At 71.6% G+C, this 48,012-nt stretch carries 39 protein-coding genes; 17 read left to right on the top strand and 22 right to left on the bottom strand.

Translation table 11 applies throughout. The features are described from left to right. Positions 1 to 422 precede the first annotated feature (422 nt). A complete protein-coding gene (locus ACFV9W_RS27255) occupies positions 423 to 1,430 on the bottom strand; it encodes a stage II sporulation protein M (protein ID WP_385765491.1) in 1,008 nt (335 codons plus the stop codon). A 105-nt stretch (positions 1,431 to 1,535) separates the two neighbouring features. On the opposite strand from ACFV9W_RS27255, the gene ACFV9W_RS27250 reads away from it, so the two are divergent. After that, positions 1,536 to 2,483: an RDD family protein gene (locus ACFV9W_RS27250; protein WP_385765488.1), complete on the top strand. Its 948-nt coding sequence runs from the start codon at positions 1,536 to 1,538 to the stop codon at positions 2,481 to 2,483. A 13-nt stretch (positions 2,484 to 2,496) separates the two neighbouring features. Here the strand turns inward: ACFV9W_RS27250 and ACFV9W_RS27245 are convergent, their stop codons facing one another. Both ACFV9W_RS27245 and ahcY read right to left on the bottom strand, forming a co-directional pair. Next, entirely contained in the window at positions 2,497 to 3,111 is a 615-nt protein-coding gene (locus ACFV9W_RS27245) for a hypothetical protein (protein ID WP_385765485.1), read from the bottom strand. Between the two features lie 240 nt (positions 3,112 to 3,351). Next, positions 3,352 to 4,815 carry an adenosylhomocysteinase gene (ahcY, locus tag ACFV9W_RS27240; protein ID WP_385765482.1) on the bottom strand — a complete coding sequence of 488 codons (1,464 nt, stop codon included), beginning with the start codon at positions 4,813 to 4,815 and terminating at the stop codon, positions 3,352 to 3,354. 449 nt (positions 4,816 to 5,264) lie between these two features. On the opposite strand from ahcY, the gene ACFV9W_RS27235 reads away from it, so the two are divergent. Continuing rightward, the gene (locus ACFV9W_RS27235; protein WP_385765479.1) at positions 5,265 to 7,388 is read left to right on the top strand and encodes a fructose-specific PTS transporter subunit EIIC; all 2,124 of its coding nucleotides are present in this window, start codon (positions 5,265 to 5,267) and stop codon (positions 7,386 to 7,388) included. 77 nt (positions 7,389 to 7,465) lie between these two features. Here the strand turns inward: ACFV9W_RS27235 and ACFV9W_RS27230 are convergent, their stop codons facing one another. From ACFV9W_RS27230 to ACFV9W_RS27200, 7 genes are all read right to left on the bottom strand, one after another. Further along, positions 7,466 to 8,443 (bottom strand): cation diffusion facilitator family transporter, encoded by a 978-nt coding sequence (locus tag ACFV9W_RS27230; RefSeq protein WP_385765476.1) that lies wholly within the window; start codon positions 8,441 to 8,443, stop codon positions 7,466 to 7,468. An 88-nt stretch (positions 8,444 to 8,531) separates the two neighbouring features. Next, entirely contained in the window at positions 8,532 to 9,683 is a 1,152-nt protein-coding gene (gene manA, locus ACFV9W_RS27225; protein ID WP_385765473.1) for a mannose-6-phosphate isomerase, class I, read from the bottom strand. Between the two features lie 78 nt (positions 9,684 to 9,761). Then, a complete protein-coding gene (locus tag ACFV9W_RS27220; RefSeq protein WP_385765470.1) occupies positions 9,762 to 10,889 on the bottom strand; it encodes an SIS domain-containing protein in 1,128 nt (375 codons plus the stop codon). Positions 10,890 to 10,926: 37 nt separating this feature from the next. Continuing rightward, positions 10,927 to 11,097, bottom strand: coding sequence for a Trm112 family protein (locus tag ACFV9W_RS27215; RefSeq protein WP_266710935.1), 171 nt, complete (start codon positions 11,095 to 11,097; stop codon positions 10,927 to 10,929). Positions 11,098 to 11,966: 869 nt separating this feature from the next. Next, positions 11,967 to 13,334: a phosphomannomutase/phosphoglucomutase gene (locus ACFV9W_RS27210; protein WP_385765468.1), complete on the bottom strand. Its 1,368-nt coding sequence runs from the start codon at positions 13,332 to 13,334 to the stop codon at positions 11,967 to 11,969. A 149-nt stretch (positions 13,335 to 13,483) separates the two neighbouring features. After that, positions 13,484 to 15,100, bottom strand: coding sequence for an L-lactate permease (locus ACFV9W_RS27205; RefSeq protein WP_385765465.1), 1,617 nt, complete (start codon positions 15,098 to 15,100; stop codon positions 13,484 to 13,486). 119 nt (positions 15,101 to 15,219) lie between these two features. Continuing rightward, positions 15,220 to 15,597 carry a DUF3499 domain-containing protein gene (locus ACFV9W_RS27200; RefSeq protein WP_385765462.1) on the bottom strand — a complete coding sequence of 126 codons (378 nt, stop codon included), beginning with the start codon at positions 15,595 to 15,597 and terminating at the stop codon, positions 15,220 to 15,222. A gap of 321 nt (positions 15,598 to 15,918) precedes the next feature. Between ACFV9W_RS27200 and ACFV9W_RS27195 the strand changes: the two genes are divergently transcribed. After that, entirely contained in the window at positions 15,919 to 16,413 is a 495-nt protein-coding gene (locus ACFV9W_RS27195; RefSeq protein WP_385765505.1) for a metallopeptidase family protein, read from the top strand. Between the two features lie 24 nt (positions 16,414 to 16,437). Here the strand turns inward: ACFV9W_RS27195 and ACFV9W_RS27190 are convergent, their stop codons facing one another. The 3 genes from ACFV9W_RS27190 to ACFV9W_RS27180 all read right to left on the bottom strand — a co-directional run bounded on the left by ACFV9W_RS27190 (position 16,438) and on the right by ACFV9W_RS27180 (position 22,001). Next, positions 16,438 to 17,898 (bottom strand): DUF5719 family protein, encoded by a 1,461-nt coding sequence (locus tag ACFV9W_RS27190; RefSeq protein ID WP_385765459.1) that lies wholly within the window; start codon positions 17,896 to 17,898, stop codon positions 16,438 to 16,440. Further along, a complete protein-coding gene (locus tag ACFV9W_RS27185) occupies positions 17,895 to 21,572 on the bottom strand; it encodes a glycosyltransferase (RefSeq protein ID WP_385765456.1) in 3,678 nt (1,225 codons plus the stop codon). The genes ACFV9W_RS27190 and ACFV9W_RS27185 overlap by 4 nt, the downstream gene beginning before the upstream one ends. Positions 21,573 to 21,737: 165 nt before the next feature. After that, on the bottom strand, positions 21,738 to 22,001 hold the full coding sequence (locus ACFV9W_RS27180) for a WhiB family transcriptional regulator (protein WP_127831770.1): 264 nt from the start codon (positions 21,999 to 22,001) through the stop codon (positions 21,738 to 21,740). Positions 22,002 to 22,617: 616 nt separating this feature from the next. On the opposite strand from ACFV9W_RS27180, the gene ACFV9W_RS27175 reads away from it, so the two are divergent. Genes ACFV9W_RS27175 through ACFV9W_RS27165 form a run of 3 tightly spaced genes read left to right on the top strand, consistent with a single transcriptional unit; the run spans position 22,618 to position 25,470 of the window. Further along, positions 22,618 to 23,133: a cysteine dioxygenase gene (locus ACFV9W_RS27175; protein WP_385765452.1), complete on the top strand. Its 516-nt coding sequence runs from the start codon at positions 22,618 to 22,620 to the stop codon at positions 23,131 to 23,133. Between the two features lie 43 nt (positions 23,134 to 23,176). After that, entirely contained in the window at positions 23,177 to 24,145 is a 969-nt protein-coding gene (gene cofD, locus ACFV9W_RS27170) for a 2-phospho-L-lactate transferase (protein ID WP_385765449.1), read from the top strand. Positions 24,146 to 24,159: 14 nt separating this feature from the next. Beyond that, positions 24,160 to 25,470: a coenzyme F420-0:L-glutamate ligase gene (locus ACFV9W_RS27165; RefSeq protein WP_385765502.1), complete on the top strand. Its 1,311-nt coding sequence runs from the start codon at positions 24,160 to 24,162 to the stop codon at positions 25,468 to 25,470. 60 nt (positions 25,471 to 25,530) lie between these two features. On the opposite strand, the gene ACFV9W_RS27160 is transcribed toward ACFV9W_RS27165, so the two are convergent. The 3 genes from ACFV9W_RS27160 to ACFV9W_RS27150 form a co-directional block, all read right to left on the bottom strand. After that, positions 25,531 to 26,445: a DNA-3-methyladenine glycosylase family protein gene (locus ACFV9W_RS27160; RefSeq protein ID WP_385765446.1), complete on the bottom strand. Its 915-nt coding sequence runs from the start codon at positions 26,443 to 26,445 to the stop codon at positions 25,531 to 25,533. Positions 26,446 to 26,677: 232 nt separating this feature from the next. Next, complete coding sequence (locus ACFV9W_RS27155) at positions 26,678 to 27,760, bottom strand: sugar phosphate nucleotidyltransferase (protein ID WP_385765443.1); 1,083 nt, start codon at positions 27,758 to 27,760, stop codon at positions 26,678 to 26,680. A 91-nt stretch (positions 27,761 to 27,851) separates the two neighbouring features. After that, positions 27,852 to 29,123 carry a peptidoglycan recognition protein gene (locus tag ACFV9W_RS27150; RefSeq protein WP_385765440.1) on the bottom strand — a complete coding sequence of 424 codons (1,272 nt, stop codon included), beginning with the start codon at positions 29,121 to 29,123 and terminating at the stop codon, positions 27,852 to 27,854. A gap of 439 nt (positions 29,124 to 29,562) precedes the next feature. On the opposite strand from ACFV9W_RS27150, the gene ACFV9W_RS27145 reads away from it, so the two are divergent. The 4 genes from ACFV9W_RS27145 to ACFV9W_RS27130 all read left to right on the top strand — a co-directional run bounded on the left by ACFV9W_RS27145 (position 29,563) and on the right by ACFV9W_RS27130 (position 35,463). Then, complete coding sequence (locus ACFV9W_RS27145) at positions 29,563 to 30,318, top strand: TIGR03089 family protein (RefSeq protein WP_385765437.1); 756 nt, start codon at positions 29,563 to 29,565, stop codon at positions 30,316 to 30,318. 87 nt (positions 30,319 to 30,405) lie between these two features. After that, positions 30,406 to 31,716, top strand: coding sequence for an LCP family protein (locus ACFV9W_RS27140; protein WP_385765434.1), 1,311 nt, complete (start codon positions 30,406 to 30,408; stop codon positions 31,714 to 31,716). Between the two features lie 277 nt (positions 31,717 to 31,993). Continuing rightward, positions 31,994 to 33,703, top strand: coding sequence for an LCP family protein (locus tag ACFV9W_RS27135; RefSeq protein WP_385765431.1), 1,710 nt, complete (start codon positions 31,994 to 31,996; stop codon positions 33,701 to 33,703). Between the two features lie 86 nt (positions 33,704 to 33,789). After that, complete coding sequence (locus tag ACFV9W_RS27130) at positions 33,790 to 35,463, top strand: LCP family protein (protein WP_385765428.1); 1,674 nt, start codon at positions 33,790 to 33,792, stop codon at positions 35,461 to 35,463. Positions 35,464 to 35,521: 58 nt separating this feature from the next. On the opposite strand, the gene ACFV9W_RS27125 is transcribed toward ACFV9W_RS27130, so the two are convergent. Then, complete coding sequence (locus ACFV9W_RS27125) at positions 35,522 to 36,565, bottom strand: glycosyltransferase family 2 protein (RefSeq protein WP_385765425.1); 1,044 nt, start codon at positions 36,563 to 36,565, stop codon at positions 35,522 to 35,524. Positions 36,566 to 36,797: 232 nt separating this feature from the next. Here ACFV9W_RS27125 and ACFV9W_RS27120 point away from each other — a divergent pair, with 232 nt between their 5' ends. After that, entirely contained in the window at positions 36,798 to 38,162 is a 1,365-nt protein-coding gene (locus ACFV9W_RS27120; protein WP_385765422.1) for an LCP family protein, read from the top strand. A gap of 105 nt (positions 38,163 to 38,267) precedes the next feature. Here ACFV9W_RS27120 and ACFV9W_RS27115 read toward each other — a convergent pair whose 3' ends face one another. Then, a complete protein-coding gene (locus tag ACFV9W_RS27115) occupies positions 38,268 to 38,807 on the bottom strand; it encodes an acyl-CoA thioesterase (protein WP_385765419.1) in 540 nt (179 codons plus the stop codon). 108 nt (positions 38,808 to 38,915) lie between these two features. Between ACFV9W_RS27115 and ACFV9W_RS27110 the strand changes: the two genes are divergently transcribed. Genes ACFV9W_RS27110 through ACFV9W_RS27100 form a run of 3 tightly spaced genes read left to right on the top strand, consistent with a single transcriptional unit; the run spans position 38,916 to position 41,681 of the window. Further along, complete coding sequence (locus tag ACFV9W_RS27110) at positions 38,916 to 40,184, top strand: LCP family protein (RefSeq protein WP_385765416.1); 1,269 nt, start codon at positions 38,916 to 38,918, stop codon at positions 40,182 to 40,184. A gap of 15 nt (positions 40,185 to 40,199) precedes the next feature. Next, positions 40,200 to 40,943, top strand: coding sequence for an SDR family NAD(P)-dependent oxidoreductase (locus tag ACFV9W_RS27105; protein ID WP_385765413.1), 744 nt, complete (start codon positions 40,200 to 40,202; stop codon positions 40,941 to 40,943). A 12-nt stretch (positions 40,944 to 40,955) separates the two neighbouring features. After that, entirely contained in the window at positions 40,956 to 41,681 is a 726-nt protein-coding gene (locus ACFV9W_RS27100) for an SAM-dependent methyltransferase (protein WP_385765410.1), read from the top strand. Between the two features lie 14 nt (positions 41,682 to 41,695). Here the strand turns inward: ACFV9W_RS27100 and ACFV9W_RS27095 are convergent, their stop codons facing one another. Next, positions 41,696 to 42,343: a hypothetical protein gene (locus ACFV9W_RS27095; RefSeq protein WP_385765407.1), complete on the bottom strand. Its 648-nt coding sequence runs from the start codon at positions 42,341 to 42,343 to the stop codon at positions 41,696 to 41,698. A 90-nt stretch (positions 42,344 to 42,433) separates the two neighbouring features. Then, positions 42,434 to 43,591: an acyl-CoA dehydrogenase gene (locus ACFV9W_RS27090; protein ID WP_385765404.1), complete on the bottom strand. Its 1,158-nt coding sequence runs from the start codon at positions 43,589 to 43,591 to the stop codon at positions 42,434 to 42,436. Positions 43,592 to 43,783: 192 nt separating this feature from the next. On the opposite strand from ACFV9W_RS27090, the gene ACFV9W_RS27085 reads away from it, so the two are divergent. Continuing rightward, positions 43,784 to 45,109: a UDP-glucose dehydrogenase family protein gene (locus ACFV9W_RS27085; RefSeq protein WP_385765401.1), complete on the top strand. Its 1,326-nt coding sequence runs from the start codon at positions 43,784 to 43,786 to the stop codon at positions 45,107 to 45,109. Between the two features lie 12 nt (positions 45,110 to 45,121). Here the strand turns inward: ACFV9W_RS27085 and ACFV9W_RS27080 are convergent, their stop codons facing one another. Next, positions 45,122 to 45,625: a CGNR zinc finger domain-containing protein gene (locus tag ACFV9W_RS27080; RefSeq protein ID WP_385765398.1), complete on the bottom strand. Its 504-nt coding sequence runs from the start codon at positions 45,623 to 45,625 to the stop codon at positions 45,122 to 45,124. 87 nt (positions 45,626 to 45,712) lie between these two features. Between ACFV9W_RS27080 and ACFV9W_RS27075 the strand changes: the two genes are divergently transcribed. Together ACFV9W_RS27075 and ACFV9W_RS27070 are read left to right on the top strand one after the other, a co-directional pair. Beyond that, positions 45,713 to 46,078 (top strand): VOC family protein, encoded by a 366-nt coding sequence (locus tag ACFV9W_RS27075; protein ID WP_385765395.1) that lies wholly within the window; start codon positions 45,713 to 45,715, stop codon positions 46,076 to 46,078. Positions 46,079 to 46,119: 41 nt separating this feature from the next. Beyond that, positions 46,120 to 46,506 (top strand): VOC family protein, encoded by a 387-nt coding sequence (locus ACFV9W_RS27070; RefSeq protein WP_385765393.1) that lies wholly within the window; start codon positions 46,120 to 46,122, stop codon positions 46,504 to 46,506. A gap of 12 nt (positions 46,507 to 46,518) precedes the next feature. Here ACFV9W_RS27070 and ACFV9W_RS27065 read toward each other — a convergent pair whose 3' ends face one another. Further along, complete coding sequence (locus ACFV9W_RS27065) at positions 46,519 to 47,643, bottom strand: dipeptidase (RefSeq protein WP_385765391.1); 1,125 nt, start codon at positions 47,641 to 47,643, stop codon at positions 46,519 to 46,521. Positions 47,644 to 48,012: the final 369 nt, after the last annotated feature.

Below are 48,012 nucleotides of genomic sequence, written 5' to 3'. Positions count from 1 at the left end.
TTTTGGCACGCTGTTGAGTTCTCAAGGAACGGACGCTTCCTTTGTACTCACCCGCAGAACACTCTCTGGGGCTTTCCTCCGGGCGCTTCCCTTCGATACTTCGTGTTTCCAACCCTACCAGATCCGTTTTCCGTTCCGTTTCCGGTTCGGATTTCATTTCCGGTGGCCGTTGGAGGGCCTTTGCCTTTCGGCGGTGCCGACTTTATCAGAAGTTTTGGGCCGGTCTGACCGGCTCAGGGTTTCCGATTAATCGGGGGGGCTTCTCGAAGAATTGAATTTCGCGAAGCGCGCTAGATGCTAGCCGTTGCAATCGAACCTGTCTAGTTCGGGGCAACTGTTCGAATCTACCTCCCCGGTCTGTCCGTGTCAACGGTCTTTCCGGGGCGAAGAAGAGACTAGCAGCTCAGCGGGGCGCTCGCACATCAGGCGGCCGTGGGCAGCAGCGCGCTGCGCTCGTCCGCGTCCACATCGCCCGTCTCTCCCTCGCGGGCCGCTCGGCCGCCGAGTACATAGACGTATGCCAGGAAAGCCAGTTCCGCCGCGATGCCGATGCCGATGCGGGCCCAGGTCGGGAGGCCGGAGGGGGTGACGAAGCCTTCGATGGCGCCGGAGACGAAGAGGACGAGGGCCAGACCGATGGCCATGCCGAGGGCCGCGCGGGCCTCTTCGGCCAGGGCCGTCCTACGGGAACGGGGGCCCGGATCGATCACCGTCCAGCCGAGGCGGAGCCCGGTCCCGGCGGCTACGAAGACCGCGGTCAGTTCGAGCAGGCCGTGCGGGAGGATCAGCCCCAGGAAGACGTCGAGGCGGCCGACGGAGGCCATCAGGCCGATGCCCACACCTACGTTGAGCATGTTCTGGAAGAGGATCCACAGGACCGGAAGGCCGAGGAAGACGCCCAGGACCAGGCACATGGCAGCGGCCTGAGCGTTGTTCGTCCAGACCTGGGCTGCGAACGACGCGGCCGGGTGGCTCGAGTAGTACGTCTCGTACTGGCCGCCGGGGCGGGTCATCTCGCGGAGCTCGGAGGGGGCCGCGATGGAGGCCTGGACATCGGGGTGGGTGCCGATCCACCAGCCGATGAGAGCGGCTATCGCGGTGGAGAGCAGTGCGGTGGGTACCCACCAGTGGCGCGCCCTGTAGACCGCTGCCGGGAAACCGTGGGTCAAGAAGCGCGTCACATCGCGCCATGAGGCGCGGCGGGTGCCCGTCACGGCACTACGCGCGCGTGCCACGAGCTGGGTGAGGCGGCCGATCACCCGGGGGTCCGGTGCGCTGGACTGGATGAGCGAGAGGTGAGTGGCGGTGCGCTGGTACAGGGTCACCAGTTCGTCCGCCTCCGTGCCGGTGAGACGGCGTCGGCGGCGCAGCAGGGCGTCAAGGCGGTCCCACTCGGCCCGGTGGGCGGACACGAAGACGTCGAGGTCCATCCGGTCTGCTGCTCCTCGCTTTCCGGCACCTGTACGGCGCGATGGTCCTTCAGCTTGGCAGACTGGCGGTTCCTGGGGCAGCTCGTTGAAGGGTGGGTGGCCGGCGTGAGTGAGCTGGTGACGGGTGAGGCGGTGGCGCTGGAGCTGCGGCCCGCGAAGTTGCCGAGTCGGGCGCTTGCCGTGTTCATCGACCTGGCGGTGGCGTTCGCCGTCTATATCGCGGTGACCATGGCGTTCGCGGCTGCGACCGCTTCGCTCGACGACGCCGCGGTCGCGGCCGTCGCGGTGGCGACGTTTCTGTTGGTGCTGGTCGGGATCCCGATCGCCGTGGAGACGCTGAGCCATGGGCGGTCGCTGGGGAAGCTCGCGTGCGGGCTGCGCGTCGTGCGGGACGACGGCGGGCCGATCCGGTTCCGGCATGCGCTGGTGCGGGGAGCCGTGGGGGTCGTGGAGATCCTCATGACCTTTGGGGTCGTGGCCTGCATCGCCTCGCTCGTGTCCGCGCGGGGCCGGCGGGTCGGGGACGTGTTCGCCGGGACCCTCGTCGTACGGGAAAGGGTGCCGACCGGGCAGTCGGCTTTCGTGCCGCCTCCCCCGCCGTGGCTGGTGGGGAGGTTCGCCGAGCTGGATCTGTCGGCCGTGCCGGAGGGGCTGTGGCTCGCGGTGCGGCAGTACCTGACGCGGATGGGGCAGCTGGATCCGCAGGTCGGGTGGGGGATGGCCGAGCGGCTGGCGGGTGAGCTCGCCGCGCACACGGGGGCTCCGGTGCCGAGTGACATGCCGCCCGCCGCGTATCTGGCGGCCGTGACGCACGAGCGGCAGTCGCGAGAGGCCCAGCGGGCGTTCGGGGCGGGCCCTGCAGCAGGTCGTCGGGCGGCTGCGCCCGTGGCCGGTCCGGCTCCCGGGCCCTATGGCGGATACGCGGAGCCCGCGGGGTCCGTGCCGTCCACGCCTCCCGTTCCTCCGGCCCCCGCGTCCGGTCCGGCGGACACCCCTCCGGCCGGTTCCGGGAGTTCGGACGGGCCGGCCACCGGGTTCGTGCCGCCGGCCTGAGTGCGCGGCGGCGTCAGCGGAACGTCGACGGTGGGTTCTCCAGGTCCTCCAGCTCGATGCCGGGGGCCGCGAGGACCACGTCGCCGCTGATGTGGATCGTCTGCTGCTCCCCCGTGTCCAGGGCTGTGACCTGGTATTCGTCCACGGTCAGGGGCCCGCTGTCAGTGGCGTGTGCTTCGCTGTTCAGCAGGGTCCAGGACTGGTCCACCGTGCGGGGTGCGAGGACTGGATCCGTCAGGGCGACGAGGCGGACGCGGGTCGGAGGGGAAGCGGGGGTGAGACCGAGCAGTCGTGCGGTGGCGATGAGGAACGCGGGGGATGTTCCCGTGAACGCGTGCGCGGGGGCGTTTCCTTCGGTGGCGTGAGTGCCCGAGGGGTCGGTGCGGACCCATGTGACGCCGTCGATGGCGGCACCTCTCACCTGCCAGCTCGCCGCGTTCAGTTCGAGGCGGATGGGGCGGCCGAGTTCGTCGAGGGCGAGGTCGATCGAGCCGGCGTGGTCGCCGGAGGGGGTGGTCCGTTGCGCGACATAGCGCCAGCCGGAGGGGCCGGGCGCGCACTGGAAGTGTTCTTCGCCGAGGGGGGTGTGATCGTGCAGATCGTGGAGCGAATAACGGCCGCGGGGCATGGCGTTCGTGGGGTCCTCTGTCTGGCCTGGTGACGGTCGCCGTCGCGTACGGGGCGGGCGGGCGTCGAAGGGCGTGTCCACCGTAGCCAGCGGTGTGCGCGGACACGGGACAGGCCCCCGACACGGGGGTGCGGGGGCCTGTCCTGCGAAGCGGTCAGCCGGCGGGCGGCTGGTGCGCGGTGCCGAGTCGAGTGGTCAGCGGACGCGTGGTCCGGGCACGCGTGCTCGGCGGGCGCGTGCTCAGTAGCGGTAGTGGTCCGGCTTGTACGGGCCCTCGACCTCGACGCCGATGTACGAGGCCTGCTCCGGGCGGAGCGTCGTCAGCTTCACGCCGAGCGAGTCCAGGTGGAGGCGGGCGACCTTCTCGTCCAGGTGCTTGGGCAGCACGTACACGCCGGTCGGGTACTCGGACTGCTTGGTGAACAGCTCGATCTGGGCCAGCGTCTGGTCCGCGAACGAGTTGGACATCACGAAGGACGGGTGGCCCGTCGCGTTGCCCAGGTTCAGCAGGCGGCCCTCGGACAGCACGATGATGACCTTGCCGTCGGGGAACGTCCAGGTGTGGACCTGCGGCTTGACCTCGTCCTTGACGATGCCGTCGATCTTCGCCAGGCCGGCCATGTCGATCTCGTTGTCGAAGTGGCCGATGTTCCCGACGATGGCCTGGTGCTTCATCTTGGCCATGTCCGAGGCCATGATGATGTCCTTGTTGCCCGTCGTCGTGACGAAGATGTCGACCTTGTCGACGACCTCGTCGAGCGTCGTGACCTGGAAGCCGTCCATCGCCGCCTGCAGCGCGCAGATCGGGTCGACCTCGGTGACGATCACGCGGGCGCCCTGGCCGCGCAGCGACTCCGCGCAGCCCTTGCCCACGTCGCCGTAGCCGCAGACGAGGGCGGTCTTACCGCCGATGAGGACGTCCGTGGCGCGGTTGATGCCGTCGACGAGCGAGTGGCGGCAGCCGTACTTGTTGTCGAACTTCGACTTGGTCACGGCGTCGTTCACGTTGATCGCCGGGAACAGCAGGACGCCGTCGCGCTGCATCTCGTACAGGCGGTGGACGCCCGTCGTGGTCTCCTCGGTGACGCCGCGGATCTCGGAGGAGAGCTGGGTCCACTTCTGCGAACCGTTCGAGATCGTGCGGTTCAGGAGCTGGAGGATGACGCGGTGCTCGTCGGACTCGGCGGTGTCGACCGAGGGGACCTTGCCGTCCTTCTCGTACTCGACGCCCTTGTGGACGAGGAGGGTGGCGTCACCGCCGTCGTCGAGGATCATGTTCGGGCCGCCGGTGGGCGTGTTCGGCCAGGTCAGGGCCTGCTCCGTGCACCACCAGTACTCCTCGAGGGTCTCGCCCTTCCAGGCGAAGACCGGGATGCCCTGGGGGTTGTCCGGCGTGCCGTTCGGACCGACGGCGATGGCCGCGGCCGCGTGGTCCTGCGTGGAGAAGATGTTGCAGGAGGCCCAGCGGACCTCGGCGCCGAGGGCGACGAGGGTCTCGATGAGGACGGCCGTCTGGACCGTCATGTGGAGGGAGCCGGTGACGCGGGCGCCCGCGAGGGGCTGGGCGGCGGCGTACTCCTCGCGGATCGCCATGAGGCCGGGCATCTCGTGCTCGGCGAGGGTGATCTCCTTGCGGCCGAAGGCGGCGAGGGAGAGGTCGGCGACCTTGAAGTCCTGGTCCTGTCGGTTGGCGACAGAAGTCATAAGTGAGCTGCTCCTCGGTGCTGTTGCAGTCGGTCGAGGTGGGCTGAGGCGCCTGCCCGCGATACGGGTGGTGCGCGCATGGCTGACCTGCGGCGTCCTGGGACACAAGTGTCCCCTGGTCGTTCGCAGCGCAGTCCGTCGGAGGCCCTCTCTCCCTCGGGTCGACCCGGCGTACGGGCCGCCCGACCGCCATCAGCAGCGACGTCTGGCTCGGTACAAAGCTACACCGATCGGCCCAGCCGAACCCACCCCGCCTCTCGATCCGGTCGGGCGAGTTCCGGATCGGGTCACACCGGAGGGAGGGCCGGGGCGAAATCACGGATACATGACTACGGACTACCCGATACGGGACCTTTGAACTGTCGGCGCTGTGCGCATGTGTTGCACCATGACGAGAGGGCCGCAAAGATTTGCGCGCTCTTGCACGGAACGCTTGAAGGAGACCCCACGTGACCAGTCCGGCCGACCCCCACGCGGGCGGAGGGGCCGTCGAGCAGCAGCGCAAGCTGAGGCTGCTCGCGGTGACCGCATGTCCGACCGGCATCGCGCACACCTACATGGCGGCGGAGAAGCTGCAGCAGGCCGCGGACGCCGCGGGAATCGACATGAAGGTGGAGACGCAAGGGTCCATCGGGGCCGAGAACGTCCTCACCGACAACGATGTCAAGCAGGCTGACGGCATCATCATCGCCGCCGACAAGGACGTCGACCGCAGCCGGTTCGCCGGTAAGCGGGTGCTGTCGGTCGGTGTCTCGGAGGGCATCAGCCACCCCGAGCAGCTGATCGAGCGGGTCCAGAACGCGCCCGTGGCCGGTTCGGAGGGTGGCGGCGCGCAGGAAGCCGCGGCGTCCGGCGGCAAGGAGCGCAGCGCGGCGTACAAGGCGCTGATGAACGGCGTCAGCTTCATGATTCCGTTCGTCGTCGTCGGCGGTCTGCTGATCGCCGTCTCGCTGGCGATCGGCGGTCACGCGACGCCTGACGGGATCCAGATCCCCAAGGACACGTTCTGGTTCAACGTGAACGCGCTCGGCACTCTCGGCTTCAAGCTGATGCTGCCGATCTTCTCCGGCTATATCGCCTTCGCGCTCGGTGACCGCCCCGCGCTCGTGCCGGGCATGATCGGCGGCTTCCTCGCCGCCGACGCCAGCATCTACGGCTCCGACGCCAACGCCGGCTTCCTCGGCGCCATCGTGACCGGTTTCCTCGCGGGCTATCTCGTCCTCGCGATCCGGAAGATCAAGGTCCCGAAGGCCATCCAGCCGATCATGCCGATCATCGTGGTGCCCATCGCGTCCACGCTGGCCGTCGGCCTCGCCTTCATCTACATCCTCGGCGGCCCGATCTCCTGGGTGTTCACGCACCTCACCGACTTCCTCGGCGGGATGACCGGGTCGAGCGCGGTGCTGCTCGGCGCGCTCATCGGCCTGATGATCGCGTTCGACATGGGCGGCCCGGTCAACAAGACCGCGTTCCTGTTCGCCGTCGGTCTGATCGGTACGAACAACGCCGTCATGGGCATGGCCGCCGCGGCCATCCCGGTGATGCCGCTCGGCCAGGGCCTGGCCACGATGATCCACCGCAAGCTCTATACGCAGCAGGAACAGGAAGCCGGTATCGCGGCGCTGTTCATGGGCTGTTTCGGCATCTCGGAGGGTGCCATCCCGTTCGCGGCGGCGCGTCCGGCGCAGGTCATCCCGGCGAACATGCTGGGTGGCGCGGTCGCCGGTGCGATCGCCGGTCTCGCGGGGGTCGAGGACTCGGTGCCGCACGGCGGTCCGATCGTCGCTGTGTTCGGTGCGATCAGCGGGCTCGCCTGGTTCTTCCTCGCGATCGTCGCGGGCACGGTGGTCACCGCCGTGACGACGAACGCGCTCATCGGTGTCAGCAACCGCCGTGCCGCCGCCAAGCAGGCCGCGGCCGACCCGGCCGAGGCCAAGGCCGGCGAGCCCGCGCTGGTCGGTGCCACCCCGGCCGTCGCCGCCGAGAGCGCTCCCGAGGCCCACGCCACGGCGACCGTCGCCTCCACGTCCGCGAGCGCCTCGCTCCAGTCGGCCGCTGCGGCCTCCACCGCGGCAGGCGCGGCCGAGGCAGGGATCGGGGAGCCCGCTGAGGAACCCGAGGTCCTCTCCGGCTACCTCACCGGCCGGACGGTGAAGGTGCAGCTGGACGCGCGGGACAAGGAAGCGGCCATCCGCGAGATGGCCGGCCTCGCCGCAGGCACCGGCAAGGTCGCCGACGTGGAGGAGCTCGTGCGGACCGCGCTGCGGCGCGAGGAGCAGGGCACGACCGGGCTCGGCGAGGAGATCGCCATCCCGCACGCCAAGACGGACGCGGTGACCGCGCCGGTCGTCTGCTTCGCGCGGTCCGACGAGGGCATCGAGTGGGGTTCGCTCGACGGCACGAAGGCCAGGCTGGTCTTCATGATCTCGGTGCCGGAGGCGGCCGCGGGCGATGAGCACCTGCGGATTCTGGCGCTGCTGTCGCGCAAGCTGATGGACACGGACTTCCGGGCGCGGCTGCAGGCGGCCCCGGACGAGGCCGCGATCCTCGAGGTGCTGTCCGAGGTGCAGTGACCGCAACGCGCGACTACGTAGATGGGGCCCAGCCGAGATTGATTCTCGGCTGGGCCCCATCTACGTAGAAGAGTGCTTCAGTGCTCCGTGCTCGGCGTCGGGCCGCCGGGGCGGGCCTCCGGGTCGGAGCCCCTTTCGGCCTCGGACTCGCTGTAGATGTCGGGCTCGAGGTAGATCACGCGGGCGATCGGGACGGCGGCGCGGATGCGGGCCTCGGCATCGTTTATGGCGCGGGCGACCTCGGCGGCCGTGTTGTCGTGGTGCACGGAGATCTTCGCGGCGACGAGAAGCTCCTCGGGGCCGAGGTGCAGCGTGCGCATGTGGATCAGGCCGGTGACGGTCTCGCCGTCGACGACGGCCTTCTCGATCTTCGCGACCTCGTCGGTGCCTGCGGCCTCGCCGAGCAGCAGCGACTTGGTCTCCAGGGCGAGGACGACCGCGATGGCGATCAGCAGGACACCGATGCAGAGCGTGCCGATGCCGTCCCAGACGGCGTCACCGGTGGCGAGGGTGAGGCCGACGCCGCCGAGCGCGAGGATCAGACCGATGAGCGCGCCGAGGTCCTCCAGGAGGACGACGGGCAGCTCGGGCGCCTTGGCGCGCTTGATGAACTGGCCCCAAGTGAGCTTGCCGCGGAGCGTGTTGGACTCCTTGATGGCCGTACGGAAGGAGAAGCTCTCGGCGATGATCGCGAAGACGAGCACGCCCACCGGCCAGTACCAGTGCTCAAGGTCGTGCGGGTGGCTGATCTTCTCGTAGCCCTCGTACACGGCGAACATGCCGCCGACCGAGAAGAGCACGATCGAGACCAGGAAGGCGTAGATGTAGCGCTCGCGGCCGTACCCGAAGGGGTGTTGCGGGGTGGCCTCGCGCTGCGCCTTCTTGCCGCCGAGCAGCAGCAGGAACTGGTTCCCGGAGTCGGCGAGCGAGTGGACCGACTCGGCGAGCATCGACGAGGAGCCACTGAAGAGGAACGCCACGAATTTCGCTACCGCGATCGCTAGGTTGGCGGCCAGTGCCGCCACGATCGCCTTGGCTCCGCCTGAAGCACTCATGTCGTTCCTGGTGTCCCTTCGAGGTTCTACGTCTTACGTCCCGTGCGCGGTGGGTCATTGTTGCAGCACGGGACGCCTCGCATGCCTCTCAGGCCACAACCGTCGCCCGGAAAAGGGTCCCGGAACCGGACACATTGACCTTTTCGCCCGCCGGAACGAAGGCCGACTCGCCGGGCGCGAGGGCGAGCTCGCCGGCCCGGACGGTGCCCGCCGTGCACAGCAGGATCTGCGGCGTCGCGGCCGTCAGGTCGTGGGCGGCGCCGCTCTCCGGCAGGACGAAGCGCGAGAGGCGGAACTCGTCGATGGGGGTGTCGTAGACCTCTTCGCCGTCGGGCGAGGCCTCGGGGCGCAGCACGCCGGGGTCGGTGGCCTCGAAGCGGACGACGCGCAGCAGTTCGGATACGTCGACGTGCTTGGGGGTGAGGCCGCAGCGCAGCACGTTGTCGGAGTTGGCCATGATCTCGACGCCGAGGCCGTTCAGATACGCGTGCGGCACTCCCGCGCCGAGGAAGAGGGCCTCGCCGGGCTGGAGTTGGACGTAGTTGAGCAGCATGGCCGCGATGACGCCCGGGTCGCCGGGGTAGTGGTGGGCGATGCCCGCGTACGGCTCGTAGGCGCCGCCGATGTGCTGGGCGGCGGCCGTGGCCTCGGTGACGGTGCGCTCCATCTCGGCGGGGTCCGCGCTCAGTACGGCGGTCAGGACCTCGCGCAGCGCCGCCTCTTCGGGGTGGGCGCGCAGCAGGTCGGCGTACGGCTTGAGGCTGTCGACGCCGAGGCCTTCGAGGAGCTTCGCCGCCTCCTCGGGCGTGCGGAAGCCGCACAGGCCGTCGAACGGCGTGAGGGCGCAGATCAGTTCGGGCTTGTGGTTGGCGTCCTTGTAGTTGCGGTGCGGGGCGTCGATCGGGACGCCGCGCTTCTCCTCGTCCTCGTAACCCTCCTTCGCCTGCTGGAGGTCGGGGTGCACCTGGAGGGAGAGGGGCGCGCCCGCGGCGAGCAGCTTGAGGAGGAACGGGAGGCGGGGGCCGAACTTCTCGACGGCCGCCGTGCCCAGTTCGTCGGCCGGGTGCGCGTCGATGACCTCGTTCAGCGGGCCGCGCTCGGTGCGCGAGGGGGCGCCGGCGTGCGCGCCCATCCACATCTCCGCCTGCGGCTCGCCGGTCGGCGCCACGCCGATCAGCTGCGGGATGGCGGTGGTGGAGCCCCAGGCGTAGGGGCGGACGGTGTTGGTGAGGCGGTCCATGAGGGGTTCTTTCGGTACGCGGTCCAGGGCGGGGCGGCCGGGCGCCGTCGGGCCGGCCGGGGAAAGGGTCGGTCCGGGTCAGGCCCGCGAGGCGAGGCCCAGGTAAACGGCGGCGAAATCCGTGACGGCGATCAGCTCCGCGAGGGTCTCCAGGTCGCTGCCCTCCTCCGGCTCCAGCTCGCTGATGGCGATGTCGTGCGAGAGCGCGAGTTCGCGGGCCGCGGGCGCGGCGGTGAGGCCGCCCGCGGGCCGGTCGCGCAGCAGGACGACGCGGGCGCGCATCATCTGGACCTCCTCGACGCGGTCGCGGAAGAAGTCGTCGGGGTCGGCGCCCGCGGCCAGGTCGCCGGTGAGGAGCGCGCCGTGGGCCGGCATCGCCTCGGGCAGGTCCGCGGCGAGCGCGGCGCGCCCCGCGAGCTCGGCGAGGGCGGCGGCGAAGCGGCGGCCCGCCGGGCCCGCGGCGGCGCCCTCGGTCCAGATCAGCGGGAGCGCCTCGGCGAGCTCGGCGGCGAGCGTCTTGGCCGGGTTGCTGTACGTGGCGATGGCCGGGCCGCAGCGCTCGGCGACCTGGTCGAGTCGGTCGGCGACCTTCTCGAGGGTGTCCGGCTCGGCCGCCAGGAGGCCCGTGCGGTCGAGCAGCGCGAGGAGGGGCGTAAGAAGCGCCCAGAGTGCGCCCGGCGCGGAGGCGGCCGCGGGTTCGTCCGCCTCGTACGGGGCGGTGGCCATCGGTACGAACAGGCCATGGGCCGCGGTGATCGACTCGGTCAGCGGGGCGCCGGAGGGGCAGACGGCGACGGGCGTGACGCCACGCCGGTACGCCTGCTCGACGAGGAGCGAGAGGCTCGGCTCCGAGCCGTCCGGAGTGGCGATCAGGAGGAGGTCGACCGAGCCCGCCCAGCCCGGCAGCTCCCAGCGCAGCGCGCCGGACGCGGGGGCCACGCCGGTGGAGCGCAGGCGGACGACCGGGCAGGCGGCGCCCGCCAGGCGTCCGACGAAGTCGGCGACGCCCGCGGCGGCCGTGCCGGGACCCGCGATCAGGACGGCGCGGGGGCGGCCGTCGGGCTTCAGGTCGGCGATGCCGGCCTCGGCCGCGTGCCGGGCCGCCGTGCGGACGCGGGCGCCGGCCTCTGCGGCGCCGCGCAGCAGGCCGCGGCGGTCGGCCCTGGCCAGCGCGTCCGGGTCGTCGAGAAGCGATTCGTCGAACATGGCGTCGGGCCTCCTGCGGGCGGCTTCTTTTCGGGGGTTACGCGGGGCGGCGGGCCTCGTCGATCAGGAGGACGGGGATGCCGTCGCGGACCGGGTAGGCCAGGCCGCAGTCCTTGCCGGTGCAGATCAACTCGGCGTCGGCCTCCTTGAGCGGGGCGTGGCAGGCCGGGCAGGCGAGGATCTCCAGGAGGCCGGCTTCGAGCGGCATGGTTTCCCTCCGGGGGGTGTGGGGTTCGGGTGCGCTGCACCGCGTGCGGTGGCCGGATGGCCGACCGGGGTACGGCACTGGTCACCAGCCTACCGGCGGGGGGCGGGGGGCGTGTCGTGACCGGGGTCGTGGCCTCCGGCGGGGGCGCGGCGTGCCGGAGGTCGGCCTTGGCGGCGGATTGCCCCCAGGCGGCGGGAGCCTGGGCCCACCCGGGGTTGACGCCGCGGGGCTCCGCCCCGGACCCCGCTGCTCAATCGCCGCAGGGCCGTGTCGTGGCCGGGGGGCCGTCGTGAGGGGTGCGCGGCACCGGGTGCCGCCTTGCCCACCCTGCCGCCCAAGGCGGCAGATTGCCCAAGGCGGGGGCAGCGCTCCGGTCGGCCGACGGCCCCCGGAGGGGGCGGGTGGTGGGAGGTGGCGTGGGGCGTGGAATTGAGCCGCCTGGCTTGGGGCGGGGGGCGCCGGGGCCCTGGCCTCCGGCGGGAGCGCGGCGTGCCGGAGGTCGGCCTTGGCGGCGGATTGCCCTCAGGCGGCGCGAGCCTGGGCCCATCCGGGCTTGACGCCGCGGGGCCCCTCCCCGGGCCCCGCGCCTCAATCGCCGGCGGGGCTTGATTTACCCACCCGCCGCAGGGGGTTGATCGGCTCAACCGCCGCCGGGGCCGCGGCGGCACCCCGTGTGGCCGACGCCCCCGGAGGGGGCGGTGGGTGGGAGATGGCGTGGGGCGGGAAAACAAGCCGCCTGACTTCGGGCGAGGGCCGGCGGAGGTCTCTGTCCGTCCGGGGTCGACGCCACGGGGCCCCTCCCCGGGATCCGCGCCTCAATCGCCGGCGGGGCTTGATTGGCTCAACCACCGCCGGGGGCTTGGTGTGCCTCAGGCGCGGATGATCGCCAAGGCCTCGTCGCGGATCTTTTCCATCGTCGCCGTGTCCCGGGCCTCCGCGTTCAGGCGCAGCAGCGGTTCCGTGTTGGACGGGCGGACGTTGAACCACCAGTCGGTCGCCGTGATCGTCAGGCCGTCGAGCTCGTCCGTCGTGATGCCCTCGCGGCCCGCGTACGCCGCCTTGATCGCGGCGAGGCGGTCGGTCTGGTCGGCGACCGTGGAGTTGATCTCGCCGGAGGCCGCGTACCGGTCGTAGGCGGCGACCAGGGCGGAGAGCGGGCCGTCCTGGCCGCCGAGGGCCGCGAGGACGTGGAGGGCCGCCAGCATGCCCGTGTCGGCGTTCCAGAACTCGCGGAAGTAGTAGTGCGCGGAGTGCTCGCCGCCGAAGATCGCGCCGGTGGTGGCCATCTCCTGCTTGATGAAGGAGTGGCCCACGCGCGTGCGCACGGGCGTGCCGCCGTTCTCCTTCACGACCTCCGGCACGGTCCAGGAGGTGATCAGGTTGTGGATGACCGTGCCCGAGCCGCCGTTGCGCGCGAGTTCGCGGGCGGCGACCAGGGCGGTGATCGCGGACGGGGACACCGGGTCGCCGTTCTCGTCCACCACGAAGCAGCGGTCCGCGTCGCCGTCGAAGGCGAGGCCGAGGTCGGCGCCCTCCGCACGCACGCGTGCCTGGAGGTCCACGATGTTCGCCGGGTCCAGCGGGTTCGCCTCGTGGTTCGGGAACGTGCCGTCCAGCTCGAAGTACATCGGTACGACGTCCAGCGGCAGGCCTTCGAGGACCGTCGGCACCGTGTGCCCGCCCATCCCGTTGCCCGCGTCCACCACGACCTTCAGCGGCCGGATCGCCGTCAGGTCGACCAGTCCGCGCAGGTGCGCCGCGTAGTCCCGCAGCGTGTCCCGGCGCGTGACGGTGCCGGGAGTGGCCGCCGGCTCCGGGGCGCCCGACGCGCTCCACTCCTCGGCCAGGCGCCGGATCTCCGCGAGGCCCGTGTCCTGCCCGACCGGCGCCGCGCCCGCCCGGCACATCTTGATGCCGTTGTACTGGGCCGGGTTGTGCGAGGCCGTGAACATGGCGCCTGGCAGGTCGAGCGCGCCCGACGCGTAGTACAGCTGGTCCGTCGAGCACAGGCCGATCTCGGTGACGTCGGCGCCGAGGGCGGCGGCCCCGCGCGCGAACGCCGCCGTCAGGCCGGGCGACGAGGGCCGCATGTCATGCCCCACGACGATCGCGTCGGCGCCGGTCACGCGCACGAACGCGGCACCGAACAGCGCGGCGAGCTCCTCGTCCCACTGGTCCGGGACCACCCCACGCACGTCGTACGCCTTCACGATCTGCGACAGATCAGCAGCAGCCACGGTCTGCCCAGCCCTCCTGGAGTCCTGCACGGACCCACAAAGTACCTGGCCGCACCGACAACGGACCGTGAACCCCTCATTCCTCCCGAGGAACCCGCCCGCCCGCATCCTCACTGGTCACAGCAGTACCTGGCGAAACCCGCCCCCGCTCACGGCAGCATCCACGACAGCACGGCCGTGCTCTGCCCCCACACGATCAGGCACATCACCAGGAGCAGGCCGAGGCTCCACGGCAGCACCTTGCGCAGCAGGTCGCCCTCCCGGCCTGCGAGGCCGACCGCCGCGCAGGCGATCGTCAGGTTCTGCGGCGAGATCATCTTGCCGAGGACGCCGCCCGAACTGTTCGCCGCGGCGAGGAGTTCCGGCGACAGGCCCGACTGCTGGGCGGCCGTCACCTGGAGGGCGCCGAAGAGCGCGTTGGCCGAGGTGTCGGAACCGGAGACCGCGACGCCGAACCAGCCGAGGACGGGCGACAGGAAGGCGAGTCCGGCGCCCGCGGCGGCCACGAAGTGCCCGATGGTGGCGGCCTGTCCGGACAGGTTCATGACGTACGCGAGGGCCAGCACGCTCGTCACCGTCAGGATCGCGAACCGCAGTTCGTGCACGGTGGCGAACCATTCGCGCGCCGCGTCGCGCGCGTGCACGCCGATGACGACCGCGGTGAACAGGCCCGCGATCAGGACGAGCGTGCCGCCGGTGGAGAAGATCGGCAGCGTGAAGATGTTGCCGCCCACGGGCTTGCCGCTCGGGTCGGCGACGTTCAGGAAGGGCCAGTCGAAGACCCAGTTGGCCTTGGCGAGCAGGTCCTTGAGGGCGGGGATCTGCGCCAGGGAGAAGATCACGACGATCAGCGCGTACGGCGCGTAGGCGCGCAGCACCTCCGGCCGCGTGTCCTCCTCGTCCAGGTCCTCACTGCGTACGCCGGTCAGGACGGCCGCGCGTACGGGCTCGGCGGCCGGCCTGCGCGCGTGCGGCACCGCGACGAGCGCGCCGGCACCGACCAGGGCGGCGCCGATGTCGGCGAGTTGGGCCGACACGTAGTTGGAGGCCACGAACTGGGCGACGGCGAAGGCGAATCCGCACGCGACGGCGGGCACCCAGGTCTCCCGCAGGCCCCGCTTGCCGTCCACCAGGCCGACGAGCACGAGCGGCACCACCAGGGCGAGCAGCGGCGTCTGACGGCCCACCACGGAGGCGACGACGTCGAGCGGAAGGCCCGTCACCTGAGCCAGCGTCACGACGGGCGTGCCCATGGCGCCGAAGGCGACGGGCGCCGTGTTGGCGACGAGCGCGACGACCGCGGCCTTCACGGGGTCGAAGCCGAGCGCGACCAGCATCACCGAGCAGATGGCGACCGGCGCCCCGAACCCGGCGAGCGCCTCCAAGAGCGCGCCGAAACAGAACGCGACGACGAGCGCCTGGATGCGCGGATCGTCGGAGAGCCGCCCGAAGGAGCGGCGCAGGATGTCGAAGTGCCGGGTGCGCACCGTCATCCGGTACACCCACAGGGCGTTGACGACGATCCACATGATGGGGAAGAGCCCGAAGACCGCACCCTGCGCGGCGCTGGAGACGGTCTGCCCCAGGGGCATGTCGTACGCGAGCCAGCCGACGGCGGCTGCCACGGCGAGACCGATCAGGCCCGCCCGGTGCGCCTTCATGCGCACGGCGCCGAGCAGGACGAGGACGGTCACGAGCGGCAGGGCCGCGACGAGCGCGGACAGGCCGAGCGAGCCGCCTACGGGCTCCAATTGCTGGACGAACACGATTTCGCCTCCCGGAATCCCGGAGTCGGGTGGCGAAATCGTCGTGTCCTCAACAATCACGGGTCAACGCGTGCGACTGTGAAGATCCCGTGAAGGGGGCTGATCCAGAAGGAAATTGGTCAGTTGTCGGGCGAGCGCAGCACCCGGAGGTGGCCGCGGCGGGCGACCTCCATGGGGTCCGCGGTGCGCGGCCCTGAGCCACCGGCCTCGGCCGCGCGCTCCTGCGGGCGGGCCGCCTCGCGCACGGCGTTGGCGAGGGCCTCCAGGTCGTCCCCGCTGGGGCGGCTGGGACCGCTGCCGTCGGAGAGCCGGACGACCTCCCAGCCGCGCGGCGCGGTGAGGCGCTCGGAGTGCTCGGCGCACAGGTCGTAGCAGTGGGGTTCGGCGTAGGTGGCGAGGGGGCCGAGGACCGCGGTCGAGTCGGCGTAGACGTACGTCAGCGTCGCGACGGCGGGACGGCCGCAAGCGGTGCGCGAACAGCGACGTACAGGGCTCACAGCGTTGGACGGTACCGCACTCTTGAGCGGGCCGCGACGACTCTCCCCGAGGTCACCCCACCGTGTCGTGGCGTGATACGGCGCACACCACCGCGCGCGGGCGCCCCGATGACCTGCGCCGACCCCGGGTTGTGCGCCCCACGGGGCAGTTGAAAGCGGTCACCACTGCGGGCATATAGCGCCAATTGCCGCGAGATCATCGATCCGGGAGAGAAGTTGAATCAGCCCCAAGAATGGCTTGATCGGTCAGGAAGCGACATGGGGTGCTCCGTCCGGCGCCGCCCCGCTTACGGCGCCGCGGAGGACTACGCTGCGTCAGTGATGGAAAGGCCAGTCAACACAGACGACGCGGTTTCGCCGCCCACCGGGGAGCCGCGCCCGCCGCGCCGCAGGGACCGGCACGGCAGGGGCATGCGCGGCCCTGTGGCACCCCCGCAGGTGCCGCTGTCCGCCAGCCGCGCGGAGGCCTTCTCCGATCTCGTACAGGACTCCGTGGAGCGCCTGGAGCGGCGCTGGCCGCAGCTCGCCGAGGTCGACTTCCTGATCCTGGACGTGCCGCGCCTGACGGCCGAGGACGAGGCCAGGACCGGGGGCACCGTGCCGCTCGGCGGCACCGTCCCCGCGCGGGACGACACCCCCGCGCGCGTGGTCGTCTACCGGCGCCCCGTGGAGATCCGTACCAAGGGGCGCGAGGAGCAGGCCGCGCTCGTGCACGAGGTCGTCGTCGAGCAGGTCGCGGAGGTCCTGGGGCTCACCCCGGAGACCGTGGACCCCCGGTACGGGGACTACGGCGACTACGGGGACGGCGAGGACTGACCCCGCCGCCCGTCCCGCGGTCGGCTACTTCTGCACCACCGAGAGGTCCTCGTCGGCCTTCGGCACCGACACCATGCCCCGGTCGTCCGGCAGCGTCTGCACCGTGAACGCGGGGACGGAGCCCTGCTTCTTCTCCAGCATCCGCGAGCCGTGCACCGGGCCGCCCGACACCGGCTCCACCGTCAGCGCGTAGCTGCCCTTCAGGCCGGACGGGACGGGCGGGGTGACCGAGAGCGTGGTGCCGCCCTTGACCGTGTACTCCTTCGTGGTCGCCGTGCCGCCCTCGGTGCCCGGGGACGCGGTGACCTTGACCTTGCCGGTCGCACCGGGGGCGGTCAGGGCGAGCGTGGAGCCCTTGGAGCGGTTGTCGGCGACCGTGGCGCGCGCGCCGATGCTCCGGGTCGCCGGGATGAACGCGGTCTCCTGGTCGGCGCCCTTGCCGCGCGTGACGCGCAGCGCGGCCACGACCGGCACGGAGCCCTCGGCGGGCGTCAGGAACAGCGAGCCCGCGTCACCGCGCGTCACGGCGCCGAGGTCGACGGCCGTGGTCATGCCCGACTTCAGGTGCAGCGTGTCGTGCCCTGCGGGCGCGATCTTGCCGCTGGAGGTGGCGAGCTGGACCTTCAGGTCGGCATCGTCCTGGCCCGGCGCGAAGGCGACCAGCCGGACGTTCTTGGCGTCCTTCGGGATGCCGGGCAGCACGAGGGACGCGGCCGGGTCGGCCGATGCGGGCAGCCAGTCCCCGCCCTGCTTCTCGTCCACGTCCGACAGGGCCGCCCCGACCCGGCCGCTGCGCGCGGTCACGTGCAGCGTCAGGTTCGTGTACGCCTTGTCGGTCAGCGTCGACAGCAGCACCGGGACGCTGGAGTGCGGCGGGACGGTGATGCCCTCGCCGACGTCGGACTTGACGGCCCCTTCGGGGCCGTACATCTGCACGTCCACGACCGCGGCCTCGTCGTCCGGGTTCGTGAGGTGGACGTAGTCGCTGCGGCCCTTGGCGGTGCTGGCGCCGGGGAAGTAGAAGTCCGTGTCGGGCTCCGAGCAGTTCACGCCGAGCAGTCCGCGGCCGGAGCCCGCGGTCACGCTGGTGGTCTGCTGGACGGTCCAGCCGGGCGCGAGGGGGCCGTCGGCGGTGCCGGTCAGCGCGGGCGCCTCCGCCCCCGAGGACTCGCCCGCGACGGGCGTGCCGGGCTTCTTCGGGGTGACGACCGCCTTGCCCTCCTTGCCGCCCTTGGCGGGCAGCAGCTCCGCCGCGCCCGCGCCCTCGGTGCCCTTCGTCACGGGCGTGTACGAGGTGTACGCGGTCTCGGCGAGGTCGGACTGGCTGGGCTCCGGGCACAGCAGGCTGGAGCGCTCGACGGGCAGGCGCGCGGCGGCCGTACTGCCGGACGTGTCGTCCCCGCCGGGCGTCGTGGCCGCGGCGAAGCCCGTGACGGCGGCCAGGGCGGTCACGGCGGCGATCAGGGACAGGGTCGTGCGGTTCACTGCTGGCTCCCGTCGGGGCGCTCATTGTCGGCGCCGTTGCCGTGGCCGTGCTGCTGCTCGTACGCGGGGTCGAACGGCTGGTGCTGCTCGTACCCGCCTCCGTAGGCGTACGGGTCGTACTGGCCCGCCTGGTAGGGGTCGGCCTGCTGGTCGTAGCCGTAGGCACCGGCCTGGTACTGCTGCTCCCCCGCCGCGTAGGTGCCGTACTCGGCGGACGCGTAGCTGGGCTGGTCCCACTCCGCGTACGTCTGCTGGTGCGGGAAGCCGGCCACCGGGGCCTCCTCCGGAGGAGGAGGCACTGCGGCGCCCGGAACCGGCTGCGGCGCCGGCTCGGCCTGGGCCGCCTGCTCCGCCTCGGCCTGGGCGCGCAGTCGGCGGGCCCTGCGGCCGTCGCCCGCGAGGTCCTCGGCGGTCACCACGGGCTCGTCCGGCAGGTCGTCGTCGACGTTCTCACGGCGGCCCGGCAGGGCGAGCACCACGAGGACGAGGGCGAGCGCGCCCTGCGCCCACAGCCAGAGGGTGTGCGTGATCGGGGCGTCGTAGGTGACGTCCAGCGTGCCGCCCGAGGCGGGCAGTTCGAAGCCCTGCGCCCAGCCGTCGACGGTGGTCTTCGTCAAGGGCGCGCCGTCCAGCGTCGCGGTCCAGCCCTCGGCGGACTGGTCGGCGAGGCGCAGGATGCGGCCCTCCTTGCCCTGCGGCACCTTCGTGTGCAGCTCTACGGGGCCCGCCGCGACCGGCACGGACTCCTCCGCGGTGGAACCGACTCCGGCCTTCGGCAGGACGACGGCCCGCGCCACCTGCCGGTCGACGCGCCACAGCGCCGTGCCGTCCTGCTGGCTGAGCCGGGTCAGGCCGGGCGTCGCGTCGAGGACGCGGCTCACCTCGCGCGGCGCCCCGCCCCGTACGAGCACGTAGCGCACGGCGAAGCCGCCGAGCTGGTCGGCCTGGTCGGCGCCGGAGCCCGCGACCAGGTTGGCGACGACCTTGTCGAGCCTGGCGTTCTCGCCCGCGGCCTCGGTCAGCTCGCCGTCCCCGAGGCGCGCGCCCGCGCCCCGGACCAGCGAGTACGAGACGTCGCCCGTGGAGCCGTCCATGACGAGCGTGCGGGCCTGGTCGCGGGTGCCGGCTTCCTCGGCGACGAACGCGGGCACCTGCACCGGGTCGCGCCGCTCCACGGGCCCGTCGGCGCCGCCGATCATCCAGCCCGCGGCGAGCAGTACGGGGCCGGCCGCCGCGGCGAACGCGATGAGCGCGGCCACCGGCTGGCGCCAGCCGAAGCTCTGCTCGGCCACGCGCGAGCGCGCGCCGTCGGCGCCGAGCGCGGCGGCGGCCAGGAGCGCGATGCCGTAGACGAGGGTGGCGGGTCCGGCCCACGCCGAGCCGTTCGACAGCGCCGCGAAGACCAGCGCCACGAAGGCGACGGCCCAGGCGGTGAGGATCGCGAGACGCCGCTCGGTGCGGAGCAGGGCCGCCAGCGCGGCGAGGACGATGCCGACGAGCAGCAGGCTGCCCGTGGTCCCGGAGCCGCCCGGCGAGGCGCCGAGCAGGCTGAACCCGGTCGCGGCCCCCGCCTCGTACGGGAGTCCGGCCTCCTTGAAGAAGCCGAACGGGAGCAGCGAGAGGGACCACGGCGCGAGCATCAGCAGCGGCGTGCCGAGCACGGCCAGGAAGCGCAGTCCGTAGGCGGTGATGTCCGAGCGCCGCACGACGAGGAGGGCGATGCCGAGGACCAGCGCGATCGGCCACACGATCGGCGTGAAGGCCGTCGTGATCGTGAGCAGCAGCGCGTACGCCCAGGTGGCCCGCCAGCTGCCGCGCCCGCCCTGAGTGTGCGTCAGGCCCGAGGCGGCGAGGCCCGCGCGCGCGAGGAGCGGCAGCAGGATCGCGAGGACCGCGGTGCCGATGCGGCCGCCCGCGAGGGCGCCCGTGACGGCGGGCAGGAAGGCGTACGCGACGGCCGCCCACGCGCGCAGCAGGCGCGAGGTGACGAGCGGCCTGGACGCGAAGTAGGCGGTGAATCCGGCGAGCGGCACGGAGCCGACGAGCAGCACCGTGACCGCGAGTCCGGTGGAGCCGAAGAACACGGAGGCGAGGGTGGCGAGGACCGCGAGGTACGGGGGCGCCGCCTGGGTGCCGCCCGTGCTGGTGGCGTGCCAGGCGTCCACGTAGCGCGCCCACAGCTCGGAGGCGTCTGCCGGAGCCGGCAGCAGCGCGCCGCCCGCGAGCGCCCCGCCGCCCAGCAGCCCTCTGCAGGCGATGAGGGAGACGAAGAGCAGCAACACGACGAGCACGGGCCCGGGGTTGCGGGCGATGCGCTTGAGGCGCGCGAACCGCTCGACCCGGACGAACTCGGCGTCGTCGGGCGACTCGAGGCCACCGCCGCCGTGCCGGCCCGCCCTGGCGGTCTCCGGGTCGGAGCCCTCGAAGAGGCTGCCCGCCACCTGCTCGACGGTGAGCCGCACCGTCGCGCCCGGCGGCGGGAACAGCGGGCGCAGTTCCTTGGGGTCGACGGCGCCCTTGCCGCGCTGTCTGCGGGCGGCGAGGATCCGCCCCGGCCGCAGCAGCGTCGCCAGCAGGCCGGTGATCTCGTCGAAGGCCTGTCCCGGCACCTTGCCGACGAGGTACGCGAGCGTCCGCAGCACCGTGCCGAACACGACGCGGAGCAGGACCCACGGAAGCGTCGCCCCGCGCGCGTTGGCGAGCAGGGTGTAGACGGCGCCCGCCTTGTCGACCTTGTGCGGCGACGTGGCGGTGCGGCCGACGCAGTCGACGGTGCGGCGCTCGCGCGAGGACGCCTCGGCGTGCCGCACGACGGCGTCGGGGGCGACGACGACCCGGTGGCCGGCGGCCTGGGCGCGCCAGCACAGGTCGACATCGTCACGCATCAGCGGCAGCCTGCGGTCGAAGCCGCCGAGCTGCTCGAAGACGTCACGCCGGATCAGCATGCCCGCGGTGGACACGGACAGGACGGGCCGCACGTGGTCGTGCTGCCCCTGGTCCTGCTCGCGGCGGTCGAGGCCGGTCCAGCGGCGCCCGGAGTGGGCGATGGAGACGCCGACCTCGAGGAGCTGCCTCCGGTCGTACCAGCCGCGGAGCTTGGGGCCGACGATGGCGACGTCGCTGCCGGCCTCGCGCTCCATCTCGACGACGCGCAGCATCTGGGCGAGCGCGTCGGGATCGGGCGCGCAGTCGTCGTGCAGCAGCCAGAGCCACTGCTCCGGTTCGCCGTGCGGCAGGTCCGGCAGGTCGTACGCGTCGTCGCGCCAGCTGCGGCTGACGGGGTCCCAGCCGCTGGGGCGCTTCAGGTACGGAAGCTCTTCGGGGGTGAGGACGCCCGCGCTGCGCACGGCCTCCTCGACGGCCTGGCCGAAGCCGGTGCGGCGCGCGAGGTGCAGCACGCGGTCGTCACCGATGGCGCGGGCGACGAGCGCGGCGGACTCGTCGGCGCTGCCGGTGTCGGCCGCCATCGCGTTCTGCACGGGGCGCTCCTGGGAGAGCAGACCTGACAGAACGTCGGGCAGCCAGCGCGCTCCGTCGTGCGAGACGACGACGGCGGTGACGACATGCCTGGGGAACTCGGGGGCGCTGCTCGGGTCGACCCCTGCTGCGGGCCCCGGGTTGAACGCGGCGGCGGCAGTACCGAATTGGCCTGCCGAGTGGCTGTGCACGGACATCGAGGTACGGGCCCCGGTTCGTTGGACTGCGGTGGACGCCCGCGCCCGCTGGGGACACGGTGGCGTCCGGGACGGGGCCCCACACTAACGGCTGCCAACAACAGCGACCCGCCGCCTGTGGACAACCACGGGCAGCGGGCCGGAAAGCACCGCACATCTCGGGGACTAGACGGCGGCCTTCTTCAGCCGGCGGCGCTCACGCTCGGAGAGGCCGCCCCAGATCCCGAAGCGTTCGTCATTGGCGAGCGCGTATTCGAGGCACTCGGAGCGGACCTCGCACGCGAGGCAGACCTTTTTGGCCTCTCTCGTGGAGCCGCCCTTCTCGGGGAAGAAGGATTCGGGGTCGGTCTGGGCGCACAGCGCGCGCTCCTGCCAGCCGAGTTCTTCTTCCGCGTCCTCGACCAGCAGATCCTGAAACGACTCGGTCATAGTGCGCCCCTCGTCTGTCCGTGCGTCCCCGTGATGTTGCCGCTACCGATTTCGGCTGAACGACACGAGTGAAATTACAAGTGTGCCGATCCGGGGCAGTCAAGCCGAGATCTGCTATTGGGCCCGTTATTCACTCTGCGGAACCAAGGCTATGCGGAAAGTGTTCAAATCGCCAAAAACCGTGACACTTGCCCGCGGCTCATGTGGAGCCGACCGCACACCGCGCGACGACCCCTCCTTCGATGAACCGCTACAAGGAAGGACGCCGCGAAGATCACTGACGTTCCGACGTTTGCGCGCCGGGTTGCTGCGCCACATGTCCTGTCGGCTCGCTGCACAAACCTTTCGCCTGACAAGGACACCGGATGAGGTGAACCGTATTCCACAATCCGGACATTGGGTTGACAACAAGGGCATGACCCGCTGTCCTGATGGGCATGCTCGCGAATCCGGCACCCTCGACGACCCGCACCGCCGGGTCCGTTCGCGCTGCCCTCGCGTGTTGCTGTTGCTGTTCCAGCTGTTGAGTCGTTGAGCCTCCAGAGCTCCGACCACGCTTCTTCTCATCCCAGTACGGCCCTGTGCACCGCACTCCCTTGAGGAACACCACCACCCCATGAACAGCGACAGCGACCTCCAGATCGCCGGCGACCTCTTCGAAGTACCGCACCTGCTGCAGCCCGCCCGGGAGCACCCCGAGACGGTGGCCGAGTTCGTCGGCCTCGCGCGCTCCATCGCCGCCGACCGCTCCCAGTGGGAGCACCTCGTCGAGTACGACGCCACGACCCGCTGGTACCACCGCCTGCGCACCGGGCCCGGCTACGAGGTGTGGCTGCTCTCGTGGGTGCCGGGCCAGGGCAGCGGACTGCACGACCACGGCCTCTCCTCCGGCGTACTGGCGCTGCTGCAGGGCGAACTGACGGAGCGTACGGAAGGGGGCGTGCGCGCGCTCGGCACCGGCGCGCAGCGGGTCTTCGCGCCCGGGTACGTGCACGAGGTCGTCAACGACTCGCTCGAACCCGCGGTCAGCCTGCACGTCTACTTCCCCGGACTGACCGAGATGCCCATGCACACCCCCACCTGCTCGGTCGCGGACGGCGCCGAGGGCGCCGCCGCGGACGCCACTGTCTGAGACCGGCCGACGCGTTGTCAGAGGTGCCTGCGATGCTGGGCACATGCGCATTGTGGTTCTGGCAGGCGGCATCGGTGGTGCCCGGTTCCTTCGCGGTCTCAAGCAGGCGGCACCGGACGCGGACATCACGGTCATCGGCAACACCGGGGACGACATCCACCTCTTCGGCCTGAAGGTCTGCCCGGACCTCGACACGGTGATGTACACGCTGGGCGGCGGCATCAACGAGGAGCAGGGCTGGGGGCGCACGGACGAGGCGTTCACGGTCAAGGAGGAGCTCGCGGCGTACGGGGTCGGACCCAAGTGGTTCGGGCTCGGCGACCGGGACTTCGCGACGCACATCGTCCGTACGCAGATGCTGAGCGCCGGCTACCCGCTCAGCGCCGTCACCGAGGCGCTGTGCGAGCGGTGGCAGCCGGGCGTGCGGCTCCTGCCCATGTCGGACGACCGCGTGGAGACGCACGTGGCGGTCGATGTGGACGGCGAGCGCAAGGCCGTGCACTTCCAGGAGTACTGGGTGAAGCTGCGCGCCTCCGTGGACGCGCAGGCCGTCGTGCCGGTGGGGGCCCAGGAGGCGAAGCCCGCGCCGGGCGTCCTGGAGGCCATCGCCGAGGCCGACGTGATCATCTTCCCGCCGTCGAACCCCGTGGTGAGCGTCGGGACGATCCTGGCGGTCCCGGGGATCCGAGAGGCCATCGCCGAGGCGGGCGCGCCCGTCGTCGGGCTCTCCCCGATCGTCGGTGACGCGCCGGTGCGCGGCATGGCGGACAAGGTGCTCGCGGCCGTCGGCGTGGAGTCCAGTGCGGCCGCCGTCGCCGAGCACTACGGGGCGGGACTGCTCGACGGTTGGCTGGTCGACACGGTCGACGAGAAGGCCGTGGAGCGCGTCGAGGCGGCCGGGATCCCCTGCCGCGCCGTGCCGCTGATGATGACGGACCCCGTGGAGGGCACCGCCGCGGCGGAGATGGCGCGCGAGGCCCTGAAGCTCGCCGAGGAGGTGCGGGGCGCGTGACTTCCCCTGCGGCGATGTCCCCCGACGCTCCGTCCTTTCGCGCCTGGGCCGTCCCCGGGCTCCCCGAAGTACGCGAGGGCGACGACCTCGCGAAGCTGATCGCCGCCGCCGAGCCGGGGCTCGTCGACGGTGACGTGCTGCTCGTGACCTCGAAGATCGTCAGCAAGGCCGAGGGGCGAGTGCTGCGGGCCGACGACCGGGAGGCCGCGATAGACGCCGAGACCGTACGGGTCGTGGCGCGGCGCGGCCCGCTGCGGATCGTCGAGAACAAGCTGGGGCTCGTGATGGCCGCGGCGGGCGTCGACGCCTCCAACACCCCGGCCGGGACGGTGCTGCTGCTGCCCGAGGACCCGGACGCCTCGGCCGCCGCCATCCGCGACGGCGTGCGCGACGCGTTGGGCGTCGAGGTCGGGGTCGTCGTCACCGACACCTTCGGCAGACCGTGGCGGACCGGGCTCACCGATGTCGCCATCGGGGCGGCGGGCGTGCGCGTACTCGACGACCTGCGGGGCGGCACGGACGCGTACGGGAATCCGCTCAGCGCCACCGTGGTGGCCACGGCGGACGAGCTGGCGGCCGCGGGCGACCTCGTGAAGGGGAAGGCCGGCGGGCTGCCGGTCGCCGTGGTGCGTGGCCTCGACGCGGCCACCGGCGAGGGCGAACAGGGCGGCTCCGCACGGGAGTTGGTGCGGGTCGCGCGCGACGACATGTTCCGGCTCGGCACGTCGGAGGCGGTGCGGGAGGCCGTGACGCAGCGGCGGACCGTGCGGGCGTTCACCGACGAGCCGGTCGACCCGGGGGCCGTGCGGCGGGCCGTCGCCGCGGCCGTCACGGCGCCCGCGCCGCATCACACGACGCCGTGGCGGTTCGTGCTCCTGGAGTCGCAGGAGTCGCGCACGCGGCTGCTCGACGCGATGCGGGACGCGTGGATCGCGGATCTGCGGCGGGACGGCAAGAGCGAGGAGTCCATCGCGAAGCGGGTGCGGCGCGGGGACGTGCTGCGCAACGCGCCCTATCTGGTGGTGCCCTGTCTCGTGATGGACGGGTCGCACACGTACGGGGACGAGCGGCGGGACGCCGCCGAGCGGGAGATGTTCGTCGTGGCCACCGGGGCCGGGGTGCAGAACTTCCTGGTCGCCCTGGCCGGGGAGCGGCTCGGGTCCGCGTGGGTCTCGTCGACGATGTTCTGCCGGGATGTCGTGCGGGAGGTGCTCGGGCTGCCGGAGTCGTGGGATCCGATGGGGGCCGTCGCGGTGGGGCACGCCGCGGGGGCGCCGGGGGATCGGCCGGAGCGGGTCGTCTCCGATTTTGTCGAGGTGCGGTAGGGCGCTTTGCCGAGAGCGGGTGGGCGTCGCGGGCGGTTCTGTGTCGCGGGTTCCCTCAACTCACCACTGCGCGATGTCCACCTTGCGCATCTTGGGCTGCCTGCGCGGCGGTGAGACGCCGCTGAGCATGATCAGGCGGGCCGCCCGGTGGCGCTGGCCCGCGTACGGGGCCAGGAGTTCCAGCATGACCTCGTCCGTCGCGTCCCGGTTGGCCGCGAGGGCATAGCCGACGATTCCGGGCAGGTGCAGATCGCCCGTCGTCACCTCGTCGGGGGCGCCGTGCGTGCGCTGGACCGTCTCCGCGGAGGTCCAGGGGCCGATGCCGGGGACCAGTTCCAGGCGGGTGCGGGCCTCCCCCGGCGCCATCCGCGCCGCCTCCTCCAGGCGGCGGGCCACCTTGGCCGCGCGGATGATCGTCGAGGCGCGCTTGTTGTCCACGCCCGCCTTGTGCCACTCCCAGGAGGGGATCAGCGTCCAGGTGCGCGGGTCGGGCATCACGCGCATGCGCAGGTCCTCGCCGGCCGGGCCCGGGGCCGGTTCGCCGTACTTGTTCAGGAGCAGGCGCCAGGCGCGGTACGCCTCGTCCGTCGTGACCTTCTGTTCCAGGATCGACGGGATCAGGGATTCGAGGACCAGGTTCGTGCGGGTCAGGCGGAGGCCGGGGCGGCGGCGGGTCGTCTGCGCGACCAGACGGTGACGGGGTTCAAAGGCGGTCGGGTCGTCCGACTCGCCGAGCAGGTGCGGGAGTTGGGACTGGAGCCAGTCGGCTCCCTCGCCCCAGGTTCGGGTCCGGACCGTGCCGTCGCGCTCCTCTGTGACCTGGAGGGTGGCCGGGCCCTGGGGGGTGCGGCTGGATCGCCATACCGAGCCGTCCGGGGTGGTGCGGAAGGTGGGGTCCGCGGGGCCTCTGCGCAGGGGGCTCAGGGTGAGGCCCAGGTGGAGAGGGGTTTCGGTGGGGTATCGGCGGCCGGCCACGGGGTCCTTCTGGTGGGCGGGTGGTGGGGCGGGGGTTCTTCGAGGGTAAGTGGTTTTCTCCCCCAACCCGCCCCTTCCCGAAATTGCCCCTTCGGGGCCCCGTGGTTGACGACTCGGGGCTCTGCCCCGGACCCCGCGCCTCAATCGCCGGCGGGGCTTGATTGGCTCAGCCGTCGGCGGAGGCTTGATTGGCTCAGCCGCTGGCGGGGCTTGAATGGGGCAGCCGCTTGGACTACTGGTCCGACGAGAAGCGGATCGAGGCCGGGGGGAGGGTTGTGTTGCACCACACGCGGATGCCCGAGTGGAGTTCGTTGTCCGCGCCCACGTGGGCGCCGTCTCCTATCACCGCGTCCTTGAGGGTCGTACGGGCGCCCACGCGGGCCGCCGTGCCGACCAGGGAGTCGGTGATCACCGCGCCCGGTTCGATCACGGCGTCCGGCAGGATCGCGGAGCCGGAGATGCGGGCGCCCTCGCCGATCTGTGCGCCCTCGCTCACGACCGTGCCCTCGGTGAGCTTCGCGTCCGGTGCCACGCGGGCCGACGGCAGGACCAGGCGGTCGCCCCTGCGGCCCGGGACCGCGGGCGACGGGGCGCGGCCCATGACCAGGTCGGCGGAGCCGCGGACGAAGGCCTGGGGGGTGCCGAGGTCCAGCCAGTAGGTCGAGTCGACCATGCCCTGGAGGTGGGCTCCGGAGGCCAGGAGGTCCGGGAACGTCTCGCGCTCGACCGAGACCGGGCGGCCCGTCGGGATCGTGTCGATGACCGAGCGGCGGAAGACGTACGCGCCCGCGTTGATCTGGTCCGTGACGATCTCTTCGGGGGTCTGGGGCTTCTCCAGGAAGGCCGTCACGCGGCCTGTGGCGTCCGTGGGGACCAGGCCGTAGGCGCGCGGGTCCTCGACGCGGGAGAGGTGCAGGGAGACGTCCGCGCCCGACGTGCTGTGCTCGTCGACCAGGGCCGCGATGTCGAGGCCCGTCAGGATGTCGCCGTTGAAGATCAGGACCGGCTCGTCGGGGCCCGAGTGCAGGTGGGAGGCGACGTTGCGGATGGCGCCGCCGGTGCCGAGGGGTTCGACCTCGGTGACGTATTCGAGGTGGAGGCCGAGGCGGGAGCCGTCGCCGAAGTAGGGCTCGAAGACCTCGGCCAGGTAGGAGGTGGCCAGAACGATGTGGTCGACGCCCGCCGCCTTCGCGCGCGCCAGCTGGTGCGTGAGGAACGGCACACCGGCCGCCGGGACCATCGGTTTCGGCGTGTTCACCGTGAGTGGCCGGAGTCTGGTGCCCTTGCCGCCGACCAGGAGGATCGCTTCTGTCACCTGTCGTCTCTGCTTCCTGCTTGGGCCGGCCGAACTGTCTTTCGGCCGGCCAGTGTATGCAGACCGTGCGAGGCGCCCAGGCCGGCCGGCGTCAGCGGCCCTGTAGGTGGGCGGAGCTGGTGCGGGCGCTGCCGAGCTTGTTGTAGAGGCGGCGTCCCGGACATTCGGTCGCGAAACCGTCCCTGTGACCGGAGATCACCTTGAGTCGTACATTCTTTCCCTTGCGGTAGAGATTGCCACCGCCCGACTTCAGATATGTCGAGCCGCGCGGATTCGCGCCGTGCAGACCGAGCTTCCAGGCCGTGAGCCGGGCGATGGCCTTGACGGCCGAGCGGGGCGGGTTGGAGCTGCCGTACGAGCCCAGGACCGCGATACCCGTGCTGTTGGTGTTGAAGCCGAGGGTGTGTGCGCCCATCACCGGCTTGGCGACGCCGCCGGCCCGGCCTTCGTAGATGTTTCCGCACTTGTCCACGAGGAAGTTGTAGCCGATGTCACGCCAGCCACTGCTCTTGACGTGGTAGCGGTAGATACTGCGGATGAGTGAAGGGGCTTGCGAGCAGCGGTAGTTGTTGCCGGTCGCGCTGTGGTGGACGAACGCCGCCTTGACGGTTTTGGTGTAGCCGAGCTTGCGTTCCCGGAGTTTCTCGTTGGCGCCCCAGCCCTTGCGCGTGATGATGCGCGGGCGCGGGCCGATGAACGGGCGGGAGCCGGCTGCGGCGGGGTCGGCGCCGCGGGCCTCCAGCAGTTCGTCCTCCGTCTGCTTCTTGTCGAGGGCGGGGATGACGCCCGCGGTGGTGCCTTCCGCGCGGGAGCCCTGCGGGGGCTCGTCGCCGGGGGCGACGAGTTCGAGGCGCAGGCCCTTGGGGAGGGCGGCCGGTTCCGTGGCGCGTTCGTCGTCGGGAACCTCCGCCTTGACGCGTACCTCCACGCCGTCGCTGTCGCCGACCCAGAGGGGGGCGGTCGAGCCGTGCAGGGTGCCTGCGGCGCGCTCCGGGGTGTCCAGGTCGGGGGCGTCGTCGTTGTGGGTCTCCACGTCCTGCCAGGTGGACCAGCGGGTGGTGTCCGTGGTCCGCGTACGTACTTGTACGTGGCCGTGGAGGTGGTCGTCCGGGTCGTCCCAGACGACGCCGACGAGGGAGAAGGGGCGCACGTCGCGGCGTGTGAGCCCCTGTTCTTGGGGGACGCCGGCGGCGCGGGTCGCGGTGCCGGTGGGCGACGGTTCGAGGGGGAGGGACTGGGTGCTGCCGGGGACCGCTTCGCGCGTCGGGGACGGCGCGGCGTGCGAGGCCGTGGGCAGGGTGAGCGGGAGGGCCAGGGCCGTCGCGCACGTGACACCGATCGATGAAGCAAGGAATCCACGCATGCGCACGATCGTGTGCGGTTCCCTGGGCGGGGGCCATCGGGGGAGGGTCATACGGGTGTTGGGACTGTTGCGCGGCGTCGGGGGTGGCCAGCTGTGCCGGGGTGGGGGCTGGTGGGTTTCGTTGCGCGGCACCGGGGGGTGATCAGGTGTGCCGGGGTCGGCGCCGGTGGGTTTCGTTGCGCGGCACCGGGGGTGATCAGGTGTGCCGGGGTCGGCGCCGGTGGGTTTCGTTGCGCGGCACCGGGGGCCGCCTTGCCCACCCTGCCGCCCAAGGCGGCAGATTGCCCAAGGCGGCGGTGGTGGCGCGCGGGCAGGGCGGGCGGGTTGCTCAAGGCGGAGACGGCGTGCGGCCAAGGCGGGTGGGGGCGCCGAGGTGGCGGGGGTGCCCGAGCAGTAGTGGCCCGGCTGTGGGGGCCGGTGAGGTGCGTAGGGTGGGTGTGTGAATGTTGCTGCTCGTACTCCTGCCGCTCTGCTTCAGGCCGCTCTCGACGCCGATCCGGGGCGGCCGCTCGTCACCTTCTATGACGACGCGACCGGGGAGCGCGTGGAGTTGTCCGTGGCCACGCTCGCGAACTGGGTGGCCAAGACCGCCAATCTGCTGCAGGGCGATCTGAACGCCGAGCCCGGCGACCGCCTCGCCCTCCTGCTGCCCGCCCACTGGCAGAGCGCGGTGTGGCTGCTGGCCTGTTCGTCCGTCGGTGTCGTCGCCGACGTCGGTGGGGATCCGGGCGGCGCCGATCTCGTCGTCAGCGGGCCCGACACGCTCGATGCCGCCCGCGCCTGCTCCGGGGAGCGGGTCGCGCTCGCGCTGCGGCCGCTGGGCGGCCGGTTCCCGCAGCCGCCCGAGGGCTTCCTCGACTACGCCGTCGAAGTGCCGGGGCAGGGCGACCGGTTCGCCCCCTTCGCACCCATCGACGCGGACGAGCCCGCGCTCGTCGTGGCCGGCGCCGAGTGGACGGGCGCGGAAGTCGTCGAGAAGGCTGCCGCCGACGCCACCGGGCTCGGCCTGAGCGGCCCCGGTTCGCGGCTGCTGTCGGGGCTCGCGTACGACACCTGGAAGGGGCTCGCCGCGGGGCTCTACGCGCCGCTGGCCACCGGCGGTTCCGTCGTGCTGTGCCGCAACCTCGACCAACTCGGTGAAGAGGCCCTCGCCAAGCGCGTGGAGAGCGAGCGGGTCACCGCGACCGCCCGCTGACCCGTTCGGCTCAGCTCCCCCGGCCCGGCCGCGCGGCGGGGTCCATGGTCGTAGGTACGCCTACGTTTCCATGAGGGGGACCTGTACGTGACCGACTCCGCTGCCGCCACGCCCCCGGACCCCGGGCCGGCCCACGACTCCTCGCCCACCGGCGCCGGGCGTGCGCGGCGGCGCGGGAGATGGCTGCGGTACTCGGCGATCTGCGCGGCGCTCCTGGTGCTCGTCGCGGGCGGCGTCGGCTGGATCGCGTACGACCGGCTGAACGGGAACATCACGGAGGACACGGACACCGCCGCCGAGCTCGCCCGCTACGAGAAGGAACGGCCCACCGTGCTGGCCAAGGGGGCGCAGAACCTGCTGCTCATCGGCTCCGACTCGCGGGCGGGCAAGAACGGGAAGTACGGCCGCAACGACGGCACCCAGCGCTCCGACACCACGATCCTGCTGCACGTCGCGGCGGACCGGAAGAGCGCGACGGCCGTCTCGTTCCCGCGCGACCTGATGACCGAAGTGCCGGCCTGCCGGCAGCCGGACGGCTCCCGGCACGACGCGATGTTCGCGATGTTCAACTACGCCTTCGAGGTGGGCGGTTCGGCCTGCACGATCCGTACGGTCGAGAAGATGACGGGGGTCCGGGTCGACCACCACATGGTCGTGGACTTCGACGGGTTCAAGGACATGGTGAACGCCGTCGGCGGCGTCACGGTGTGCCTGGAGCGGCCGATCGACGACGACGACGCGCACGTGCGGATCCCCGCGGGCACCCATCACCTGAACGGCGAGCAGGCCCTGGGCTACGTACGCGCCCGCAAGAGCCTCGGCAACGGCAGCGACACCGACCGGATGGACCGTCAGCAGCGGTTCCTCGGCGCGCTCGTCAAGAAGGTGCAGAGCAACGGCGTGCTGCTGAACCCGACCCGGCTCTATCCGGTGCTCGACGCCGCCACGTCCTCGCTGACCACCGACCCCGGACTGGCAAGCCTGCGCGGGCTCTACGACCTGGTGCGCGGCATGCGGAACATCCCGGCGGAGCACGTCCGGTTCCTGACGGTGCCCCGCGAGTCGTACGCGTACAACGCCAATCGGGACCAGCTCGTCCAGCCCGCGGCCGAGCGGCTGTTCACGCAGCTGCGCGAGGACACACCCGTGAAGGTGTCCGAACAGCCGCCCGCTGACGAGGAGTACGGCGCTCAGGACGAATACGGCACCGACGGCGAATCCGAGCAATACTCTGAAGAACACGACGGACGCGATGAATACGGCGGATACGACGAATACGGCACGTACGACGGCGGCGAGGCCGGTGACGGGAAGTCCGGCTCCCCCGCCCCCGGGCCCAGCGCCTCCCCCGCCCCCACCTTCCGCGGCAACACGGCCGGACAGCCCTCCTGCGGCTGAGACCGGACGCCCGGACCTCGCCTCAACCGCCCCTGGGCAAAGCTCAGGCCATCAGTTGACCCACAGGTTCAAAGAAATGGTCCGGATTGCCCAGTTGTAGGGGAGTGGAATTTGTCACCGTCCTCGCTTGACGCTGAACTGGGCGGATAGTGTGAGCGATCCGGTGCACCCGGCCATGCTTGCGAGCCAGGTCGCGCACTACTGACCGACTTGACCGGGCGCCCGCTTTTAAGGGGGGTGGGGCGCCGCGTGGCCCCGACGGAGGACACAGACAACCGTGGACGCGCAAGGCCGTGGGCGGGCTGAGAACATCGACCCCGCAGATCAGTGGGTGCTCAACCCCCAGACCGGTGACTACGAACTGCGACTGACCCCCTCCGCTGGGCAGTCGGGGGTGCCGAGCCCCCGACGCGCCGCCCCGCGCGGCGGCGGCCAGCGCCGTGCCAACCCGCAGGGTGGCGGCGGCCGGCGCGACGTCCCTCCGCAGCGCAGACGGCGCGAGGCGCCGGCGGTGCAGGAGCAGGGCCCCGGCAGGCGGCGTTCGCGGCCGAAGAAGAAGTCGAAGGCCAAGAAGATCCTGCTCTGGACGTCCGGCGGCATGGCCATGGTCGTCCTGGTGGGCGCCGGGGTCGGCTACTGGTACTGGGAGCACCTCAACGGGAACATCACCTCGCAGGACGTGGTCGGCGCCAAGGACGGCTTCGCCAAGGACGAGGCGATCAACATCCTCGTCATGGGCACCGACAAGCGCACCGGCAAGGGCAACGAGGGCTACGGCGACAAGGGCAGCGTCGGCCACGCCGACACCAATGTGCTGCTGCACGTCTCCAAGGACCGTACGAACGCGACCGCGTTGAGCATTCCGCGCGACCTCGTCGTGGATGTGCCGGACTGCCAGGTGAAGCAGAAGGACGGCTCGCTCAAGACCATCAAGGGCACGCCGAACAGCCGCTTCAACACCAGTCTCGGGCAGTCCGACCGCGACGCGGGCTGCGTCATGAAGACCGTCAAGGAGGTCACGGGCATCCCCGTCGACCACTTCATGATGGCGGACTTCAACGCGGTGAAGACGCTGTCCAGCGCCGTGGGCGGCGTCCAGGTCTGCGTCGGCAAGGACGTCAACGACCCGGACTCGCACCTCAAGCTGTCGGCGGGCACCCACAACCTGGAGGGCGAGCAGGCGCTGGCCTTCCTGCGCACCCGGCACAGCTTCGGCAACCAGGGCGACCTGGACCGGATCAAGGTGCAGCAGCAGTTCCTGGGTTCCCTTGCGCGCAAGATGAGTTCGAGCGACACGCTCACCAACCCGCGCAAGCTGACGAACCTCGCGGAGGCCGCGACCAACGCGCTCACCGTCGACAAGGGCATCGGCAGCCTGAACAGCCTCAAGGACCTGGCGCTCGAGATCAGGAAGGTGCCGCCGAAGAACCTGTCGTTCACGACGGTGCCCGTGATCGACAACCCGGCGGAGCCGACGCCCGTGACCGTCGTCGTGAACCCGACGGCCGGGCCGCCGGTCTTCAACGCGATCAAGAACGACGTGTCCCTCACGGAGACGAAGAAGAAGCAGAAGGAGAAGCAGGACGCGAAGCTCAAGGGCCCCAAGTCCGCGGCCTCCGCGGTCCGCGTCAACATCTACAACGGCAGCGGCAGGACGGGCGCCGCTCAGGAAACTCTCACGGAACTGCAGAACAATGAGGGCGTACTGAAGTCGAGCCAGATGGGCAACAAGCCGAATCAGGCGAAGACGAGCCTCGAGTACGCGCCGGACCAGGCCGATCAGGCCCGGCGGCTCGCGGACATCATGGGCCTTCCGGCGTCCGCGCTGAAGGAAGGCAAGAGCGAGAAGAATGATCAGGGGCTGCCGGCGATGACACTCATCCTCGGCGGTGACTTCAAGGGTGCGGGGACACCCGTCGACGGAGCCTCGGCGAAGGCGCCGGAGGTCGACAAGACAACAGCGGACAAGGCTGTGTGCGCCAAGTGACCAACCTCTGCCGCCTGTTGACTGTCTAAGCAAGTGACAGTCGGCGGCCGAGTCGCTGTCACAGGGCGGGGAGGGCGGGGTAGGACATGGGGCGAGGCACTGTGCGTGGGGAGCGCACAAGGCGGCCTGCCGGGCGGGGCGAACCACCGGAGAAGGCGTCCGACCTGGGGTGGGACGACAGCCTGTACGAGGATGCCGCGGGCGGTGACGCGGACAGCCGCGGCCGCACCGCGCGCGGCAGGCAGCGGGCGGCCGTCCGGCCGCGCCGCCGCAGACGACGGATACTGCGCTGGACCGCGAGCATCCTCGCGTTCCTGATAATCGGCTCGGCGGGCGCCGGATACCTCTACTACCGGCATCTGAACGGCAACCTCAAGACGGGCAAGCTCAATCTCGGCGAGCACAAGGTCCCCGAACCGACGCCGAACGCGGCGGGCCAGCGCCCGCTGAACATCCTGCTGATCGGCTCCGACAGCCGGAACACCAAGGAGAACCTGAAGCTCGGCGGGCACAAGCAGAGCGTCGGCTCCGCCCCGCTGGCCGACGTGCAGATGCTGCTCCACCTGTCGGCCGACCGCAGCAACATGTCCGTGGTGAGCATGCCGCGCGACACCCTGACCAGGCTGCCCCAGTGCACCGACCCGGAGTCCGGCAAGGTGTACGAGGCGACGGTCTCCCGGCAGATGGTGAACTCCTCGCTGGCCCGCGGCGGCCCCGGCTGCACGGTCGCCACCTGGGAGCAGCTGACCGGCATCCACATCGACCACTACATGATGGTCGACTTCTCGGGCGTCGTGTCGATGGCGGACGCGATCGGCGGCGTACCCGTCTGCGTCAACGAGAACGTCCACTCGCGGAACAGTTCGGGCGAGGGCTCGGGCCTGAAGCTGAAGAAGGGCACGACGTCCGTCAAGGGCGAGCAGGCCCTGCAGTGGCTGCGGACCCGGCACGGCTTCGAGGACGGCAGCGACATCGCGCGCGCCAAGGCGCAGCACATGTACATGAGCTCGATGGTGCGCGAGCTGCGCGAGAACGCGACGTTCAGCCACCCGGGCAAGCTGCGCACGCTCGCCGAGAAGGCGACGAACGCGCTCAGCGTCGACGACGGCCTCGACACCGTCAAGAAGCTGTACGACCTGAGCAACGAGCTGAAGCGGCCCGCGCCGAAGCGGATCACGATGACGACGATGCCGTTCGTGTACGAGGGTGCGCGCGTGGTGCCGAAGGAGAAGGACGCCGACGCGCTGTGGCGGCTGCTCCGTGACGACATCGCGCTCGACGGCAAGGACAAGGACGCCGGGAAGAAGCCGAAGGACGAGACGTCCGACGATCCGGCGGCGGCCGACGGTGAGATCGCGGTGCAGGTGCGCAACGGCACGCGTACGGCGACGGCACCGGCGGCGCCCGGCCGGGCCTCGCAGGTGGCACAGGCGCTCACCGCCAAGGGCTTCACGCAGGCGGTCGCGGACCAGGCGCAGTCCCTCGTCGAGGACAGAACGGTGATCCGCTATCCGTCGGCCGACCTGGAGGGCGACGCGCAGGCGGTCGCCAAGTCCCTGGGGATTCCGCTGAGTTCGGTGCGGGAGTCGACGGAGGTGTCCGGGGTGACGCTGATCGTGGGCGCCGACTGGAGGACGGGCACCGCGTTCCCGAAGTCCACGGACGACGAGGACGCGAGCAAGGCACTGGACAAGGAGCAGACGCAGAACGGGGCGGACGACTCCAAGTGCATGAAGGTGGAGCCGGGTTACACCTGGTAGCCGCTACGACGACGGGGCGCGGGAGACGAACTCCCGCGCCCCGTCGAAGAGTTGACGGTCAGTTGACCGCGGTCTCCTGCGGCACGGCCGGGCGGCGCGAGGCGATGACCTTCTTCGCGAGCGACTTCGGGCTGGTGAGGAAGCCCCAGCCCCACGTCATGTGCATCGTGGCGAGCGCGACGGGGATCTGGGCGCGCGCCTTCAAGGGCAGCCCCTTGCCCGCCGGGACCGAGCCCGCGACGATCGCCGCGAGGTAGCCGCCGGGGATCACGAAGCCCCACGGGGTGAGGGCGGCGCCGACCACGACGCCCGCCGCGATCGCGCACACGGCGGTCGGCGGGGCGAGGTAGCGCAGGTTGATCGAACCGGCGTGGAAGCGGGCGACGACGTGCCGCCAGCGGCCGTAGTTGCGGTACTGCTTGGCGAGTTCCCTGACGCTCGGCCGCGGCCGGTAGTCGACCAGCAGCTCGGGCGAGAACCAGATGAGGCCGCCCGACTCGCGGATCCGGAAGTTCAGCTCCCAGTCCTGGGCGCGGATGAACTCCTCGTTGTACCCGTCGAGCTTCTCCAGCACCTCGCGGCGGAAAACGCCCAGGTAGACCGTCTCGGCCTGCTGCGCCTCGCCGCCGGTGTGGAACGCGGCGTTGCCGACACCGATCTTCGAGGTCATCGCGGCGGCGACGGCCTGCTCCCAGGCGTTGGTGCCCTGGGCGTGCATGATGCCGCCGACGTTCATCGCCCCGGTCTCTTCGAGGAGACGGACGGCGGTGGCGATGTAGCCGGGCGAGAGCGCGGCGTGGCCGTCGACGCGGACGACGACCGGGTGGCGAGAGGCCTTGATCGCGGCGTTCAGGGCGGCGGGGGTGCGGCCCGTCGGGTTCGGCACCGTGGACACCTTGGGGTGTTCGGCGACGAGCCGCGCGGCGACCTCGTCCGTACGGTCGGTGGAGGGGCCGAGGGCGAGCACGACCTCCATCTCGCCGTCGTACTCCTGCGCCAGGATCGCCTCGACGGCCTCCTTCAGATGCCGCTCCTCGTTGAGGATGGGCATGATCACGGAGACGGCCGGGAGCTGCGTGACAGAGTTGGCGGTTGCGTTCATCGCGGGTCACGTTACCGCTAATGGGGGACACGGGCGCGCGCCGCCGAGTCGCTGCCGTGGGCAGCAGATCGTATGGGCCTACTGTGCTCGCGTCCCACGCCCACTGTCGCGGAGGTGTCCCCCGGTGCCCACGCCGCCCCGATCCCCCGACCGTCCGCAGCGGTCGTCCCGCCCCCAGGGGCAGGCTCGAAGGCCGGGCCGGCGACCGCTCAGGAAGAAGTCGCGGTGGGCCATGCGGGTGGCGACGGCGCTCTCGGTGACGGTGCTCGCCGCGGCCGGTGTCGGGCACGCGCTCGTCACCGGCATCGACGCCGGGATCCACCGGATCGACCCCTTCAAGGACATGAAGAACCGTCCCGCCCCGGGCGACGGGACGAACGTGCTGCTCGTCGGCACCGACGGCCGCGACAAGATCAGCGAGGAGGAGCGCCGGAAGTACAAGCTCGGCGGGGCGCCCTGCCACTGCACGGACACCGTGATGATCGTGCACATCTCGGCGAACCACGAGCGCGCCTCCGTCGTCTCCCTCCCCCGCGACTCGTACGCGGAGATCCCGGCGCACACCGACCAGAACAGCGGCGAGAAGCACCACCAGCACCCCGTGAAGCTGAACGCGGCGTACGCGGAGGGCGGGCCGCAGCTGACGCTGCGCACGGTCGAGCACATGACGAAGGTGAAGCTCGACCACTATCTGGAGGTCGACTTCACCAGCTTCATGAAGACGGTCGACGAGCTCGGCGGCGTCGACATCTGCACGGATACCCCGCTCAAGGACTCCTACACCGGGCTCGACCTGGACGCCGGCACCCACCAGCTGAACGGCGGGGAGGCCCTGCAGTACGTACGGGCCCGGCACATGGACAGCGCGGGCGATCTCGGCCGGATGCAGCGCCAGCAGCGGTTCATGGCGGCGCTGATCTCGAAGGCGACGTCGTCGGGCGTGCTGCTCAATCCGGTCCGGTTCCGCGGTGTCGCCCGGACGATGCTCAGCTCGGTCCGTGCCGACAAGGGCTTCGGCTCGGACGAGATGGTGGACCTGGCGCGGGCGATGCGGAACTTCTCGCCGTCGTCCTCCGAGTTCACGACCGTGCCGATCGGGAACATGAGCTACCCCGTGCCGAACATCGGCTCCACCGTGAAGTGGGACGACGAGAAGTCCGCGGCCCTGTTCAAGTCGCTGCGCGAGGACAAGCCGCTCTCCCCGCACCGGCCGAAGGCGAAGAAGGCGGCCGTGGTCGACGTCGCGCCGAGCGAGATCCGCGTGCAGGTCGAGAACGGGACGGCGTCGGCGGGGCTCGGCAAGAAGGTCGACTCCGCGCTGAAGAAGACGGGGTTCCGGACGACGGGGGCGCCCGTCAACGCGGACGACCGCACCGCGAAGCGGACGACCGTGCTGTACGACCCGGGGTGGGACCGGTCGGCCAAGTCCTTGGCGGCGGCGTTCCCGGGGGCGGAGATGGAGGCGGTGGACGGTCTCGGGCCGACGCTGAAGGTCGTCGCCGGGGCGGACTATGAGGGGGTGCGGCCGGTGCGTGCGCAGGACGCGAACTCGGGGTCGTACGGGGCGGTCACCGGGGACCAGGTCGTGTGTGGGTGACCTGGGCCGGGGTTGTGGTCGCGGGGGCGCTGCCCCCGGGCCCCTGCTGCCTCTCGTCCACAGAGCAGGCTTGAAGGATCGGGGCTCTGCCCCGGACCCCGCGCCTCAATCGCCGGCGGGGCTTGAATTACGCAGCTCCTTGATCGCGCGGCGCCTCGCCAAGCGGTGCTGGCGGCGGATCTGGGCCTCCTGGTAGCGGCGGCAGTCGCGGTCGGTCTCGGGTTCCACCGGGGGGACCGTGCGGGGCTTGCCGTCCGCGTCGACCGCCGCGAAGACCAGGTACGCCGAGCCGACCTGCTGGGCGGGGGTCGACTCGTTCCAGCGCTCGGCGAGGACCCGCACGCCCACCTCCATCGACGTGCGCCCCGTCCAGTTCACCTGCGCCTTCACGTGCACCAGGTCACCCACGCGCACGGGCTCCAGGAACGCCATCTCGTCCATGGAGGCCGTCACCGCAGGTCCGCCCGAGTGCCGGCCGGCCACGGCGCCCGCCGCGTCGTCCACCAATTTCATGATCACGCCACCGTGCACGGTGCCGAGGAGATTGGTGTCGTTGTGCGTCATGATGTGCGACAACGTCGTGCGGGAAGCGGAAGTCGGCTTGCCCGGAATATCCGATTCCGCGCCGTGGGCCTGGTCTGTCATGCCACCAACCTTATGCGCGCGTCGAATGTGTTAGCTCTGCAACAGCACTGGTGCGATTTCCCTTCAGGGCTTGTAAGGCACGTATTCGGGCACGGCACACTGAGCCCTATGAATGATTGGCCCGACGGGCGGAGCGACAGGCAGGGCGGCGCGGGCCGCGGCGGATACGGCCGCGGCAGCGGCAGCGCGCGCCCGGAGGGTGCTCGTGTGATGCCGCACGTGCAGCGCCCCGTGCCGCAGCAGCAGCCCTCGTACGACGGCGGCGGGTACGACCAGCCGTACAACGACGGGTACAACACGGGCCAGGTCTACGGCCAGCCGAGCGGCCGCGGCCGGGGCGGCGGCTTCGACGACGGCGGCGGCGACTACGGGCCGCCGACCGGCCGCCCGGTGCGGCCCCCGAACTGGGGCAAGCGCATCAAGCGGACCGTCATCACCGTGGTCGTCGTGCTGGTCGTCGCGAGCGTCGGCACGTACTTCTGGGCCGACTCCAAGCTGCACCGCGACGTCGACCTGTCGAAGGTCATCGACCGGCCCGAGGCCGGCGACGGCACGAACTACCTGATCGTCGGCACCGACAGCCGCGAGGGCATGTCCGCCGAGGACAAGAAGAAGCTGCACACCGGCTCCGCCGCGGGCAAGCGCACGGACACGATGATGATCCTGCACGTCGGCTCGGGCGGGGACACCCTCGTCTCGCTGCCGCGCGACTCGAACGTCGAGGTCCCCTCGTACAAGGGCGCCGAGTCCGGCAAGACGTACCCGGCCACCGGGCGTCAGACGAAGCTGAACGCCACGTACTCGGAGGACGGCCCGACGCTGCTCGTGCGCACCGTCGAGGCCAACACCGGGCTGCACATCGACCACTACGCGGAGATCGGCTTCGGCGGCTTCGCGAGCATCGTGGACGCGGTCGGCGGCGTCGAGATGAACCTGAAGCAGGGCTTCAAGGACAAGTGGTCCGGGGCCGACTTCCAGAAGGGCAAGCAGACCCTCGACGGCCAGCAGGCCCTCGCCTTCGTCCGTACGCGGCACGCCTTCGCCCAGTCCGACCTGCAGCGCACCAAGAACCAGCAGCAGTTCCTCGGGGCGCTCGCGCACAAGGTGTCCTCGCCGGGGACGGTCCTCAACCCGTTCACGCTGTACCCGACGATGGGCGCGGGCCTCGACTCGCTGACCGTCGACAAGGACATGAGCCTGTACTCACTCGCCAAGATGTTCCTGGCGATGAAGTCGGTCAACGGCGGCGACGGCAAGTCCATGAACATGCCGACGAGCGGTTCGGTCGGCGGCAACCTGCTGTGGGACAAGGCCAAGGTCAAGCAGCTCGTCGACCAGTTCAACAACGGCGAGAAGGTCACCGTCAGCAGCGACTGACGCCAGGATGTCGTCATGGCATCCGCTCTCGTACTCGGTGCCGCCGGTGGGGTCGGCCGGGCGATCGTCGCCCGGCTCGCCACCGGCGGTTCGCATGTGGTCGCGGTCGACCTGAACCCGTCGGTGCGCCAACTCCCGGGCGTGTACGCCGCGTTGGAGGGAGACGCCACTGAACCGGCCGTCCTCGCCCGGGCCTTCGACGCCGCGCCCGAACCGCCCACCGTGCTCGTGCACGCGCTGCTGCACGAACTGCGGGCGCCTCTCGGCGAGTTGAGCCCGGCGCAGTGGCACAAGGTCTTCGACGTCGGGCTCGTCTCCGCCTGGCAGGCCGCCGCCGAGCTGGTGCGGCGCAAGGGCGAGGGGCCCGCGTCCGTGGTCCTCGTCGGCTCGGTGCACGCGCACGGCGCGGCGCCCGACTGTGCCCCGTACGCCGTCGCGAAGGCGGGCCTCGGCGCGCTCGCCCGTGCGGCGGCCACCGAGTGGGGGCCGCGCGGTGTGCGCACCAATGTCGTCGAGCCGGGCTTCGTGCCCGTCGAGCGCAACGCCCACCGGTGGCGCGACCCCGTCGCGCGCGCCGGCGTCGAGGCCGACTACCCGCTCGGCCGCCTCTGCTCCCCCGAAGAGATCGCCGACGTCGTCGCCTTCCTTGCCGGGCCCACCTCCTCGTACGTCAACGGGGTCTGCCTGCCCGTGGACGGCGGCTACCTCGCGGCGCTCCCGGAAGTCACAAAAGGTGGTGCGGCGGGGCCCCGCTCCTGACACGCTGCGCCGATGGATCGCGAAGAGATCTCTCGCATCGCCCACACCGACCACCCCATCAAGGCCCCGCTCGGCGACGGCTCCGTGCGCGAGCTGCTGCGGCACGCCCTGCCGCGCGGCGACGAGCGCGTCCTCGACCTCGGCTGCGGCCCCGCCGAATGGCTGCTGCGCGCCCTCGCCGACCGGCCCGGCGCCCGCGCCGAGGGGATCGACCTGGACGCGGGCGCCCTGGCGGAGGCGCACGAGCGGGCGGAGGCGGCGGGGGTGGCCGACCGGCTCACGCTGCACCACAAGGCGGCCGAGGACCTCGTGCCCGAGCAGCCGTACGACGCGGTGCTCAGCGTCGGCGCCGCGCACGCCTTCGGCGGGCTGCTGCCCACCCTCGAAGCGGCCCGCGCCCACCTGGCCCCGGGCGGCCGGGTCCTGATCGGCGACGGCTACTGGGAGGCGGACCCCTCCCCCGAGGCCGTCGAGCTGCTGGGCGACTTCGCCGACCTGCCGACCACCCTCGACAAGGTCTCCGAGGCGGGCTGGACCCCGGTCGCGGCGCACCTCAGCACCCGGCACGAGCTGGACGCGTACGAGTGGTCCTGGCTCGGCTCGGTCGCGAACCACGCTCTGGACACCGACAGCCCCGAACTCCTGGAACTGGTCGCCGAGCGCCGCACGGAGTGGCTGCGCACCTACCGCCACTGCTTCGGCTTCGCCTGCCTGGTGCTGCGCAGGACGCGCCCCTGACGCCCCTCCCGGGCCTACGGTCTGGGCGCGCTGTACGGGAGGCGCTGCGGGAAGGTGCGGCCGACGGCGTGCGATCCGTCGCTGGTGAACAGCACGGTCGCCCAGGAGCCGTCGGCGAAGCCGAGCTCGTGGGTGTTGTGCTTGATGTCGTTGCGGCCGCGCACCCAGGCCAACGCCGTGCGCGGCAGCGACCAGGCCAGCTCGGCGCGCGGGCCGACCTCGCCCCGCGCGATCCGGCCCTCGACCCGGACCAGGTGGTACGCGTCGGCGCTCGCGACGAGGACGTGACCGGGGTTCTCCAGCCTGCGGGGCACGAGGGCGCGAACGAGGCTTCCGGCGACCGACTCCCAGTCACCGCGCATCGCCTCCCGCTCCTTGCCTCCGCGCACCAGGGCGTTGACGGGGTTGAGCCGGAACAGCCGGTCGTCGACCTCCCCGGCGCGGGTCAGCAGCCCCGGCGACCCGTCGAAGGCGTTCGGCCGCAGCCGGGCCGGGGGCTGCGGCACCTGCGAGTCGACCTGCACGAGATGGGCCGCGGCCGGCTCGGCGCCCGCACCGGGAGGCAGCACGCTCAGCGCGAGCGCCTTGGCCTTCGCCGCGGTCTCCTTGGCGTCCGCGGGCGTGAGCCAGTCCTTGACCGCCCGCCAGAGCCGGTCCTGCATGCCCATGGTTTCCCTTTCCACCGCCCCAGGGCCGCGCTCGACACACGAACGGCCCCCGGCACGGTACCGGGGGCCGTTCGTGGAGGTGGGTTACGGCAGGTTGCGCGCCATGACGATGCGCTGGACCTGGTTCGTGCCCTCGTAGATCTGGGTGATCTTGGCGTCGCGCATCATGCGCTCGACCGGGTAGTCGCGGGTGTAGCCGTAGCCGCCGAGCAGCTGGACGGCGTCCGTGGTGACCTCCATCGCGACGTCCGAGGCGAAGCACTTGGCGGCGGCGCCCTGGAACGTGAGGTCCTTGTCGCCGCGCTCCGACTTGGCGGCGGCCGCGTAGGTCAGCTGGCGGGCGGCCTCGATCTTCATGGCCATGTCCGCGAGCATGAACTGGATGCCCTGGAAGTCGCCGATCGGCTTGCCGAACTGCTTGCGCTCCTGGACGTAGCCCTTCGCGTAGTCGAGGGCGCCCTGCGCGACACCGAGCGCCTGCGCGGCGATCGTGATGCGGGTGTGGTCGAGGGTCTTCATCGCCGTGGCGAAGCCGGTGCCCTCCTCGCCGATCATGCGGTCGGCGGGGATGCGGACGTTGTCGAGGTAGACCTCGCGGGTCGGCGAGCCCTTGATGCCGAGCTTCTTCTCCGGGGCGCCGAAGGAGACGCCCTCGTCCGACTTCTCGACGACGAAGGCGGAGATGCCCTTCGAGCGCTTCTCGGGGTCGGTCACGGCCATCACCGTGTAGTACTCGGACTCGCCGGCGTTCGTGATCCAGCGCTTCACGCCGTTGAGGACCCAGAAGTCGCCGTCGCGCACGGCGCGGGTCTTCATGCCCGCCGCGTCCGAACCGGCGTCCGGCTCGCTCAGGCAGTACGAGAACATGCCGTCGCCCTTGGCCAGCGGGCCCAGGTACTTCTTCTTCAGCTCCTCGGAGCCGGAGAGGATGACGGGGAGGGAACCGAGCTTGTTCACCGCCGGGATCAGGGAGGACGAGCAGCAGACGCGCGCCACCTCCTCGATCACGATGACCGTGGCGAGCGCGTCGGCGCCCGCGCCGCCGTACTCCTCGGGGACGTGCACGGCGTGCAGGTCCGAAGCGGTGAGCGCGTCGAGGGCCTCGCGCGGGAAGCGCGCCTCCTCGTCCACCGCTGCGGCGTGCGGGGCGATCTTCGCCTCGGCCAGCGCGCGGATCGTCTCGCGGAGCATGTCGTGCTCCTCGGACGGGCGGTACAGGTCGAAGTCAGCCGATCCGGCCAAGGTCTCTCACGCTCCAAGCCACGCTATTACTGGTGCTAACTACCGTTAAGTAACCAGAATTTTAGTTCTCGGCCCACACCACGGATACGTGAGCTACACGACAAAGGGAAAGTTGCCCGGTGGGGCGCCTCCACATGCCACGGCTATGCTCGGCAGCGCCCTGAAGCACCCACACCTCTGGAGCCCCCCGATATGGCCCTCAAGATCACCGTGATCGGCACCGGCTACCTCGGCGCGACACACGCCGCAGCCATGGCCGAACTCGGCTTCGAGGTGCTCGGCCTGGACGTCGTGCCCGAGAAGATCGACATGCTCACGCGGGGCGAGGTCCCGATGTACGAGCCCGGCCTGGAGGACCTCCTGCGCCGGCACGTCGAGGGGTTCGAGGGTTCGAGCGGGCGGCTGCGCTTCACGATGGACTTCGCCGAGGCCGGCGAGTTCGGCGACGTGCACTTCGTGTGCGTGAACACGCCGCAGAAGCACGGCGAGTACGGCTGTGACATGAGTTACGTCGACGCCGCCTTCTCCTCGCTCGCGCCGCACCTCAAGGACGGCGCGCTCGTCGTCGGCAAGTCGACCGTGCCGGTCGGCTCGGCCGAGCGCCTCACCGAACTGCTGCCGAAGCACGCGGAGTTGGCGTGGAACCCGGAGTTCCTGCGCGAGGGCTTCGCCGTGAACGACACGCTGCACCCGGACCGCATCGTGGTCGGCGTGAACAGCGAGCGGGCCGAGAAGCTGCTGCGCGAGGTGTACGCGAAGCCGCTCGCGGAGGGCACGCCGTTCATCGTGACGGACTACCCGACCGCCGAGCTGGTGAAGACGTCGGCGAACTCCTTCCTCGCCACGAAGATCTCCTTCATCAACGCCATGGCCGAGGTCTGCGAGGCGGGCGGCGGCGACGTCGCGAAGCTCGCCGAGGCGATCGGCTACGACGAGCGGATCGGGCACAAGTTCCTGCGCGCCGGGATCGGCTTCGGCGGCGGCTGCCTGCCGAAGGACATCCGCGCGTTCATGGCGCGAGCGGGCGAGCTGGGCGCGGACCAGGCCCTCACCTTCCTCCGCGAGATCGACTCCATCAACATGCGGCGCCGCGGCGCGATGGTCGAGATGGCCCGCGAGGCGCTCGGCGGCGGGGCGTTCCTGGGCAAGCGAGTCGCCGTCCTCGGCGCCACGTTCAAGCCGGACTCCGACGACGTACGCGACTCTCCGGCGCTGAACGTCGCCGGTCAGATCCACCTCCAGGGCGGCCAGGTCACGGTCTACGACCCGAAGGGCATGGACAACGCGCGGCGCGTCTTCCCGACGCTCGGCTACGCGGACTCGGCCCTCGAGGCGGTGCGCGGCGCGGACATCGTGCTGCACCTCACCGAGTGGCGCGAGTTCCGCGAGCTGGACCCGGCGGAGCTGGCCAAGGCCGCCGCGAACCCCGTGATCCTGGACGGCCGCAACGCGCTGGACAGCACGCTGTGGCGGGCGGCCGGGTGGACGTACCGGGCGATGGGCCGCCCGTCCGCCTGACCGAATGGTCGACTACTTGGCGCGGTAGCGCCGCATCTTCGCCCGGGCCCCGCAGACCGCCATGTCGCACCAGCGACCGCGGCCTGCGGGGCTCCGGTCGTAATACGCCCAGTGGCAGTCGGCCGCCTCGCAGGCCTTGAGCCGCGCCCAGGTGCCGTCCCCGCGCGCCTCGGCGATGGCCGCCGCGACCCGTCCGGCCAGGGACTCGGGGTCGACCGGGACCAGGCTCGCCGCGCCGTCCCGCCCGTCGACGACCACGCGCAGCGGGACCGGGGCGAGCAGCTCGCTCAGCGGGGTCACGGAGCGGTGCGGCGGGTGGCCCGCGTGGGCCAGGCACGCCGCACGCAGCGATTCGCGCAGCTCGCGCGCTTCGTCGGCCCCGCCCGCCGCGATGCCGAAGCGCTCGCGCCCCTCGGCCCGGTCCAGCGCGTCCTCGCCCGTCGTGATGTCGAGCAGCGTGTTCACCAGGGCCTCGATCAGGGCGAGGCCGCCGGGTGCGGTCTGACGGGCATTCATGGTTGCGACGTTACCCCCATTGCGGGAGTATGCAGTAACGCCGAAGTTACCGGTTGACCCCATGAAGAGGTAACACGAGGAGGTATCATGCCCGTCGCACAACTCGGAGTCGTCGTCCTGGACTGTCCGCGCCCGCGTGAGCTGGCGGACTTCTACGCGGCCGTGCTCGGCGGCAGCGTCACGGGGGAAGAGGAGGACTGGGTCGACGTGAAGGCGCCGGGCGGCCACGCGCTCGCGTTCCAGAAGGCGCCCGGGTACGCGGCGCCGTCCTGGCCCGCCGCCGACCACGACTCGCAGCAGTTCCACCTGGACCTGACCGTGGCGGACCTGGACGCGGCGGAGAAGGAGGTGCTCGCGCTGGGTGCCACGATGCTCGACGCGGAGGACCGTTCGCGCAGCTGGCGGGTTTACGCGGACCCCGCGGGGCACCCGTTCTGCCTCTGCGCCTGCTGATCCTGCTGCGTCTGCTGATCCTTCCGACAGAGGGAGCCGTCATGGCCTTCGCGAAAATCGGCACCATCGCCTACGACTGCCCCGACCCGCTCGCGCTCGCCGAGTTCTACGCGGCCGTGCTCGGCGGGGAGATCGAGAACTACGAGGGCAAGGGGCACTGGTACAACCTGTACCCGCCGGGCGGGCAGCGGCTGTCCTTCCAGCGGGTCCCGGACCACAAGCCCCCGCAGTGGCCCGCCGCCGACCACGACTCGCAGCAGCTCCACCTCGACCTCGACGTGGCGGACATCGAGGCCGCGCAGGAGCTGGTCCTCGCCCTCGGCGCGGTGCCGCTCGACCTGGACGACGAGGGCGGCGCCCGCGACTTCCGGGTGTACGCGGATCCGGCGGGGCATCCGTTCTGCCTGATCCGGCCGGATGCGGGCTGATCCGGACAGGCCCTAGGTGCCGGGGGCGCGTCGGTGTCGTGCGGCGCGGGAGACGAACTCCGTGCTGCGCAGCACCCGTTGGGCGTTGCCCCAGGTGAGCAGGGCGAGGTCGGCGTCGGTCCAGCCGCGGGCCTGGAGTTCCGCGATCAGGGCCGGGTAGCCGGCGGCGTCGGTGAGGCCCTCCGGGTGCGCGTCCCCGGTGTCGTACGTTCCGGAAAGGCCCACCGATTCGGGGCCCGCGAGGCGGCGGACGTGGTCGATGTGGTCGGCGACGTCGCGCAGCGCGGGGCCCGTTCGGTCCGCCGAGCACGGCACCAGGCACAGCCCCCGGCTCTCGCCCAGGGCGCCGAGGAGTTCGTCCGGGGCGTTGTCCGGGTGGTGGTTCAGGGTCCGGGCGGCGGAGCGGGTCAGGACGGCCGGGGCCTTGGAGACGGCGAGGACGCGGGCGGCGGTCGCGGCGGAGGCGCCGGTGAGGTCGATGAGCAGGCCGAGCCGGTTCATCTCCCGTACGACCTCGTCGCCGAACCGGGACAGGCCCTCGTCCGAGGCCCATGACGTGCCGCTCAGCGTGAGGGCGCGCAGGCCGAGGGCGTGCAGGGAGCGCAGCGTGCCGAGCGAGTCCGCTGCCGCGGCGGCCGGGGCGGGGCCGACGAGGACGGCGATCCGGCCGTGGGCGCGGGCGTCGGCGGTGTCCGATGCGGAGCGGGCGAGGCGGAGGTCCTCCGGGTGGCGGGACACGATGCGGGTGATCAGGTCGATCTGTTCCAGCGTCGAGGTGACCGGGGCGTCCGGGTCCACGTGCGGTGCCCACAGCTGTGCGCCGGTGCCGCCCGCGTGCAGTCTCGGCAGATCGGCCTCCACGGCGCTCTCGCCCAGCTCCAGGTCGTACCAGGGGAGGGTGCGCAGGACCTGCGGGAGCCCGCAGTAGCCGTCGGCGACGGGGTGGCGGGCGAGGAGGACGTGGGGCGGGGTGGGCGCGGTGCCCGCGTCGGCCGGGACGGGGCCTGCGGGCGCGGGTCTTGCGAGGTCGGAGGGGTCTGAGGGATCGGAGGGGTCGCCCTCGTCGGCGGTGGGCCTGGTGGTTTCCAGGTCACCGGCCTCGGCGGGAGCGTCGAGCTCGTCCTGTAGGTCTGCCATGGCAGGGCTCCGGACGTCGGTGGGACAGTCGTTCGAACCACCGTTGCACGGGGTGGGGGCGGGGTCTCGGCGAGCGGTGCCGTTCGGGTGGGCGGGGGTGGTGGTTGGGCGGCGACGGGGGGGGTGGGGGCCGGGGGTCGGGGTTGGCGTCGGCCGGGTCTGTTGCGCGGCGTCGGGGGGCGTGTCGGTTCGGGGGCGACGTTCCTGTTGCGCGGCACCGGGGGGTGTCGGGGTCGGGGCCTGCGTCCGCGTTGTTCGGCACCGGGGTGCAGCCATGCCGGGGCCGACGCCCCACTCCCCCGCGACGCGGCACGGGGCGCCGCACCGACCATGCCGATTCCCCCGCTCATCTCCCACCCGCCCGCCCCC

The sequence above is a fragment of the Streptomyces sp. NPDC059897 genome (genome assembly GCF_042730865.1).
Classification (GTDB): Bacteria; Actinomycetota; Actinomycetes; order Streptomycetales; family Streptomycetaceae; genus Streptomyces.
The sequence above is the reverse complement of the archived record's forward strand: the minus strand, read 5'-3'. Positions and strand labels throughout refer to the sequence as shown.

Coding starts and splice junctions, on each gene's coding strand:
- ACFV9W_RS27255 (WP_385765491.1), bottom strand. CDS start 1,430: ATGGACCTCGACGTCTTCGTGTCCGCCCACCGGGCCGAGTGGGACCGC.
- ACFV9W_RS27245 (WP_385765485.1), bottom strand. CDS start 3,111: ATGCCCCGCGGCCGTTATTCGCTCCACGATCTGCACGATCACACCCCC.
- ahcY (WP_385765482.1), bottom strand. CDS start 4,815: ATGACTTCTGTCGCCAACCGACAGGACCAGGACTTCAAGGTCGCCGAC.
- ACFV9W_RS27230 (WP_385765476.1), bottom strand. CDS start 8,443: ATGAGTGCTTCAGGCGGAGCCAAGGCGATCGTGGCGGCACTGGCCGCC.
- manA (WP_385765473.1), bottom strand. CDS start 9,683: ATGGACCGCCTCACCAACACCGTCCGCCCCTACGCCTGGGGCTCCACC.
- ACFV9W_RS27220 (WP_385765470.1), bottom strand. CDS start 10,889: ATGTTCGACGAATCGCTTCTCGACGACCCGGACGCGCTGGCCAGGGCC.
- ACFV9W_RS27215 (WP_266710935.1), bottom strand. CDS start 11,097: ATGCCGCTCGAAGCCGGCCTCCTGGAGATCCTCGCCTGCCCGGCCTGC.
- ACFV9W_RS27195 (WP_385765505.1), top strand. CDS start 15,919: ATGGAAAGGCCAGTCAACACAGACGACGCGGTTTCGCCGCCCACCGGG.
- ACFV9W_RS27185 (WP_385765456.1), bottom strand. CDS start 21,572: ATGTCCGTGCACAGCCACTCGGCAGGCCAATTCGGTACTGCCGCCGCC.
- ACFV9W_RS27180 (WP_127831770.1), bottom strand. CDS start 22,001: ATGACCGAGTCGTTTCAGGATCTGCTGGTCGAGGACGCGGAAGAAGAA.
- ACFV9W_RS27175 (WP_385765452.1), top strand. CDS start 22,618: ATGAACAGCGACAGCGACCTCCAGATCGCCGGCGACCTCTTCGAAGTA.
- cofD (WP_385765449.1), top strand. CDS start 23,177: ATGCGCATTGTGGTTCTGGCAGGCGGCATCGGTGGTGCCCGGTTCCTT.
- ACFV9W_RS27165 (WP_385765502.1), top strand. CDS start 24,160: ATGTCCCCCGACGCTCCGTCCTTTCGCGCCTGGGCCGTCCCCGGGCTC.
- ACFV9W_RS27150 (WP_385765440.1), bottom strand. CDS start 29,123: ATGCGTGGATTCCTTGCTTCATCGATCGGTGTCACGTGCGCGACGGCC.
- ACFV9W_RS27130 (WP_385765428.1), top strand. CDS start 33,790: ATGGGGCGAGGCACTGTGCGTGGGGAGCGCACAAGGCGGCCTGCCGGG.
- ACFV9W_RS27125 (WP_385765425.1), bottom strand. CDS start 36,565: ATGAACGCAACCGCCAACTCTGTCACGCAGCTCCCGGCCGTCTCCGTG.
- ACFV9W_RS27120 (WP_385765422.1), top strand. CDS start 36,798: ATGCGGGTGGCGACGGCGCTCTCGGTGACGGTGCTCGCCGCGGCCGGT.
- ACFV9W_RS27115 (WP_385765419.1), bottom strand. CDS start 38,807: ATGACAGACCAGGCCCACGGCGCGGAATCGGATATTCCGGGCAAGCCG.
- ACFV9W_RS27110 (WP_385765416.1), top strand. CDS start 38,916: ATGAATGATTGGCCCGACGGGCGGAGCGACAGGCAGGGCGGCGCGGGC.
- ACFV9W_RS27105 (WP_385765413.1), top strand. CDS start 40,200: ATGGCATCCGCTCTCGTACTCGGTGCCGCCGGTGGGGTCGGCCGGGCG.
- ACFV9W_RS27100 (WP_385765410.1), top strand. CDS start 40,956: ATGGATCGCGAAGAGATCTCTCGCATCGCCCACACCGACCACCCCATC.
- ACFV9W_RS27095 (WP_385765407.1), bottom strand. CDS start 42,343: ATGCAGGACCGGCTCTGGCGGGCGGTCAAGGACTGGCTCACGCCCGCG.
- ACFV9W_RS27085 (WP_385765401.1), top strand. CDS start 43,784: ATGGCCCTCAAGATCACCGTGATCGGCACCGGCTACCTCGGCGCGACA.
- ACFV9W_RS27080 (WP_385765398.1), bottom strand. CDS start 45,625: ATGAATGCCCGTCAGACCGCACCCGGCGGCCTCGCCCTGATCGAGGCC.
- ACFV9W_RS27075 (WP_385765395.1), top strand. CDS start 45,713: ATGCCCGTCGCACAACTCGGAGTCGTCGTCCTGGACTGTCCGCGCCCG.
- ACFV9W_RS27070 (WP_385765393.1), top strand. CDS start 46,120: ATGGCCTTCGCGAAAATCGGCACCATCGCCTACGACTGCCCCGACCCG.
- ACFV9W_RS27065 (WP_385765391.1), bottom strand. CDS start 47,643: ATGGCAGACCTACAGGACGAGCTCGACGCTCCCGCCGAGGCCGGTGAC.